The organism is Streptomyces sp. NBC_00080 (assembly GCF_045041255.1).
GTDB classification, from domain to species: Bacteria; Actinomycetota; Actinomycetes; order Streptomycetales; family Streptomycetaceae; genus Streptomyces; species Streptomyces coriariae.
In genome coordinates this window covers 3,663,654-3,721,324 of record NZ_CP108235.1, presented here as the reverse complement: position 1 = coordinate 3,721,324, position 57,671 = coordinate 3,663,654, and the positions used below count along the sequence as shown (strand labels likewise).

Below are 57,671 nucleotides of genomic sequence, written 5' to 3'. Positions count from 1 at the left end.
GGGCCTCGCCGTGGTTGCGGCTGTGACCGCCGAAGCGGCGCTGGTCGATCGTGCCGTTGGGCGTCCGGTTGAACGGCAGGCCCATCTTCTCCAGGTCGAGGACCGAGTCGATGGCCTCCTTCGCCAGGATCTCGGCGGCGTCCTGGTCGACCAGGTAGTCACCACCCTTGACCGTGTCGAAGGTGTGCCACTCCCAGTTGTCCTCCTCCACGTTGGCCAGCGCGGCGGCCATGCCGCCCTGCGCGGCGCCCGTGTGGGAGCGGGTGGGGTAGAGCTTGGTCAGCACGGCGGTGCGGCTGCGCTTCGTCGACTCGATCGCGGCGCGCATACCGGCGCCGCCGGCGCCGACGATGACTGTGTCGTACTTGTGGATCTTCATGAGTGTTTCTCTCAGTCCCTCGGTCCCGTGCGCCTAGCGGATGTTCGGGTCGAAGGTGAAGATCACCAGCGTGCCCAGCAGGATGGTGAACACCGCGGCGGTGTAGAGCAGGCCCTTCAGCCACAGCCGGGTGTTCGCGCGCTCCGCGTAGTCGTTGATGACCGTGCGCAGGCCGTTCGTCCCGTGCAGCATGGCGAGCCACAGCATCAGCAGGTCCCAGACCTGCCAGAACGGGGAGGCCCAGCGGCCGGCCACGAAGGCGAAGCCGATCTTGGAGACGCCGCCGTCCAGGACGAGCTGGATCAGCAGGTGACCCAGGACCAGGACGACCAGTACGACGCCGGACAGGCGCATGAACAGCCAGGCGCCCATCTCGAAGTTGCCCCGGGTGGACCTGGGGGTCTTCTTGGTGCGCCGGCGCGGGGGCTCGATGAAGGGCGCGGGGTTGTCCACGTCGTAGACGGAGCCGCCCTCGACGGGGCCGATCCCGGCCGCGGTGGTTTCAGTGGTGGCCATCGGTCTCAGCTCCCGAACAGTTCACGAGCGGCGTGGCCGAGCACGGGGTAGATCGCCCCGAGCATCAGCAGCAGCCACAGGCCCACGACACTCCAGAGCATCTGCTTCTGGTAGCGCGGGCCCTTCGACCAGAAGTCGACGGCGATGACGCGCAGGCCGTTGAGCGCGTGGAAGAGGATGGCGGCCACGAGGCCGTACTCCAGCAGCGCCACGACCGGCGTCTTGTAGGTGGCTACGACCTTGTCGTAGTCCTCGGGGGAGACACGCACGAGGGCGGTGTCCAGCACGTGAACGAACAGGAAGAAGAAGATGAGGACGCCGGTGACTCGATGAGCCACCCAGGACCACATTCCTTCCCGGCCGCGGTACAGCGTTCCAGCCGGCACGGAAGAACCCTCCGGGAGCGGGGATTGGGGCCTGCCGGCTTGGGGTGTCGGACGGGCCCGGCCGGGTACGGTCCACCGGCCCCCAGCATCGTAGCGAGGCACGGGCGCTCGGCTTACGTCGGGCCTACCTGTGTGATCAAAGTGGCACGCAGATGGGTGAGCGTTGCGGCATCTGGGGTGGAGTGTCCCGTTTGGGTCCGGATGGGGCGCCGGGCCGGCCGGTTACGTCCTGCGGCGGAGCCGCCCGGTCACCGCTGCGCGCCCCTCAGGCGAGCCGCGTCAGCCGTTGCCTCGCCAGTCTCCGGAGTTCCTCCGCCGCCACTACCCGTTCGTCCTCGGGATCGTTCGTCAATCGTGACCGGATGCCCTCCAGGACGTGGTCCAGGGACTCCTCCCGGGGAACACCGTCGAGGCAGATGACGAACGCGTGTCCGAATCGGGCCTCGTAGGCCGCGTGGGCCGCGTCCAGTGCCATGTGCGCCGCTCCGTACGCGTCCGCGGGCAGGCCGGGCAGGGACTCCGCCGCCAGGGCCTCCGCCAGATCGGCCGGGCTCAGGTCGTACGCGGCCTCGTCGGAGGCGGCCAGCAGGGCGTCGAGCGTCGGATACGGGCGGTGGTCGGCGATCCGGCGGGCCCAGCGGAGGCTGTGGAGGCAGGCGAGGAGGGTGCGGTGCGCCTCGGCGGCGGGAGCGGTGTTGAAACCGTCCGGCAGAGGTGCGGGTGAGGTCCGGGTCTGCGCCGGTATGGCGAGGCAGCCGGAGGGAGGGGAAAGACGGTGCGCAGGCAGCGTGGATCCTCGCGTCACGTGTGTTGTGGCAGGGGATGCAGTGAAAGGTGTGTCGACACGTTATCGAGAGCGGTCAGGACGTGTCTGACCGATGACTGAATTTCACCCGAACGAGAGAGTTTCGGAATGTGTCGTGGACTCCGTCACCACGGGCTCGACGCGCTTCGGGCGGCCGGGAGTCGTACGGTGGGCGGAGTGAGCAGGCACAGGCATCGGCGCCGGGCGCCGCAGAGGAAGCCGCACCAGCAGGTCGCGGCGCGGGCAGTGATGGCGGGCGCCCTGGTCGCCGCGCTCGGTGTCGGGCTCGGCGTGTGGGCCTCGTCGGACGACGACGGCACGACACCGGCCGGATCGGCCGCCTCCCGGCAGGCCGCCGCGAGGACACCCGGCGCGGGTGACACCGGCGCCGCCGCCGCGCAGGCCCCGACCCCGACGCCCACCCGCTCCTACGCCCTCTCCACCACCCCCCGCACCATCCCCGCCGTCAATGCCCACACCCCGGCGCGCGGCCCCGGGTGGAAGCCGCGGTCCACCCGCCGGGTGGTGGTGAGCGACGCGGGCCTCGCCGACGAGGGGCGGCTGGTCGCCGGCGAGCTGGGGCTGACGTACGCCGGGGAGAAGGACGACGTGCGCGCCGGGGATCTGCGGCTGGCGCTCAACGACGACGAGGGCGCGAACCCGGAGTCGTACACCATGACTGTGCGCGGCGGGCGGGTCACCATCAGCGCGCCCTCCGACGCGGGCGTCTTCTACGGCACGCGCACCCTCAAGCAGGAGGTGCACGCCGGCGGTACGGCGCCGGAGGGCGTCGTACGGGACCAGCCGGCCAAGCCGCAGCGCGGGTTCACGCTGGACATCGCGCGCAAGCACTTCACCGCCGCCTGGATCGAGGACCGGGTGCGCGAGCTCGGCGATCTCAAGTACAACCAGCTCGGCCTGCACTTCTCCGACGACCAGGCCTTCCGGATCGAGTCCGACAGCCACCCGGAGATCGTCTCCGCCCAGCACCTCACCAAGGCCGAGGTGAAGAAGATCGTCGACCTCGCGGCGAGCCGGCACATCACCGTCGTGCCCGAGATCGACTCACCGGGACACCTGGGCGCCGTCCTCGCCGCCCATCCCGAGCTCCAGCTGCGCAACGCGAGCGGGGTGGCGACCCGCGGGGCGATCGACATCTCCAAGGACGAGTCCGCGGACCTCCTCGACGACCTGCTGGACGAGTACGCCGACGTCTTCCCCGGCGCCTACTGGCACCTCGGCGGCGACGAGTACCAGGCCCTGACGGTCTCGAACCCGGCGGTCTCCTACCCTCAGCTCGCTTCCGCCGCGACGGCCCGGTACGGCTCCGGCGCGGGCGTCGCCGACCTCACCACCGGCTGGCTCAACGACCGCGCCGACACCGTCCGCGCCCACGACCGCACCATGCGGGTGTGGAACGACGGCTTCTTCCGCGGCACGTCGGTCAAGCCGGCCTCCGACCTCGTGGTCGCCTACTGGACCGGCAAGGAGATCGGCGCGCGGCCGCCGGTCGAGTACCTGAGCGCCGGGCTCAAGATGCTCAACTACAACGACGAGTACCTGTACTACGTCCTCGGCGAACCGAACGACTTCGTCTATCCGACCGGGAAGCGGATCTACGAGCAGTGGACCCCGAGGGTGCTGCGCGGCACGACGCCGGTCCCCGCGAAGTACGACGCCCAGATCCTCGGCGGCTCCTTCTCGGTGTGGTGCGACCTCTCGAACTCGCAGACCCAGGACCAGATCGCGGCCGGCATCCGGATGCCGCTGCGAGCCACCTCACAGAAGCTGTGGGACGCCGGGACCCCATCACTGACCTGGACGCAGTTCAAGGCCCTGGCGAACCAGCTCGGTTGAGCGGGCTCCCGGCCGTGCGGCGAACGATTGCCGAGCCGCTGAGGGTTGGCTGAAAAACCCTCCTGTGATACTCCTGGCCTGTCGCACGCAGTAAGGGGAAGTGCGGGCTCCGTAAGGGCGGTGCCCTGGGGTGAGGGGGCATGGATGAGCCTGGTGGAACTGATCGCTCAGGCCGACGAACGCGGACTGGCTGCCAGTGGGCTGGCTTGTTTGGATCGGTGCATACCCCTGCTCGGGGGTGACGACGAGATCCTGCGACCGCTGTGGGGCACCCTCACGGAGGACTCCGGCACCGCCGACTGGGGCGAACTGCTGGAACAGGCGCGCGGCAAGCTGGCGTCGGCCGCGGAGGAGGGCGACGAGGCCGAGCTGCTGGCCCGCCGGATGCTGGCCGCCGCACCGGGGAGCCGCTCCGCCGCCGAGGTGCGGCTCTGGGCCGACGCCTGCTCCGTCGCCTCGCTCCAGATCCACCGCCTCCTCGACCCGGCCGAGGACGCCTCCCCGGTCGACTCCCGCCGGGAAGGCCGTACGGAGGGCATGTCCCCCCTCGTCGCCGCCGAGCTGCGCCGCCAGGTCACCGTCCTGGAGGTGCTCGCCGGTCATGGCGCGGGCGGACTGCGCCGTGCCCTGGAGGTGTCCACGGAGGGGCGCCGGGTGCTGCGCGCGGTGGTCTCGCGGCGGGCTCGTGGACGTAAGTGAGCGGAGTGCGGGGGATGTGGGGCGGTCCTGCACCGGTCTCGGAACGGCCCCGAACATGAGTGACGCAACGCGCGCCGACCTCGCTCTTCCTGATGTGACGCGTAGGACGACCGACCAGAGCGGCCAGAGCGACCGGACCGAGCAGCCGCCCCGTCCCTCCGCCGCCGCGAAGCCCGTGCGGTGGGCGGCGGAGGCGGTGGCGGCCGCGCCCGACGGCATCCGGCCCCATCTCGACCACTCCGCGCAGAGCCTGTGGCGCGTCGACCGCCTGATCGAGGAGCTGCGGCGCGAGGGCTCGCCGCACGCCGCGGTGGCGAACGTGCTGCGCGGGTTCGGCGCCTACGCCGGCGAGGTGATCGTCCGGCAGACCGGCGCCGAGTGGTGGGGCTCCGCCGGTGACCACTGGGTCCGCACCCCCGACGGCCGTCTCTGGGAACCCCTCGACGAGTCCCGCCGCTGCTTCGGCGGCCACGGTTCGCTCCGCCTGCTGTGCCGGGACGCGATGAGCGGGGGCGCGGCCGGCTCCCGGTTCCGTTCGCGCGGTTGAGAGCTGCCCGGTCCGGCGTCCCGAGCGGACGCAAACCTGCCTGAAGATGCGTCAATCGGTCCTCGGTTGACGGGTTTTGACTCAAACGTGATCGTCCGGCGTTGACTTCTTGATCACCAGCCGCGTTGACTCTGCCCGTTTGTGAGATTCACATGAGAAAAGGGTGAGGGTTCGCGTGCACGGGTGGGCGCATCGTGAGAACGGTGTGAGGAAAAGACGCGCGGGACGTGCCGTGCTGCCGACGACAGGCGTACTGATCGCCCTGGTCTCGGCGCTGGTGACGCCCCTCTCGGGGGCACCGAAGGCCGCCGCGGCCGAACCCGGGGACTCCGCCGGGCAGTCGGAGGCGAAGCGGGCGCTGGCAGTCGCGAAGGAGTCCGGCGAACGCGTGGAGGTCGCCGGACAACGGTCCGAGCGCACGACGGTGTTCGCCAACCCGGACGGATACACCTTCACGTTGGAGGAGTCGGCCGTCCCGGTGCGGGTGGCCCGGCCCGGCGGCGGCTGGACCGCTCCGGACGCGACGCTGCGACGCAACGCCGACGGCACGGTCGGGCCGAAGGCCGGCGCGGCCGAGATGACGTTCTCCGGGGGCGGCGCCGACGCGCCCCTGGCCCGGATCGCCGAGAGCGGCCGCTCGCTGGAGCTCACCTGGCCGGGCCGGCTGCCCGAGCCCGAGCTGGACGGCGCGAGCGCCCTGTACCGCGAGGTGCTGCCCGGTGTGGACCTGAAGGTCACGGCGACGCCCGAGAGCTTCCAGCACGTGCTGGTGGTGAACAGCCCGGCCGCGGCGAGGAACCCCGCACTGAAGAAGCTCGCCTTCGGCCTGAAGGCCGACGGACTGGACGTCCGCGAGGGCGCGGCGGGAAACCTGACCGCCGTGGACGACGACGGCCGCACGGTGTTCAAGGCGCCGCCCGCCCGTATGTGGGACTCGGGGGGACGCACCGGGACCAAGGCCGGCGCCGCGGGCGCGAAGGCCGGTGCCGCGGGCGCGAAGACCAAGAGCGCCCTGGCCGCCCCGGCCGGGCCGGCATCCGCCGCGCCGACGACACCCGCCGACCCCGCCGAGACCGCGCCCTCCGGCACCGGCCTCGAGCCCGGCCAGGGCGACGCCGTCGCCCGGATGGACGTCCAGGTCGGCAAGGACACGCTCGCGGTCGTCCCGGACCCCGCGATGCTGAGCGGCACCGACTCCGCCGCCTATCCGCTGTTCATCGACCCGACCGTCACCTGGGGCGAGTCCGAGCGCACGCTGCTGCGCAGTGACGGCTACGAGTCCTACGGCTGGAGCAACGGGGACGACGATCTCGGCAAGGGCGCCGGCAAGTGCGGTGTCTGGAGCAACTACTACTGCGGACCCGGCTATGTGCAGAAGCTGTACTTCGAGTTCTCGCCGGCCAGCCTGAAGGGCAAGCAGGTCCTCGACGCCACCTTCCGCGTCACCGAGCCGTGGGCGTTCCAGTGCAGCCCGCGCTGGGTCGACCTGGTGCGCACCGACAACATCTCCTCCTCCACCACCTGGACCTCCCGCCCCACCGAGCGTGACCTCATGGGCGACCGGAACGTCTCGGCCGGCCGCGGCTCGCTGTGCGACCCCGACTCCCCGGACGCGCCCATCGAGTTCAACGACAACCCCGAGGAGACCAACGAGAACCTCACCCCGACCGTCCGCGACTTCGCGGCCGGCAAGTTCTCCCGGCTCACCCTCGAGATCAAGGCGCACGACGAGTCCGACACCGCCGCCTGGAAGCGGTTCAAGAACGACGCGGTGCTCGCCGTCGACTTCGTCGGCGTGCCCGACAAGCCCACCTCGGTCGGTCTGACCGTCGGCACCACGTCCGTCTGCGAGAAGGACGCCGCCGACCCGCTGGTCCTCTCCGACCCGACGCCACCGCTCCAGGCCACCGCCCAGACCAAGGCGGGCGGCGAGGACGACGCCCACCTGCGCGTCGCCTTCGACGTCGACCAGCGCAACGACGCCGACAACACCTGGGCCGACTCTCCGGTGACCGTGGCCGACACCTGGCCGACGACCGGCTTCGTGGGCGACGGCCGCAAGGTCACCATGAACTGGTCGGCGCTCAGCGAGGGCAAGCTCTACCGGCTGCGGGCGTGGGTGCGCTCCTACTACAACAAGGACGCCGACTACCTGTCCGGCCCGTCCAACGCGACCACCACGGGCTGGTGTTACTTCAAGGTCGACCCGACCGCGCCCAAGGCGCCGCAGATCAAGCTCGGCGCCCCGTACACCCCGTGCACGACCAACGACTGTGCGGCGCAAGGCGGTCCGGGCGTCCCCGGCAGCTTCACCTTCAGCCCCGACGCCGCCGACAAGAACGTCGCCTCCTACGAGTACAAGTGGTCCACCGACACCAAGTGGACCGTCCCCAAGGCGGGTTCACCGCTCACGGTGACTCTCACCCCCGCCCGATCGGGCACCTACACCCTTCAGGCGCGTGCCCGGGACAATGTCGGCACCGGCCGGCCCGGCGCGCAGGCCTCCGTCGACTTCCTGGTCGCACAGGGCCAGGGGCCGGTGGGCCGCTGGCACTTCGACGAGGCGAGCGGTGTGGCGGTGGACTCCGCCACGGTCAGCGGCACGACCCGGCACGATGCCACCCTGAACGGCGGCGCCGTCCGAGACGACCGCGGCCGCCGCGGTCTGGTCACCCATGACGCCCAGGGCGTCCCCCTGGCCGAACCGGTGACCGACAAGGGCCTGCTCCTGGACGGCGTCGACGACTACGCGCAGACCGCGGGCGGCCCCGCCCTGGAGACCCGCTCGGCGTACACCGTCTCGGCCTGGGTGCGCCTGGACCGCAAGGACAAGAACGCCTCCGTGCTCGGGCAGCGCGGCGCGAACGGCAACCCGTTCGTGCTGTGGTACTCGACCAGCAACAACAAGTGGTACTTCGGCGTCCTCAAGCCCGACGGAACCACCCTCAGCGGCGTGTACTCGTCGTACACCGCCGAAATCGGGGTGTGGACCCATCTCGCGGGCAGCTACGACCCCGCCACCGGCGAGCTGGTCTTCTACGTCGACGGCCGGGTCCAGGGTGCCCCTCTGATGACCGGCGCCGCCTCCTGGGCCTCCAGCGGGCCGCTCCAGATCGGCCGCTACGAGCTCCCCAGCGGAAACGCCACGTACTACTTCCCGGGCAGCATCGACGAGGTCGCCGTCTGGCAGCGCAAGCTGAGCCAGCGCGAGGTCGCCGACGAGACGCTCCAGCTGATCTCCCAGGGCTACGCCGGCGTCGAGCTGGTCGCCGACTGGGATCCGGCCGGGAAGACCGGCACCGCCCTGGCCGACACCACCTCCGGTTACGGCCGCACCCTCACGCTCTCCGGCGGCGCGACGCTCGACGGCGAAGCGATCACCCTGGACGGCGTCGACGACGCGGCGACCGCGCCCGGGCCGCTGGTCTACGACCACGCCCCGTTCACCGTGTCGACCCTCGTCGCACTGGACACGCAGAAGCTGCTGTCCAAGGACGTCGGCTACATCGGACAGGTGATGGGCCAGCGCACCGCCGACGGTTCGTCGTGGGGCTTCTGGTTCGAGCTGACCGGCAAGGACCCGGTCCTCGACGAGGAGACCATGGAGGAGGTCGTCAAGCCCGTCGGCAAGTGGCACTTCGGCCGCCGCAACGCGGGCGGCACCTGGTCCTCGGTGGTCTCCGACCAGGTCGCCGCGCTGGACAGCGAAGTCCGGCTGACCGGCGTCTACGACTCCCTCTACGGGACGATCAGCCTCTACCTCGGCCACAACCAGAACGGCGACGACCTCGCCTACTCCGTGCAGCTCGGCGCCGGCGACTTCGCCGTCGGCAAGGGCTACGCCGCCGGTGCCTGGCAGCACTACCTGCCGGCCCGGGTCCACGACGTACGGCTGTGGGCGGGCGCGATGGCGAGCGGCGACCAGATCGACGCCCGGGTCGGGGACTGACCCCCCGGGGCGTCCGGAGGGGCTTCCCTCCGGGCGCCCGCGCGCGTCCCGCCCGTCCCACACCCCTCACCCCTTCTCCCACGGTGGAGCACCACGCATGAAGTTCGGAATACGCATGCCCGGAAGACGGAGCCGCGACGCGGCTCTGCCGCCCGGCAGACGACTGCTCACACAGTCCCTGGCGCTGGCCCTGCTGGCGCCGCTCGGCCTCGCGCCGTTCGCCCAGGCCGCCGACGGCCCCGCCGGTCTGGGCCGACCCGGTCTGACCGAGGCACGGTCCGCCGAGGTCCGTGAGATCGACGAGCTCGGCGCGAAGAAGGCCCGCGCCAAGGTCGCCGAGGACCGCAAGGCCAACACCGCCCAGGCCCGGCGGGCCGCCGCCGAACAGAACGGCGCGGCCTGGCCCGCCCGCGGCGAGGCCACCGCGAGCCTCACCGGCGGCAAGGCCGCCACGGTCCGTCCCGGCGGCGTCCCGGTCACCGTCGACCCCGAGCCGACCGGCGCCGCCGAGGCCCGGGTCACCGTCCTGGACCAGAAGGCCGCCCGCGCGGCAGGCGTCACCGGTGTCCTGCTCACCGCCGAGGCCGACGCCGCCCGGAAGGCCGAACTCACCGTCGGCTACGGCTCCTTCGCGGCCGTCCTCGGTGGCGGCTGGAGCCAGCGGCTGCGCCTGGTCACCCTGCCCGCGTGCGCGCTGACCACACCGGAACTGGCGAAGTGCCGGGTCCAGACCCCGTTGCGGTCGGACAACGACCCCGCAGCCCGGACCGTCTCCGCCCGTGTCGCCGTGGCCGGGGCCGCCGACGGGCCGTCGACCCAGCTGGGCGCGGCCTCCTTCGGCGCGACCGTCCTGGCCGTCACCGCGGCGGGCGCCGGCGACGGCGCCTCCCCCAAGGGAGCCGGCAGCTACTCGGCCACCGAGCTGTCCCCGTCCTCCGCCTGGCAGGCGGGCGGCAGCTCCGGCTCGTTCACCTGGTCCTACGCCTTCACCGTGCCGCCCGCCGCGGCCGGCCCCGAGCCGTCGCTCGGACTGTCGTACGACTCGGCCGGCGTCGACGGGCGCACCGCGTCCACCAACAACCAGGGCACCTCGGTCGGCGAGGGCTTCTCGCTCACCGAGTCCTACATCGAGCGCTCGTACGGCTCGTGCGACGACGACGGCCAGAGCGATGTCTTCGACCGCTGCTGGACGTACGACAACGCCACCCTCGTCCTCGACGGCAAGTCCTCCAAGCTGGTCAAGGACGACACCAGCGGGGCCTGGCGGCTCAGCGGCGACGACGACGCGAAGGTGACGCGCGCCACCGGCGCCGACAACGGCGACGACGACGGCGAGTACTGGACCGTCGTCACCGGCAACGGCACCAAGTACGTCTTCGGCCTGAACAAGCTGGAGGGCGCCGCCGCCGACCAGCGCACCGACTCCACCTGGACCGTTCCGGTGTTCGGCGACGACTCGGGCGAGCCCGGCCACTCCGCCGGCACCGCGTTCGCCGACCGCCGCAAGACCCAGGCATGGCGCTGGAACCTCGACCTCGTCGAGGACACCGCCGGCAACGCGGCCACGTACTGGTACGCCAAGGAGACCAACTACTACAAGAGCAACAAGGCCACCAAGGCGTCCGCCGCCTACACCCGCGGCGGCTACCTCAAGGAGATCAGGTACGGCCTGCGCAAGGGCGCGCTGTTCACCGACGCCGCCGACGCCAAGGTCACCTTCAGCACCGCCGAGCGGTGCACGGCCGCGGACTGCTCCTCGCTGACCTCGGACACCGCGGACAAGTGGCCCGACGTGCCGTTCGACATGATCTGCACGCAGGACGACACGAGCTGCGACGCATCCGGCCCCGCCTTCTTCACCCGCAAGCGGATCACCGGCCTCGACACCTTCTCGTACAACGCCACCACGGCCGCCTACGACCCGGTCGACAGCTGGGACCTGGTCCAGGAGTACCTGGACGGCGGCGACATCGGCGACAGCTCCGACCAGGTGCTGACCCTGAAGTCGCTCAAGCGCACCGGAAAGGCCGGCGACGGCGCCGTCGCGCTCGAACCCGTGGGCTTCACCTACCAGATGCGCCCCAACCGGGTCGACGGCACCGACGACATCCTGCCGCTGAGCCGGCCGCGGATCTCCACCGTCACCACCGAGACCGGCGCCGTCACCGAGGTCACCCTGTCCTCGCCGGAGTGCGTGCGCAGCGAGGTCACGGGGGCCGCCGAGGACGTCAACACCCGATCCTGCTACCCGCAGTTCTGGAACATCAACGGCGCCGAGAACGCCTCCGTCGACTGGTTCCACAAGTACCGGGTGCTGGCCGTGACCGTCTCCGACCCGTCCGGTCAGAACCCGGCGGTCGAGTATGCCTACGACTACGCGGGCGCCGCCTGGCACCACAGCGACGACCCGTTCACGCCCGCCGCCGAGCGGACCTGGTCCGACTGGCGCGGCTACCGCCAGGTCACCGCGTACAGCGGCGCTCTCCAGTCCACCCGCTCCAAGACCGTCTCCCTCTTCCTCCAGGGCATGCACGGGGACAAGAAGAAGGACGGCACCACCAAGTCGGTGACGCTGGCCCCGCTCGCCGCCCCGGCCCTGGGCGCGGCCTCGCTGACCGACAGCGACCAGTACGCGGGCCTCACCCGCGAACAGGTCGTCTACGACGGCACCACCCCGATCAGCGCGACCGTCGAGGACCCCTGGTCCAAGGAGACCGCCCGGCAGAAGGTGAGCGGCGCGGGCGACCAGGTCGCCCGGTACGTGCGCACCGGCGCCACCACCACGTACACGTATCTGACCGGGGCCAAGGCCTGGCGGGCGCGGACCGTGGCCACCACGTACGACGACCACGGCATGACGTCGACCGTCGAGGACCGAGGCGACAACGCCAGGAGCGGGGACGAGACCTGCCGGCGCCTCTGGTACGCGCGCAACGACACCGCGGGCCTCACCAACCTGGTCTCCCGCACCCGCCTGGTCGGCAGGGCCTGCTCGGTGGCGGACACCACGCTGGACCTGCCGGCCGACGCCACCCGCCGCGGTGACGTGCTGTCCGACACGGCCACCGGCTACGACGGCGCGACCACCTGGACGGCGGGCATGCAGCCGACCAAGGGACTGGCGACCTGGTCCGGCCGGGCCAAGGCCTACACGGCCACCGCCCCCGCCTGGCAGAGGACCGGCACCGTCGGCTACGACGTGCTCGGCCGTCCGCTGAGCGCGGCCGGCGCCGACGACAGGATCGCGCCGGTCACCACCGCGTACACGCCCCCCACGGCCGGTCCGACGACCAAGCGGATCGTCACCGATCCCAAGACCTACAAGACCACCACCTTCGTCGACCCGCGCCGCGGCCTGGTCCAGCGCAGCTACGACGCCAACCTGAAGAAGACCGAGTTCACGTACGACGCGCTCGGCCGGCTCACCGGCGTGTGGCAGCCCAACCGCAACAAGGCGGCCGGCGACCGGCCCAACACCGCGTTCGCCTACCACCTCGGCAGCACCGAGCAGCCCTGGGTGTCGACCTCGACGCTGAAGAAGGACGGCACAAGCTTCAACACCGGCTACGCGATCTACGACGCGCTGCTGCGGCCGCTCCAGACCCAGTCGCCCACCCCCAACGGGGGGCGGCTGCTCACCGACACCCGCTACGACGCCCGCGGCCTCGCCTACGAGACCTACGCGAACATCTTCGACAGCAAGAACACGCCCGGCGGCACCTACGCGCGCGCCGAGTACGGCGGCGCCCCGGCGCAGACCGAGACCGTCTACGACGGCGCCGGCCGGCCCACCACCACCACGCTCTACGAGTTCGGCGTCAAGAAGTCCACGACGACCACCGGCTACACCGGTGACTCCACGGCGGTCTCCGCCCTCCAGGGCGGCTCCGCGGTCCGTGTCGTCACCGACGCGCGCGGCCGGACCGTGGAGTCCCGCGAGTACGCCTCGAACAACCCGGCCGACACCGGCTTCGGCACCGGCCCGGGAGCGTCGTACGCGTCGACCTCGTACACCTACGACCTCGACGACCGGCAGTCCACCATCACCGCCCCCGACCAGGCCAAGTGGTCCTACGGCTATGACCTGTTCGGCCGGGAGACCAGTGCCACCGACCCGGACCGGGGCCGCACCGACACCGGCTACGACGACCTCGACCGGGTCATCAGGAGCACGGACTCCGAGGGCCGCGCGGTCCTGACCGAGTACGACGACCTCGGCCGGACGACCGCCACCTGGGCGGGCACGAAGGCCGACGGCAACCTGCTCACCTCCTACGCCTACGACAGCGTCCTGAAGGGGCTGCTCACCTCCTCGACCCGCTACGTCGGCGGCAAGGCCGGACAGGCGTACACGAAGTCGGTCACCGAGTACGACGTCCTGGACCGGCCGGTGGCCACCCGGCTCCAGCTGCCCTCGGACGACCCGTTCGTGAAGGCCGGCCAGCCCGCCACACTGGACTTCAGCAGCTACTTCAACCTCGACGGCACCGTCCAGAACAGCAAGGAGCCCGCCCTCGGCGGACTGCCCTCCGAGATCGTCGACTACAGCTACAACGGCCTCGGCGGCCTCACCGGCATCCGCGGCAGCACCGGCTACCTGCTCGGCACGGACTACACGCCCCTCGGCCAGCCCCAGCTGCTGACGCTGGGCGCCGCGGACACGGAGGAGTTCAAGAAGGCCTACGTCAAGAACGAGTACGACGAGAGCACCGGACGTCTGACCCGCAGCCATGTCACGGACCAGACCCACCCGTACATCCTCCAGGACCTCAACTACGGCTACGACGAGGCCGGCAACGTCACCTCGATCAGCGACCCGGCCACCCTCGGCGGCGCGACGAGCGCGGAGACCCAGTGCTTCGCCTACGACGGCCACCGCAGGCTGACCGAGGCCTGGACCCCGGCCTCGCAGAACTGCGCCGACGCGCGCAGCGCCACGAGCCTGTCCGGTCCCGCGCCCTACTGGACGACGTACGCCTACGGCGAGACCGGGCAGCGGACCTCCGAGACGACGCACAGGAGCACCGGCGACACCAGGACCACCTACTGCTACAAGAAGACCACGCAGCCGCACGTCCTGACCGGCACCACCACCGGGACCGACTGCGCCACGCCGCAGCGCTCCTACGGTCACGACCTCACCGGCAACACCACCGGGCGCCCGGGCGCGTCCGGCGCACAGGACCTCGTCTGGAACGGCGAGGGCGAGCTCACCAGACTCACCCAGTCCGGCAAGGCCACCGACTACCTGTACGACGCGGACGGCACCCTGCTGATCCGCGCGGCCCAGGGCGGCGAGCGCGTCCTGTACGCCGGGGCCACCGAGCTGCACCTGCGGGCCGACGGTACGACGTGGGCCCAGCGCCACTACTCCTCCGGCGACGCCACGGTGGCGGTCCGCTCCAACGCGGGCGGCTCCCAGCAGCTGACGTACCTGGCGGGCGACCGCGAGGGCACCCAGTCCCTGGCGATCTCGGCGGACGGCACGCAGAGCTACGTCAAGCGGCGCTCGACGCCGTTCGGCGCGGAGCGCGGCAAGGCCACCGGCACGGGGACCTGGCCGGACGACCGGGGCTTCCTGGACAGGACCGCGGACGCCGGCACCGGCCTGGTGCACGTCTCCGCCCGTGAGTACGACCCCACCCTCGGGCAGTTCCTCAGCGTCGACCCGCTGCTGGAACCGGCCAACCCGCAGTCCCTCAACGGCTTCGGCTACGGCCAGGCCAACCCGTTCGCCTTCCCGGACCCGTCCGGGATGAGCAACCAGATCAAGTGCAGCAGCGACTGCAGCGACCAGGTCAAGTTCGTCGACTCGCACGCCGCACCCGCCTTCGGCTCCGGGAAGACGTACGCGGACATCTACCCGGACTACCCGAAGACGAAGGTCACCATCCAGGCCAAGCCGCCGGTCGGCCTCTCGGCCCAGGACCGGGCGGCGTTCGCCGCGGCACTGAAGATGGTCCAGTCGAAGAAGAACTTCTTCGGCAACGGCGCGGACACCCCCGACGGCATGGCCGCGATGAGCGAACTGTTCTGGGGCACGTACTGCGACAAGGCGAAGAGCTGCCCGAAGGACAAGCCGGACGCCACCCTGCTGTCCGACTTCGGGCTGCGCTCGTACGACACCGGCCTCGGCATGAAGGTGGAGAAGCAGGCGGCCGCGAGCGTGGTCGCGGGCATGACCTCGGCCAAGGCCATGCAGAACCTGATGGACCCGGAGCATGTGCGGGGCCAGACCCCGGAGTACATCGACGAGCTCGCCAAGAAGGCCGGCATGTCCTCGGAGCCGATGAACCCGCGGGCCGCCACCGGCGGCAAGGGCACGCGCTACTACCTGGCGGCCGACAAGGACGTCAACGTCTTCTACGAGATCGGCGACCCGGAGAACACCAGCAGCGAACGGGTGCACCAGGGCCCGTACGTGAAGTACCAGATCAAGGGAAGCGGAAAGGACGGCGCGGTCCGCGTCCCGCTGTCCGGCAACCCGTTCCCGACGGAGGGCGGCCGGGTTCCGGTCACCTCGGCGCAGAAGATCGCGGACTTCCTGCTCCGGGTTCGTTCCCGCGGGGCGGGTGGATAGGCTGTGGAAATGGCACAAAAGGTTGATGTGACCGGTTGGTCGGCCGCCGACTACCTCAAGGCGCTGGATCGCGGAACGAGCGGGATGTGGTCCGTGGAAGCGGCCGTCTGGCTGCTGGACCGCCATGGGGTGTGGCTGGACGACCCGCGGTTCCGTGCCTACGTGGACGTCACGCTGAACGAGCGCGCCGAGCCGTGGGCCGGAATCGACGTCCCGGGCGCCGGCTCCGCGATCGACGCGGGGGAGTTCGGTGAGTGGAACGAGGACGTCGCCGTGCTGTGCTTCGTCCTCAGTCTCTACGGGACATATCCCATTCCGCTGCGGTACACCTGCGAGAACATCTCCGAGGAGAATCTCGCGCTGATCGGCAAGGCCCTCTACCTGGCCTGCGGATACGACGAACCCAGCTGAGCGAGTGGCGAAGAGGGCCGGGCCCCGTCCTGACGGACGGGGCCCGGCCTTTCTGCGTGCCTTCTCTCCCACGCTGTGACACTTCTGCGCGGCCCGGCGCTGAATGACCGTGAGTGCGTGGCCGTGTTCGGACCCGGGGTCCGGCGGGGGAGTCGCGCGCCGGAACGAACTCCGCAAGAACGAGGACAGTCTTGGGCCAGGGAGGGGACCCCCGGCGCGCGCAGCCGTACGACGGGGAACTGGGCGCGGCCGTGACACGGGCCCAGGACGGCGACGAGGCCGCGTTCGCGGTGGCGTACCGGATCGTGCAGCCCGGACTGCTCGGCTACCTGCGCGGGATCGTCGGTGACGACGCCGAGGACGTGGCCTCCGACGCCTGGCTGGAGATAGCCCGGGACCTGGGGCGGTTCAAGGGCGACGGCGCCGGGTTCCGCGGCTGGACCGCGACCATCGCCCGGCACCGGGCCCTCGACCATCTGCGCCGGCTGCGGGTCCGGCCCCGGTCGGCGGTGCTGGACCAGGACGTCGTCCTCGACCTGGCCGGCCCGCACAGCACGCACGACGAGGCGCTGGAGTCGCTCTCCACCGAGCACGCCCTGGAGCTGGTCCGCGGGCTGCCGCGCGACCAGGCCGAGGCGGTGCTGCTGCGGGTGGTCGTCGGGCTGGACGGGCCCGCCGCGGCCCGCGTCCTCGGCAAGCGCCCCGGCGCCGTCCGTACGGCCGCGCACCGGGGCCTCAAGCGGCTGGCCCACCAACTCGGTGCCGCGAGCGCGGGCGAAGGTGTGACGGATGGCGGCCCCCGAACGCTGGGGGAGTCGACATGAACGGCGCGGGCCGCGGACCGTATGGATCGGTGGCGGGCCCGGCCACCAGGTCGAACGGCCTGAACGGACGGACGCGACAGAGGCGGAAACGGACATGGGTGAACGGCTGAACGACGGCGCGGGCCACAGCCGTCGCCGCACACACCCCGTGGACGCCGCTGCCGACCACGAAGCCGCCACCGACACACCAGGAGCGGCGACACCCCTGCTGGAGGCGCTGCTCGTCCAGGTCCTGAGTTCTCAGGCCCTGCGCGCCCAGGGCCCGCGCGGGCCCGGCGACGGCGAGCGGCGGGCCGTCGCCGCCTTTCGGGCCGCCCGGGACGCGGGTGCGCACAAGGCCCGTACCCGGCGCCGGGACGACTGGCGGCCCAGGGCCGGTCGGCACACGGTCCGCTCGCTGCGGGCCACGCTCTCCGTGCTGGTCGCCGGACTCGCCCTGGGCGGGGTCGCGTTCGCCGCCGTCGGGTCCTCCACGGACGGCGTCGCCGGTGGCGGGGGTCGCCCCGAACCGGCGGCGACCGCGACCGGGGCCGGGGCCGGGTCCGGGTCCGCCGACACCGAATCCGTGAGCCCCCGGCCGCCCGCCGCTGCCACCGACCGGGACCGTCCCGTGAGCGCCGAGGACATCGACGCGCACTGCCGTGCCTACGAGAAGGTCCTGGGGCGTGGCAAGGCGACGGACTCCACCGCCTGGCAGCGGCTCGTGACCGCGGCGGGCGGAGCGGAGAACGTCGTGGCGTACTGCGAGGCGGCGGCAGCGGCGGCAGCCACATCGGAATCGGGATCGGGATCGGGATCGGCCGGGGGCGGGCCGAAGTCCGGCACGGGCCCGAAGGCCGACAGGACTGCGGAGGTCGGTTCCGGGGGCGGCAAGACACAGAAGGCCGAGCCTGCTCCGAAGGCCGGGAAGACACCCGGGGCCGGGCAGAGGGCCGAGGCCACCAAGGCCGCCAAGAGCGGGGCCGGGAGCCAGTAGCCGGTTGCCGCCAAAGCAACGGCCGAGGCCGCCACCCCCCACAGGAGAGGCCCCGGCCGTCGCGCGGCACGGGCCGCGCGGCGGCCCGTACTCCCTACAGCGCCATGAGTGCGTTTTCTGTCACACCCCGCGCGCGCCCGCTCGCGTCACGAGTTAGTTGCATGTTCTACGGACATGGACGTGCGGCGGTTTCAGGTCGTAACGTGCCTTTCGCGCCGGACGGCCAAGCGGCAGACCACCGCAACGACCTGCGGTCCAGAAAACCGTGCACCATCGACCGAGGAACCACGACGTGGGGGACGACGCGGAGCTGACAGCCGCGGTGCTCGCGGCACAGAACGGGGACGAGACCGCGTTCCGGACTGTGTACCGCACGGTGCACCCGCGGCTGCTCGGGTACGTACGCACGCTCGTCGGCGACCTCGACGCCGAGGACGTGTCCTCCGAGGCCTGGCTCCAGATAGCCAGGGACCTGGAGCGGTTCAGCGGCGACGCCGACCGTTTCCGCGGCTGGGCCGCCCGGATCGCCCGCAACCGCGCGCTGGACCACATACGCATGCGCGGCCGGCGCCCGGCGACGGTCGCCGACGAGACCGAACTGACCGGCCGCCCCGCCGAGTCCGACACCGCGGGCGAGGCCATGGAGGCGCTGGCCACCGGCCGCACCCTGGATCTCATAGCCCGGTTGCCGCAGGACCAGGCCGAGGCCGTCGTGCTGCGGGTCGTCATGGGTCTGGACGCCAAGACGGCCGCCGAGACGCTCGGCAAACGGCCCGGTGCCGTGCGTACGGCCGCGCACCGCGGCCTGAAGAAGCTCGCCGAACTGCTCGGCGACGACCCGGAGACGGCCGGCGCGCTCGAGGCACTGCCGTCCCAGCGAGAACCGCGCTCGCGCGCGGTGACGTCCGCCGGTGTGACGCATACGTGCGCGCGGACGCAGAAGGACATGTGATGGCCGACAAGCAGGACAGGTGGCTCGATCGCGAAACGGCGGAGCGTCTGCTGCGCGGTGAGTCACCGGACAACGCTGTCGACGCCGTCGATGCCGTGGCCCGGGAAGAGGCCGAGCGGCTCGCCCGGACCCTCGGCGCGCTCGCCGCGCTGGCCGCCGAGCCCCTGCCCGCCGACGAGGAACTGCCCGGTGAGGCCGCGGCCCTGGCCGCCTTCCGCAAAGCTCACGCGGACCGCGCCGACCTCGCGGGACGGGCCGGTCGGGCCGGCCTCGCCACGGATCCCGCCGGCCTCGACGGTGGGGTGACGGCCGGCGCCACCGGTCGGCTCCGGGCCACGCACGACGCCGACGCGGTACTGGTGCGCATCGGCGGTCGTGTTCCGGAAACCGGGCGTCCGGCCCGGTGGAGCCGGCCCGTACGGCTGGGGCTGGCCGCCGCGCTCGTCGCCGGGATGGTGGGCGGGATCGCGGCCGGGACCGGTGTCCTGCCGACTCCCTTCGACGGCGCCGAACCCGCCCGTCCCGTGGCATCCGTCTCGGCCCCCGTGCCCCCGGACGAGCGCGCGCTCGTACCGCCCACGCCGGAGGCCTCGGGCGGCGACGAGGACCCGGCGACTCCGGACGGCGGCGCGGGCGCCACCGGCCGCGAGGACGCCGGGAACGGGAAGGCGGACGGCGCGCCCTCGGCCGCCCCGGACCCCAGCGGCACCTGGCCCCCCGGCGTGGCCTCGTCCTGCCGCGACCTGAGCGCCGGCCGCACCCTGGACACCGAGCGCCGCCAGAGCCTGGAGCACCTGGCCGGCGGCCCGAAGCGCGTGCCCAAGTACTGCGCGGGCGTCCTCGACGGCACCGCCGCCGGAAACTCCCGGGGTGACGACCGCACTCCGAACGGCGCCACCGGCCGGGACACCGGAAAGAACCAGAGCGACCGCGGAGGCCGCGGCGGCGCCACGGGCGACAGGTCCGGTTCGGGCGACAAGGGCGGCTCCGACGACGACGGCGACGGCGACGGGGGCCGTGATCGTGATCGTTACGGCGACCGCGACCGCGACCGCGACCGGGGCCGTGGCCACGGTGGCCGTGGCGCGGGACACGGCGGCGGCGGTCACGACGGTGACGGTGGTGGTGACGGCCGGGATCGCGGCGGCTCCGGCCATTCCGGCGGAAACTCGTCTTCTCACCGCCACTGACCTGCGGTTTCGCGGATCGCCGAAGTTTCTTCGCCAGGGGTGTGACGTTTTCGGCGGCCGGAGCGCAGTAAGAAGTGAGCCGACTGGTCATCGGCCCTTGCACAGAGCCGGGGTTCCCCCCGTACTTCCGGCTCGTGCGCTCGGCGCGGGCGGGACACGTTCCCCCGGTCCCGCTCGCGCCCCAAACACCTCACACCGCTCCCGCGCCGCCGCGCTCACCAGGACACGACGACCTTGTCGCCGTTCCTGACCTGGGCGAAGAGACTCGCGATCGCCGACTCGTCCCGCACGTTGACGCATCCGTGCGAGGCCCCCGCGTAGCCGCGGGCGGCGAAGTCGGACGAGTAGTGCACCGCCTGCCCGCCGCTGAAGAACATCGCGTACGGCATCGGTGAGTGGTAGAGCGTGGACACATGGTCGCGGGACTTCCAGTAGACGTGGAACACACCCTCCCGGGTGGGCGTGTACTGCGAGCCGAAGCGGACCGACACCGTCGTCAGGGTCCGGCCGTCGACCATCCAGCGCAGGGTCCTGGTCGTCTTGTCGATGCACAGCACCCGTCCGGACAGGCAGCGCGGATCGGGCGCGGCGGCCGGCTGGCCGCCCATCGGATACAGCTCCCACTGCCCGGGTTCACGGGTCATCCTCAGCAGCCGCTGCCAGGTGACGGTGTCCGTCCGCCCCGTCACCGGCAGCCCGCGCTTGCCCTGGAAGCCCTTCACGGCCTCCTCGGTGACCTCGCCGTACGTGCCCGTGGGCCCGTCGAAGAGCCAGGCGATCTGGCGCAGCCGGGCCTGGAGCTCGCGGACGTCGCGTCCCTTGGCGCCGCGCGACCACAGGACGGCGGGAGGCGGGGCACCGGTGGCCGGGGCGCTCGGCCTGTCGTCGGTGGTGGTCCGGGCCGACGCCGACGGCGAGGCCGACCGGCCGACGTCGGAAGGCACGGGCGCGCGCGCCGTTCCGTCCCGGTCAGGGTCCTGCACGCTACAGCCGCACACCGTCACCAGAGCCGCCGTGCCCGCCAGGACGGCGATCGATCTCCGCATCCGCATGCCTGAGATGTTCCCCCGGGATGACGCCTCGCGAACGGACCGGCATTGTGGTGACCGGTACCGCGAACAGTCTGTGAGGAAGGTCCCAGCGTGGTCCTCTGCGCCGGCTGCGCGCGTGCCGATACAGTCCGTCGGACGATCGGACCGTACTGACGGGTAACCTACGGGCCGGTCGCACAGGTGACCGGTAGGTGACCCGAGTGGTCGAAGCAGCGGGTATTGCTCTGCGGGAGGCATCACACCCATGACGCGTGAGTCGGAGTCCGGACTGCCCATCGAGCCGGTGTACGGGCCGGAGGACCTGGCGGGCTGGGACCCGGCCGGGCAGCTGGGCGAGCCGGGCAAGTACCCCTTCACCCGGGGCGTCTACCCGTCGATGTACACCGGCCGCCCCTGGACCATGCGCCAGTACGCGGGCTTCGGCACGGCGGTGGAGTCCAACGCCCGCTACCAGCAGCTGATCGCCAACGGCACGATGGGTCTGTCGGTCGCCTTCGACCTGCCCACCCAGATGGGCCACGACTCCGACGCGCCGATCGCGAGCGGCGAGGTCGGCAAGGTGGGCGTGGCCATCGACTCGGTCGAGGACATGCGGGTGCTGTTCGGCGGGATCCCGCTGGACAAGGTGTCGACGTCGATGACGATCAACGCCCCCGCGGCCCTGCTGCTGCTCATGTACCAGCTGGTCGGCGAGGAGCAGGGCGTCCCGGCCGACCGGCTCACGGGCACGATTCAGAACGACGTGCTGAAGGAGTACATCGCGCGCGGCACGTACATCTTCCCGCCGAAGCCCTCGCTCCGGCTGATCGCCGACATCTTCAAGTACTGCAAGGCCGAGATCCCGAAGTGGAACACGATCTCGATCTCCGGCTACCACATGGCGGAGGCGGGCGCGTCCCCGGCGCAGGAGATCGCCTTCACCCTGGCGGACGGCATCGAGTACGTGCGTACGGCGGTGGCGGCGGGGATGGACGTGGACGACTTCGCGCCCCGCCTGTCCTTCTTCTTCGTGGCCCGCACGACGATCCTCGAAGAGGTCGCGAAGTTCCGCGCCGCGCGCCGGATCTGGGCGCGGGTGATGCGGGAGGAGTTCGGCGCGAAGAACCCCAAGTCGCTGATGCTCCGCTTCCACACGCAGACGGCCGGCGTCCAGCTGACGGCCCAGCAGCCGGAGGTGAACCTGGTCCGGGTCGCCGTCCAGGGCCTGGCCGCGGTCCTCGGCGGCACCCAGTCCCTGCACACGAACTCCTTCGACGAGGCGATCGCGCTGCCCACGGACAAGAGCGCGCGTCTCGCCCTGCGCACCCAGCAGGTGCTGGCCTACGAGACGGACGTGACGGCGACCGTCGACCCCTTCGCGGGCTCCTACGTCGTGGAGAAGATGACCGACGACGTCGAGGCGGCGGCCGTCGAGCTGATGAAGAAGGTCGAGGACCTCGGCGGCGCGGTGTCGGCCATCGAGCACGGCTTCCAGAAGAACGAGATCGAGCGCAGCGCGTACCGGATCGCCCAGGAGACCGACTCCGGCGAGCGGGTCGTGGTCGGCGTCAACCGCTACCAGCTCGACACGGAGGAGCCCTACGAGCCGCTCCGGGTCGACCCGGCCATCGAGGCCCAGCAGGCCGAGCGGCTCGCGAAGCTGCGGGCCGAGCGCGACCAGGGGGCGGTGGACGCGGCTCTGGACGCCCTGAGGAAGGCGGCCGAGGGCGAGGACAACGTCCTCTACCCGATGAAGGACGCGCTGCGGGCCCGGGCGACGGTGGGCGAGGTGTGCAACGCCCTCCGGGAGGTTTGGGGGACGTACGTGCCGTCGGATGCGTTCTGAGCTGGGCGATTCCCTTGAATGGGTGATCGGGGGCGGAAAATGCCCGCTCGCGGCTACTCTCGTGAAGAGTGCTCCCGAAAGGAGGTTGCCGTGGCTGTGATAGAGCGCGAGATGACGATGGCTGAGGCCGCCGACCGTATCTCCACCTGGCTGCCCGGACACCGCGTGGAGATCATTCGAGGGAGCATCATCGTGTCACCGCCGCCGGATGAGCCGCATCAGGGAACGGTGTTCGAGGTTGGCTACGAGTTCCGGCGGGCCGGGGCCAAGGAGGCCGGTCTCAAGGTGCGCCCGGGTATCGGCCTGTGGTTGCCGTCCGGGCCGGCGGATTATGCGATTCCGGACTTGTCGATCGTCGAGTCTGACATCGGTGACGCGCTCGTACGGAAGAACCGCTATGCCCCACACGTCTTCCGTATGGTGCTGGAGGTGACCTCCTCCAACTGGTCCGACGACACGCTCAGCAAGCCGGAGGTCTACGCCGAGGCCGGTATCCCCGTCTACGTGGTGGTCGATCGCGAACACGACGAAATCCTCCTCTACACCGCCCCGGCCGACGGCAAGTACCCCGACCCCCTCCGCTACCGGCGAGGCCAGGCCGTCCCCGTTCCCGAGTCCGTCGGTGTCGCTCTCGAGCTCTCCGTCGACACCCTCCTCGACGGCGACGACTAGCCGAGGCCGACCCGTGCGCGGTAGGACGCGAGGCCGTCCTCCGCGGCGCCCGCCCAGCCCACGTAGCCGTCCGGGCGGACCAGGAACACGCCGTCCGTCAGGGTCACCAGGGTCCAGTCCGGGCCCCTGAGCCGGTCGAAGAGACGGACGCCGTCGACCGTCAGGTCCGGGACGCGGTCACCGGCGGACAGCGGACCGGGGTTCTTACGGGTCTCCTCGCTCAGTGACGAGTGCCGGTAGTGCAGGCCCAGTTGCCGGGTCGACGCACCCCGCCTCGCCTCCTCGCGGTGGATCGCGGTGGAGAGGCCCAGCACGTGCTCGGCGACGGGGCGGCGCTCCTCCTCGTAGGTGTCCAGCAGGGCTTCCGGAGCCCGCCCGCCCAGCACCGCACCGAGTTTCCAGCCCAGGTTGTAGGCGTCCTGCACGCCGATGTTCAGGCCCTGGCCGCCGGCCGGGGAGTGGACGTGGGCCGCGTCGCCCGCCAGGAAGATCCGTCCCTCGCGGAAGCGGTCGGCCAGGGCGGCGCGCGGGTGGAAGTCGGACGCCCAGCAGAGTTCCGTCACCGCCCCGGGGGCGAGGTGGGTGCACTCCGAGACCAGCTTGCGGACGCCCTCCAGGGAGAGATCCGGATCCGTCCCGCCGGGGAACCGAGCCACCAGCTGGAACTGGTCCGTCCCGGCCAGCGGGCACAGCGCCAGGAAGTCCGAGTCCGGCCCGCTCGGCGGGAACAGATGCCACCATGTCCGGTCCAGGTCGGGGATCCGCACGTCCGCCACCAGGGCCGCCCCCGGGTCGAGCGTCTCGCCCCTCATCTCGATGCCGAGCGCGCGGCGCACCGCCGAGCGGCCGCCGTCCGCCGCGACGGCGTACCGGGCGCGGACCGGCTCGCCGGAGGCGAAGTGCGCCGTCACGCCCTCGGTGTCCTGCTCGACCCGTACCACCTCACGGCCGAAGGCCACGGTCCCGTCGAGTTCCGTCAGCCGTGCCAGCAGGATCTCCTGGTTGCGCCACTGCGGGACCATCCAGGGGACGGTGAAGCGGCAGTCCTCCTCGCCGTCCTCCGCCGGGTCGAACATCGCGTGCTCGCCGACCTGCTCGCCGCCCGCCCAGACCATGCCCACCGGGTACACGCCACCGGCGGCGAGGATCTCGTCGAGGACGCCGAGATCCTCGTAGACCTCCATGGTGCGCGGCTGGAGGCCCTTGCCGCGGGAGCCGGGGGAGAGGGTCTCGCCGCGTTCCACCACCAGCGCGTGCACGCCACGCCGGGCCAGGTCGATGCCGAGGGCGAGGCCGGTGAGACCCGCGCCGACGATCAGGACGTCCACTTTCATATCCATGCAATTCCCCTTAACGCCGTTAAGTGCCGCCGACCACGAGAGTGTCGGCGAAGGCGGGCGCGGAGATGTTCGAGGATTTCGACCGGCAGTTCGGGGAGGGGCTGGAGATCATCGTGGCCGGAATCGCCGCGCGGTACGGGGTGCGGCAGGCCCGGTAGCCATCGCCGGCCGGCCGTGGCGCGAGCCGGAGCCGTCCGTCGATTCACCGCATTGCGGCACTCATCGCACGTTCTCATCACGTTCACATCGCGCACCTAGTTTCGCCGAATGCCTGACATATCCAGCCGGGTGCAGGAGTCCCGCGTGCCCCGTCAGCGGGGTGGCGCCGCGCTCGTCTCTTATGTACTGCCCGTCTTCAACGAACAGGACGGGATCCGCCACTTCCACGAGGAACTCGTGGCGGCACTGCGCGAACGCCCCGAGTACACCTTCGAGTTGGTGTACGTCGACGACGGCTCCGCCGACGGCACGTCGCTCATCCTGGAAGACATCGCGAAGAACGACCGGCGCGTCCGGGTCGTCGACCTCGCACGCAACTTCGGCCACCAGATGGCCATCACGGCCGGTATCGACGAGGCGCGCGGCGACGCCGTGATCGTCATGGACACCGACCTCCAGGATCCACCGAAGGTCAGCCTCCGGCTGATCGACGCCTGGCGGGACGGCGCGGAGATCGTGCACGCCCGTCGGCGCAGCCGTCAGGACACGCTCTTCAAGCGGGCCACCGCGCACGCCTACTACCGTCTGCTGCGGTCCTCCACCGAGGTGGACATCCCGCTGGACACCGGCGACTTCCGGCTGATGGACCGACGCGCCGCCGAAGAGCTTCGACGCTTCCGGGAGCGCAGCCGGTTCGTGCGCGGCATGGTCGCCTCGATGGGCTTCCGGCAGAGCGAGGTGCACTTCGACCGCGACGAGCGGTTCGCCGGCGAGACCAAGTACCCGCTGCGCAAGATGGCGCGTCTCGCCATCGACGGCCTGACCGGCTTCTCCACCGCACCCCTGCGGATGATCACCAAACTGGGTTTCGCGGTGCTCGCGTTCTCCCTCGTCGGCATCTGCTACGCGCTCGGCATGAAGGTGCTGCGGCCCGAGATCACGGTCTCCGGCTGGACGATGCTGATGGTCGTCGTGCTGTTCCTGGGCGGTGTGCAGATGCTGTCGCTCGGCGTGCTGGGCAGCTACATCGGACGGACGTACAACGAGGTGCAGGGGCGGCCCCTGTACACCGTGCGGCAGGTCATCTCGCACGACTCGGAGGCCGGCGGTGACGGCACCGGCCATGGCGACTGAGGACACGGTGCGGGCCGGCACCCGTACCGGCGCCGACGCCCCGGCCGGCACCGGCATCCCGCAGGGCACCGGCATCCCGCAGGGCACCGGCATCCCGCAGGGCACCGGCACCCGCGACCTCCGGCAGCTGATCACCTACGCGCTGGTCGGCGGCAGCGGCGTCCTCCTCGACCTGGGCGCGTTCCTGCTGCTCTACAACGTGGTCGGCCTGCACGAGCAGGTCGCCAACGTGCTCTCCACCAGCCTCGGCATCACCAACAACTTCGTCCTGAACGCCCTGTTCACCTTCGGCAAGCGCGACCGTCTGCTGCTGCGCTATCTGCGCTTCTACGCCGTCGGCCTGACCGGTATCGCCCTGACGTTCGTCCTGCTCGCGGTGTTCTCCCGAGGGCTCGGCATCGATCCGAACCTGGTGAAGGCGGGCTCGCTGCCGTTGGTGCTGGTCTTCCAGTTCGCGCTCAACAGAAAGTGGAGTTTCGCATGAACCTCGGCGTCATCGGCGCGGGAGCGACCGGCCTCACCGCCGCGTACGACGCGGTCAAGCAGGGCCACGCGGTCACCGTCCTGGAGGCCGCCGACGAACTCGGCGGGCTCGCCGCGTCCATTCCCGTCGGGGGAGTGCCGCTGGAGCGCTACTACCACCACATCTTCCGCAGCGACCGCTCGATGATCGAGCTCATCGAGGAGCTGGGCCTGGGCGGCTCCTTGCGCTTCCACAAGGCCACCACCGGTGTGTTCCGGGGCGGGCGCGTCCACCCCTTCAGCACGCCGCTGGAGATGCTGACCTCCCCGCTGTACGGCCTGCCCGCCGGTGTCCGCTTCGGTCTGTCGTCGGCCTGGCTGAAGATCGTGCGTGACGGGGAGCGGTTCACCGACCGCACCGCCCTGAGCTGGCTGCGCAAGTGGGCCGGGCGGCGCGCCACCGAGGCCGTCTGGGAGCCGCTGCTGCGCGGCAAGTTCGGCGACCGCGCCGACCAGGTGTCCATGGCCTGGCTGTGGGCGCGGGTCCACTGCCGCACCTTCGAACTCGGGTATATGGACGGCGGGTTCGAGCGGGTGTACGCGACGCTCGCCGACCGGATCGCCGAGCGCGGCGGCAAGGTCGAGTTCGGCAAGCGGATGGAGACGATCCGTCAGGACGGCCGCGACGGGCAGGTCACCGTGCGCACCGCCGACGGCGCCTCGTACGCCTTCGACCATCTGATCGTCACCACGGCGCAGCCCGCCTTCGCCAAGGCCGCCGACGCGCCGGCCGACGACGCCGTCTGGCGCAACCAGTACCTGGGCGCGACCTGCTTCGTGCTGGAGCTGGACCGCAGCGCCATCCCGTACTACTGGCTCAACATCAACGAACCCGACTTCCCCTTCCTGGCGGTCGTCGAGCACACACGCATGATCGACCCGGCGCGCTACGGGGGCCGTCACATCCTCTACGTGGGCAACTACGTCGAGCGTGACGATCGGCGCTTCACCACCGAGCCGGCCGAGCTGCTGGAGCGGTTCCTGCCGTGGCTCCAGCGGGTGAACCCGGAGTTCGACCGCTCCTGGATCCTGGACTGGCACTTCTCGCGGGCGCCCTTCGCCCAGCCCGTGGTCACGCCCGAGTACAAGGCGCTGATCCCCGGCCACGAGACCCATCTCAGCGGGGTGACCCTCGCGACGATGGCGCAGATCTACCCGCAGGACCGGGGGCAGAGCTACTCGGTGGAGCTGGGGCACAAGGCTGCGCGCATCGCGGGAGTGGCCTGACCGGGCCTTGCCGCACACAGGACGGGCCCCGGCGGGGAGTTCACCGCCGGGGCCCGTCCTGTGTGCCGTGCCTGCCTCAGCGGCGCGCGGTGCACACCACGAGCTGCCGCCCCTCCGGCTTGGGGCACGCGTACGCCCTGCGGATGTCGGCGGCGATCCGCGGGTCGATGATGCCGAGCGACAGCCAGCCGGGCTGGTAGACGGCGTAGGCGGCCGGGTGCTCCTGTGTGACGCAGCGCACGTTCTCCCGGGTCGACTCCAGCGAGGGCACGTCGGTGAGCTGCTTGGGCACGTTGAAGAAGGTGGGGAAGGGATACCGGCAGGCGGTCGGGTGGCCTATGTAGTACGCCTGCTGGCCGAAGGTCAGATACAGCACGGGCGCGCCGTCCGGGAGCCGGGCGTCCACCTGCTCGGCCGCCGCTCGCGCCGACCGCGCCTGTTCCTTGAGCTCCGCGTTGGTCGTGACGATCCGCCCCTCGATCACGCGGACCCCGGACAGCGGCCACACGGTCGCGGCCAGGCACACGACGACCGCGAGGACCGGCAGGGCGACCGGAACACGGAGGGCGCGCGGACGCGGTGCCCGTACCCACAGCAGATCCACCGCCCCGGCGAGAAGCGCCGCCGCCGAGGCCAGCCACGCGACGACGTCCGTGTCCACGTCCGCACGGACGAGGGCGAGGAGCGGGGCCAGTGCCCCGTACAGAAGGGCGAGCACGGTCAGGCACAGCGGAGGCCGGCCGTGTGCGCCGTACCAGCGGCCGATCGCGAGAGCGGTCAGGGCCGCGGCCACCACCGGCAGGCTCTCGCCGTGGTAGGCGAACCAGTTGCCCTGGTAGACCACGACGGCCAGGCCGACGACCAGGAGCAGCAGCGTGACGAGCACGGCCTCGACGCGCTGCCGGCGCGACGGAAGGGTGGCGGCGAACAGCAGCAGCGCGCCGGGCAGCAGCGCGAGCACCGGCGTCAGCGCGATCCGGTCGCCCAGGTAGTCGGCGGTCCGCAGCAGCAGGTCCGACACGACGATCGGGTCCTTGCCCAGCGCGTGCGCGTTGATGTGCGGCATGTCGCGCAGCCACTGGAGTTCGCGCGAGCCCGACCAGGCGCTGACCGCGAACAGCAGGCCGGTGCCGACGGCGGTCGCGGCGGCGAGCAGCAGGCCCCGTACCCGGTCCACGGCGAAGACCACGAGGAGCGCCATCGCGGCGGTGCCCGCGGTGGAGAACTTCATCAGCACGGCGAGACCGAGCGGCAGCGCGCCGAGCGCTGCGGCCTGCCAGCGGCCGCGGACACCCAGCGCGGCGGCGACGCCGACCGTCGCGAAGACGATGGCGAACCACTCCGGCTGCAGGTAGTCGATGACGGGCGCGAAAGCCGACGTGAGGGCGATCAGGCCCGAGACGAGCAGCGCGTCCCGCTCGGGCATACGGCGGCGCAGGGTCCGGTGCATCAGCAGACCGGCGGCCGCGCACAGGGCGATGCCGATGAGCCGCAGGAGGGCCTCGCGCACCGCGTTCGAGCCGCCGGTGACGGAGTCCAGACCGTCGAGCAACCAGCGGTAGAAGAAGGGCCGGTGGGCGAATATCTCGGACGGGGAGAGCCCGCTCGCCCCCGTCGTCCGCAGGGCGGCGAGTACATAGCGGATGTCGAGAAAGACACCGGCGGTGAGGGTCGTGTAGATCAGCAGCGCGGCGGTGGTGAGGGCGGTGGTCCACCCCGCGGGAGAGGCGAGGCGCAGCCGACGCGACGCCGGTCCGTGCGGACTCCGCCCGCGCCGCTCGGCGGGTGGAGGTGCGGTGGATATGTCGGTCACGTGCGCGAACGTAGCATCGAATTCCGCGAGAATTACGGGGTGATGAAAAGGGGAGGCGCCGGCTCACCCGTTCTTCATCTGCCATTTCCCGACCCGATCCGGATGTCACGCCGAATTCACCTGAGGGTCGGCGACGGGACATGCGGAAGCTGATCCTGCTTTCTTAGGATCACTTGACTTTCCGCTGAGAATCCAGGTGCGCACTCGTGGCCAACACACCGACCCTGTCCGTCGTCGTCCCCTGCTACAACATCGAGTCATATCTACCCGAGACGGTGACCAGTCTGGTCAACAATGCGCGGGACGACTTCGAGTTCATCTTCGTCGAGGACAGATCCACCAAGGACAGGACCTACGAAGCGCTCCTCGCCCTGACGGAGCGGCTGGGGAACAGCCGGGTGATCCGGCACGAGCGGAACGGCGGACTGGCCACCGCGCGCAACACCGGCATCGACGTCGCGGAAGGCCGCTACCTCACCTTCCTCGACGGCGACGACTGGCTCGCGCCCGGCTATCTGGCCCGGCTGGTGGACGTCGCCGAGCGGTTCGACGTCGACTTCGTCCGCACGGACCATGTGCAGGTCACCGGTATCGAGCGGGCCGTTCACCGGGCGCCCGAGGGCCGCCGCCACACCCCGCTCGACCCGCGCACCTCGATCCTCCCCGTCGACGACACCACGATGGTCGACTATCCGTACGCCTGGGCCGGCGTCTACCATCGCCGCCTCCTGGACCGGGGCATGCTCCGCTTCCACGACGGGCTGCGCACCGCCGAGGACCGGCCGTGGATCTGGGACCTGCACCGCAGGGCGGAGTCCTACGTCGTCGCCAGCCTGCACGGGGTCTTCTACCGCCGGGGCATCGCCAGTTCGCTCACCCAGATCGGCGACGTGCGCCAGCTGGACTTCTTCCGCTCCTTCGACCTCGTCCTCGCCGAACTGGCCGACGACCCGGAGGCCGACCGGCTGCGCGGGAAGGCGCTGCGCAACTTCTGCGTCGTCATCGCCCACCAACTGATCGACCGGCGCCGGTTCGAGCGCGGTGTCGCCGCGCAGCTGAAGCGGCTGGCCGCCGAGGCGCTGGGCGCGATGAGCGAGGAGGAACTGAGCGAGGCCGTGGTGGGGATGGGTGAGGAACGTGTCCGTGTGCTGCGCCGGGTCCGCGGCGGTATGAAGGGTGTGGCGGCATGATCCAGATATTCTGCTCGGCCACCCAGTACGCGGCCGCGACCGTCACCGCCGCGATCCGCGCCGGCCGGTTCGGCCCGCGCGAGGGCGTCCGCCGCATCCTCGTCGTCAGCAACACCGCCGCCGCGCCCGAGGTCTCCACCCCACTGGACCGGATGGCCGGCTTCGAGAAGCTGCGCCCCGAGTTCGACCAGGTGTACTCCTGGAACGAGTTCATCTCCCCGCACCACCCGGCCGGCTGGTCGCCGCGCGCCCAGGACACCCGGCTCTGGGAGAAGGCCGTACGCCTCGCCTGGGACCTGGGCGAGGAACCGGTCGAGATCGCCTGCGAGTCCATCCAGGCCAATCCGTCCCGCGCGATCGCCGACATCTTCGCGGACAGCCCGATCCACGTGTACGCGGACGGACTGATGAGCTACGGCCCGACCCGCAACCGCATCCCGCACGGCATGAGCAGCCGCATCACCCGCGTGCTCCACCTCGACCTGGTGCCCGGACTGCGGCCGATGCTCCTGTCCGAGTACGGCGTCCGGCCCGAGGCCGTACCGGGCGAGGCGATGGTCGACGTCCTCGCGCAGATCGGCGAGTCCGGCGCCGGCGTCCTCGCCGAGCGGCTCCCGGCCGACCACCGTGCCACCGCCGTGCTCCTCGGCCAGTACCTCTCCGCGATCGACCTGATCACCCAGGACGAGGAGGAGCGGCTGCACGTCCGCATGCTGCGTGCCGCCGCCCGCGCGGGTCACCGGGACGTGCTGTTCAAGCCGCACCCGAGCGCGCCCGCCGTCTACAGCGAGGCCCTGGAGGCGGCCGCCGGCGAACTCGGCGTGCGGCTCACCGTGCTGAACGAACCGATCCTCGCCGAGACGGTCTTCGCCTTCCTGAAGCCCGAGCTCGTCATCGGCTGCTTCTCCACGGCACTGATGACCGCCGCCGCCTTCTACGGCATTCCCGTCGCCCGGGTCGGCACGGAGCTGCTCCTGGAGCGCATCACCCCGTACGAGAACAGCAACCGCGTCCCGCTGACCATCATCGACGTGGCGCTGCCCGACGCGGAGCACGCGGAGCTCGGCGCCCCGCTCGAACTGGCGGGGGCGGCCGAGCGACTGACGCCGCTGATCCGGGCCGTCGGGTACTGCATGCAGTCCCGCAAGTACCACAGCCTGCGCGCCGAGGCGGTCACCTGGCTCGCCGCGCATCTCGCCGAACAGTCCCCGTACCAGCGCTACTTCAAGCGCCGCCGCCTGACCAGCCTGCGCCTGCCCGGCGGCGGCCCGATCCGGGCCGAGGCCCTGCGCCGCCACCCGGCGGTACGTCGCGCGGTACGCCGGCTGCGGGCGTAGGACCCCGCGCCCCAAAGGGACGCGGGGAACTGCGCGACCAGCCACGAAGGTGCCGCGGACGGCTTACGGCTTACGGCGTACCGCGGCACCGCCGGACGCCGGACCGCTCAAGCCCGCCGCACGGCGAGCGCCCGCTTCAGCCGTGGCCCGACCGGCTTCTCCACGAACCGGTGCAGGAGCCAGGCGATTCCGAGCATGGACAGGATGGTCGTCCCGAGCGTCAGCCACGCGTTCAGGCCGAAGTCGCGGTACAGCACCCGGATGAAGAACCAGCCCAGGTGCTCGTGGATCAGATAGAAGGGGTACGTCAGCGCCCCGGCCACCGTCAGCCAGCGCCAGTTCGCCCGGCTCGTCCAGCCCAGGGCCACCGCGGCGACGGCGACGAAGGCGACGAGGACGATCAGCTGGATGACGTACGGGCTGCGGTGGAACTGGCCCTGCGGGCCGGGGTGCCACAGGGCCGTGACCGAGTAGCGCTGGCCGAGCAGGAAGCTGAAGCCGACGATGCCCCACAGCAGCAGGTCGTTGCCGAAGCGGTGGATCAGGTAGAAGGCCAGACCGCCGATGAAGTACGGGGCGTGGTCACGCATCACCAGCTCGTCGGTCAGGGGGTTGTCGGCGACCCGGGCGAAGACGCCGGCCAGCGTCCACAGGCAGCAGAAGATCACCACCCTGCGGTAGGTGACACCCCGCCAGACCACGAACAGCGCGAACAGGGCGTAGAAGCGCACCTCCACCCAGAGCGTCCAGTCCACGCCCAGCACCCGGGGCACGCCCATCGGCTGCTGGAGCATGGTGAGGTTGGTGAGGATCTCGTCCGGGCGCAGCGGCGAGGCCACCACCGGCAGGATCAGGCCCGCGGCGGTGACCAGGACGATCGCCGCCCAGTACGCCGGGTACAGCCGGGCGACCCGGGAGCGGAAGAAGTCCCCCGTGCTCCGGCCCCAGCTGCTCATACAGATCACGAAACCGCTGATCAGGAAGAAGAACTGCACGCCCAGGCTGCCGTAGGTGGCGAACTGCGACAGCGTCGGGAACTTCTGGCCGGGGGACTGGTGCCAGGACTGCGCGACCTCGCCGTTCTTGCCGGCGTAGTGGTAGAAGCAGACCATCAGGGCCGCCATCAGGCGCAGCCCGTCCAGGGCCCGCAGCCGGCTCTCCGCCCGGGGCCGGACCGGCGTCCGGTCGGGGATGGGAAGGTTCAGCCGGAGTGCCGGTGTCGGGGCCGGTGCCGCCGCCTGGTCAGCCGCGCTCATCCTGGGACCTTCCGTGGGAGTCATGAGAGGTGTTCCGTCGTGAGGGACGGCCATGGCCGTCGGCTCGACGACGGAACGCTATGCATCCGCGACAAGTCCGGGATGAGTGACGGCTGACTCACCGACGGCGTAGGAATGACGATCGGATGAACAGCTGTCCCGGTATGTCGGGTTTCCGGTCGTGGAGTCACCGGCACACCGGAGACGCGACCGCTACCGCTTGCCGGTCGCGCGCTTCAGGGCCCGCGCCCGGCGCGCCAGCCGGCGGACGGTCGTGTTGCGCGGGATGAAGGCGAGCCGGCCCGGGACGGCACCGGGGAGGGCCAGCGCCGCCAGGCGCCGGCGCTTGAAGTAGCGCCAGGTGTGCGGGTCGAGATGCGTGGAGAGGTAGCGCTCCGCCTCGGCCTGCAGCCCCGGGTAGATCCTGGGCTGCATCGCGAAGCCGACGGCCTTGAGCAGCGCGGCCAGCTCAGCCACCCGCTCCGCCGACGGCACGGCCCACGCCTCCACCGCCGGCCCGTCCGCCAGGTCCGGCAGCAGCGCGTCGACGATGGTGAGCGGCACCCGGTTGCTGTTCTGGTACGGCGCGAGCCTGGCCAGCACGGTGCCGGTGCCGACCCGGGCGACCGGGAGGCCGTACAGACCGGCGGCGGTGAGCAGCGCGGTGGAGAAGCAGCCGACGACGAGAGCGGGCCGCAGCCGCTGGTAGGCCACCTCCGCGAGGACGGGCCGGTCGAGAAGGGCGAGTTCGGCGCCCAGCTTCGCCGCCTCGTCCTCCAGCAGCCGGGACCAGCGGGCGGGTGCCACGGGGTGCGGTTTGAAGACGAGCCTGCGGTGCCCGAGCGCCACGGCGCCGCGCACCATGCCCAGATGCAGCTCCTCCTCCTCGGCGTCGCCGAGGATGCCGAGCGCCGAGAGGTACTGCCCCAGGAGCAGCGCCGGCTGCTCCTCGGGGGCGGGCACCTCGGTCTCGTCCTCGGCGAGTTCGCCCAGCACCTTCAGGAACGCCTCGGACGGCACCAGCACCGGCGGCACGCCGAACTCGGTGAGCAGCAGGGGGGTGAGGCCCGGCACCAGATCGAGGTGCAGCAGCCGGTCGACCCGGGTGCCGACCAGCGGGTCGATCTTGTCGCGGGTGGGGCCGTAGCTCATCAGGCCGTCGGCGTAGGCGTCGACGGGCGCGCCGGTGAACATCTGGCACAGCGCCAGCGCCGGGTTCACCTGGATGGACTCCACGGCCAGGTGTACCTCGTCGTCACCGAGGTCCCACAGCAGCCGTACGTACCGCTCCCACAGCGGGATGTCGTCCCCGCGGGGGCCCCAGCCGCCGGGGTGGAAGGGGGCGATGGTCTCGTTCCAGGACAGCACCTCGTCGAAGCGCTCACGGATCCGGGCGAAGCCCGGCATGGCGTCCACGGACGGCGTGATCTCCGGATTGACCGCGTTGTTGGTGACGAGCAGCAGCCGGCGGTCGGTCGGTCCGAAGAGCCCGGCGTCGAGGGCCGCGGCCAGGGTCGCGGCGCCGTACAGGGTCGAGACGCAGAAGATCCGGGTCGTGCGAGGCATCAGACGGCCACCGTCCGTGCCGCCACCGGCCTGCGCCGTACCCGCCGCAGCGCACTCGCCCGCTGTACGTCCATCGAGTCCATGACCTCCGCGAGCACGTCCTGCGGCATTCGCTTCAGGGCGGCGGCGCACAGGGAGCGCAGTTTCCGTGCCACGGCGGGTTCGAACCTTTCGATCGAGCCGAGGTGATGCGTCATGATCGCGCAATAGGTGCGCACCGCCTTGGGCAGCAGCTTCCCGCCCTCGGCGTCCCGCGCCGTCTCCTCGATCACCTGGTCGAAGGCGCGGATGAAGTCCAGTTGCCGTACATCGCCGATCTGGGTGAGGGAGGAGGCCACCCCGCGCCGGTAGTAGACGCCCAGCAGCCCCACCACGGCGAAGGTGTCGGCCTCCCGGTGGAGCCTCCAGATCCAGGGCCGGTCCTCGGCCGTCCGCAGCCCGTCGGTGAAGTGCAGCAGCCCGCGGTCGACGAGGCGGCGGTGGTAGATGCCGGCCCAGGCGTAGGCGTAGTCCACCGAAGTGGACCGGTCGGCGGGCAGGATCGCCTCCCGCGGGTTCATCACCGTCCCGCGCCGGCCGTGCGGCACGCGGTGAATGCTCCGGGCCCGCGCCGTGCACTGCACGTGGTCGGTGCGGACGAAGTCGCAATCCAGCTGCTCGATGGAGGCGAGGAGCCGGGGAAAGTATCCGGGCGCGAGCCAGTCGTCGCCGTCCAGGAAAGTCAGATAATCGCCGCGCGCCTTGTCGATGCCGGTGTTTCTCGCGGTCGCCAGCCCTCCGTTCTTTTCGTGTCTGACCAACACCGCGCCCGGCAGTTCCCGCTCCGCACGCGTGAGGATCTCCGAGGTCGCGTCGGTCGAGCAGTCGTCGACCAGGATGAACTCGAAGTCCTCGCGTGCGTTCGAACGCAGGCTCGTCAGGGTGTCGGGCGCGTATTGCTGAACGTTGTAGAACGGCACGATCACGGAAAGCTTGGGCACCTGCGAAACCCTAGAAGGGCACCCGGCGGCAAAACTTTCCGGTGTGGATACGGGGGGTGAACTCGATGTGTCGGAATGGTGCACCCCCTGCGCTTTCGCTTGATAGGCGGGCCAGTTCGGCGTTCGGTGGTCCGCTGTTAACTTTTTGTTGAGGGGTGATTGGGCCAAGCCTGGCTTTTGCTTTCTAGCGTCATGGCCGTGCCAGCAAGTACTGCCAACCCCCCACGGATTGCCGTCCTCGCGGACTCCGACACCCGATGGAAATGGGGTGCGCTGACCGCGACGCGGATCGCGCCCTCCATGGAAGCCGGATCCGGGAGCGGGGCGCAAGTCGCCCCCGTCCTGGACGGATTCCTGCTGCGCGGCCGGGCCACCCCGACCCCCCGCCAGCTGGCCGAGGTCGGCGTGCACGCCGACTCGCTGAGCGAGGTCACCGCGCTCGAGTTCCTGCGCGCCATGACACGGACCTCGTACGACGTCCTCGTCCTCGCCCTGGTCGGCGGCGGCGTCCAGGCGATCCTGCACGGCCTGAAGCGGATCTGGGAGGGACGGACCGAGCGTCCCGTCGTCGTCACCGGCTATGTCGGCGTCGTCTACGAGAAACTCGCCGACGGCCTGCTGCTGCGGCACGGTGCCGACCTCGTCCTCGCCAACTCCCGCCAGGACGCCGAGCGTTTCCGTGCCGTGTACGAGGGCGTGGGCGCCGACGCCTCCTCGGTGACCGAAGTGGCCCTGCCGTTCCTGGGCGGTGCCCCGTACACCGGTGAGAACGACCCCTACACCGTCGTCTTCGCCGCCCAGCCCTCCGTGCCGGAGAACCGCAGGGACCGTACGTACCTGCTCGACCGGCTGGTGCGGCACGCGCGGCTCCACCCGGAGCGGGAGGTGCTGCTGAAGCTCCGCTCCAAGCCGGGCGAGCACACCACCCACATCGAGGAGCTGCCCTACCAGAAGCTGGTGCAGAAGCTCGATCCACCGCCCAACTTCCGTCTGGTGTACGGGAACATGGGCGAAGTCCTCGACCGCACCGACCTCATGGTCACGGTCAGTTCGACGGCCGCCCTGGAGTCCCTGCACCGCCGGGTCCCCACGGTCGTCCTCACCGACCTCGGGGTGCGCGAGGCGCTCGGCAACCACCACTTCGTCGGCTCCGGCTGCCTCGCCTCCTGGGACCAGCTCGACGCCGGGCACCGGCCCGCCCCCGACGAGGAGTGGGTGGCCCGGCAGGGCGTCGCGGCGGACGGCTCGTACGCGACGGCCTTCGACGCCGCGCGTGAGCGGATCGGCAAAGCGCTCAGCGGTCCCGGAGGCCTTCCGCCCCTCACCCCCTACTACACGCCCGCCACCGCGCCCGGCTATCTGCCCGGCATCCTCGCCCGCCACCACCTCGGCCCCGACGGCAGCCCGCTGCCCGGCGCGCCCGCCGCCGACCGGGAGCCGGGCCCGGTCCGGCAGATCGTGCGCCGGGCGGCGCGCGGCGCCTACCGGCACGGCGTGCAGCGGGTGGCCCCGGTCATCCGGCGGATGGGGGAGCTGTGACCCGTCAAGGAGAGAAACCCATGTCCGACTCAGCAGCCGGGGTGCGCCGTGTGCTCGCGGTGATCCCCGCGCGCGGCGGCTCCAAGGGCGTGCCCGCGAAGAACCTCGCACCCGTGGGCGGGGTACCGCTGGTCACCCGCGCGGTCCGCGAATGCCGGGCGACCCGCCTCGTGACGGACGTCGTCGTCTCCACCGACGACCACGCCATCGCGGCGGCGGCACGCGAGGCGGGCGCGGAGGTCGTGCTGCGGCCCGCCGCCATCGCCGGCGACACCGCGACCTCCGAGGCGGCCGTCCTGCACGCCCTGGACGCCCACGAGGCACTGCACGGCTCCCCGGTCGACGCCGTCCTGCTCGTGCAGTGCACCAGCCCCTTCCTCGTCCGCGACGACATCGACGGCGTCGCCGCGGCCGTCGTCGAGCAGGGCGCCGACACCGCGGTGACGGTCGCCCCGTTCCACGGCTTCGTCTGGCGCGACGGGGACGCCGCGCAGGGCGCGGACGCCGACGGGGACCCCGGCCGGGCCGGCGGCTTCGGCGTCAACCACGACAAGGCCTTCCGCCCCCGCCGTCAGGACCGGCCCCAGGACCTCCTGGAGACCGGCGCCGCCTACGCCATGGAGACCGACGGCTTCCGCGCGCACGGCCACCGCTTCTTCGGCCGCACGGAACTCGTCCGCACCGACCCCGCCCGGGTCCTGGAGATCGACGACCCGCACGACCTGAACCGGGCCCGTGCGCTGGCGCCCCTCTTCGACACGAACCGGCCCGGCTCCCTCCCCACGGCCTCCGACATCGACGCGGTCGTCCTCGACTTCGACGGCACCCAGACCGACGACCGGGTGCTGATCGACTCCGACGGACGGGAGTTCGTCTCCGTGCACCGCGGCGACGGCCTCGGCATCGCCGCCCTGCGCAGGTCGGGCCTGCGGATGCTGATCCTGTCGACCGAACAGAACCCGGTGGTCGCCGCCCGGGCCCGGAAGCTGAAACTCCCGGTCCTGCACGGCATCGACCGCAAGGACCTCGCGCTCAAGCAGTGGTGCGAGGAACAGGGCATCGCGCCGGAGCGCGTGCTCTACGTCGGCAACGACGTCAACGACCTCCCCTGCTTCGCCCTCGTGGGCTGGCCGGTGGCGGTCGCGAGCGCCCACGACGTCGTCCGCGGCGCCGCCCGCGCGGTCACCACCCTCCCCGGTGGCGACGGCGCGATCCGGGAGATCGCCGGCTGGATCCTCGGACCCTCTCTCGACCCCCTCACCAAGTAAGGACATCTGCGCCATGAGCACCAACTCCCGTCTGCGCGCCTTCGGTTCCCGCGAGGTCGGTCCCGGCAGGCCCGTCTACATCTGCGGCGAGATCGGCATCAACCACAACGGCGAGCTCGAGAACGCGTTCAAGCTGATCGACGCGGCCGCCGAAGCCGGCTGCGACGCCGTGAAGTTCCAGAAGCGCACGCCCGAGATCTGCACCCCGCGCGACCAGTGGGACATCGAGCGCGACACCCCCTGGGGCCGGATGACCTACATCGACTACCGCCACCGCGTCGAGTTCGGCGAGGACGAGTACCGGCAGATCGACGAGTACTGCAAGGAGAAGGGCATCGCCTGGTTCGCGTCGCCGTGGGACACCGAGGCGGTCGCCTTCCTGGAGAAGTTCGACGTCCCCGCGCACAAGGTGGCGTCCGCCTCGCTGACGGACGACGAGCTGCTGCGCGCCCTGCGCTCCACCAACCGCGCCGTCATCCTCTCCACCGGCATGTCGACGCCGCGCCAGATCCGCCACGCGGTCGAGGTCCTCGGCAGCGACAACATCCTCATGTGCCACGCCACCTCGACCTACCCGGCGAAGGCCGAGGAGCTCAACCTCCGCGTGATCAACACGCTGGAGAAGGAGTACCCGAACGTCCCGATCGGCTACTCCGGCCACGAGACCGGCCTCCAGACCACCCTCGCCGCGGTCGCGCTCGGGGCCGCCTTCGTCGAGCGCCACATCACCCTCGACCGCGCGATGTGGGGCTCCGACCAGGCCGCCTCCGTCGAGCCGGGCGGCCTCACCCGCCTCGTCCGTGACATCCGCACCATCGAGGCCTCCCTCGGCGACGGCGTCAAGAAGGTCTACGACTCGGAGCTCGGCCCCATGAAGAAGCTGCGCCGCGTCTCGGGCGTCGTCGCGGAGGCGGAGATCGCGGCGGCGGCGGGCGAACCGGTCGCGGTGTGACCTGAATATCCCTCCGAGTGCCTTACGGGATGGTCGTCCGACGATGAGTCCTCGCGCCGGGAAGAACACCGGCCACACCCCCCACACCCTCGCCTTCGTCGAGAGTCCGGTGCAGCTCCTGAACGTCCTGGAGTGGGCGCACGCCCGGGAACTGCGTCCGTGCGAGGAGCCCGGCGCGGGGCTGACCCTCGTCGTCCTGTCCCCGACCGACCCGATGACCCGCGGCCAGCTGCGCCGCATGGCCGAGCTGGCCCGCAGGGAAGGGCACACGGTCCGCTGGGAGGAGGCCCGCGGCGGCACCACGGCACCCTTCCGCACCATCGGCGGCCTCACCCCACTGCTGCGGCGCGCGGAACGGATGGTGATGGGCGACCCGTTCTCCCGCTACGTCCAGCTGCTGCTGACCATCACCAGGGCGAGCGAGCTGGTCGTGGTGGACGACGGGACGGCGACGATGGAGTTCGTGGGCCAGCTGGCCCGCGGCGAACGCCTCGTCCGCTGGCACCGCAAGGGCGGCCGCACGGGCCCCCGCGACGTGCTCTTCGCCCCGGTGTCCGCCGCGGCCCGCCGCCGGCTGACCCCCGGCCCGGAGCGCGGCGTCGAGGTCTTCTCCTCCATGCCCATAACGGACTCCCCCGACGGCGTCACGATCACGTCCAACGTCTTCGCCTGGACCCGCGACCGCTTCGGCCCGCCGCGGGTGACGAAGAGCGCGGACATGGTCGGCACCTCGCTGGTGGAGACCGGCGTGGTGGACGCCGACCGCTATGTGGAGGCGGTCCGGACGCTGGCCAGGGCCCACGGCGCGACCCGCTACTTCGCCCACCGCCGGGAGAGCACGGAGAAGCTCCACCGGCTGGCCGTCGAGACGGGTCTGGAGGTGGTCCGCCCGGAGCTCCCGCTGGAACTGATCGCCCGCCGCGGCCCCATCGGCCGGACCGTCCTCAGCTTCCCCTCCACGGTCGTCCACACGCTGCCGCTGGCCCTGTCCGGCACGGACGTCCGGGTCGCGGTCTGCGACATCGACCCGGCCTGGCTGACGGACCACGCCTCGCCCAGAGCCCAGGGGTTCCTGTCCGGAGTGACGGGCACGGCCAAGGACGTCCACCGGCTGGCAGCGGTGAGCGTGCTCTGACGAGGGCCGGGACCAGGGTGTCTACGAGCCGCCGCCCCGTGGGAGCGGCGGCTCCGCCCGTTCCTCCTCCCAACGGCCGAACCCGTCGAAGAAGCTTTCCTCGCGCTCGGCGCTCGCCCTGTCGCGCCACCGGGTGACCGCCCACAGCCCCCCTGCGAGCAGACACGCCGTGACGGCCATCACGGTCAGCCCGGTCAGCGCCAGCGCCGCCACGCCCCTCGCCAGGACCCCGGGGATCTGATCCTCGCCGCACCCGCACGTCATCGTCTCCATGAGGGCCACCGTGCCCGGCCGGCCCCGGGTCGTCGCCCAGCGTGGCGCAATCGCTGCACGGAGGTGATGATTTCGGGATCGGTCCCGGTACGTGGACAAACCCAGCGTGCCTCGAGCCGTCCGTGGTATCCGTGAAAGGAAGGAAGAAGTGTGGGTGCCGACCGAGAAGCCGGCGAGTTTACCCATCCACCACAGCAGCCATGCGCCGCGCGGCCAACTTTTCTTCGCCTAACGGGTTGAACTTTTGTTGATCGGGTCAGTTGACCGCCCCGGCGTCCTACCCTTCAGAGGGTGAAGCAACTGATGTCCCGAGAGTCCGAGGCCGATCCGTCAGGGGAAGACGTGCTCCCCGGCGCACTTCCGGGTGCGCTGCCCGGCGCCCTTCCCGGCACCTTGCCGGAGGCGCTGCGCGCAGAGCTCGTGGCCTTCCGCCGCGACATGCACATGCACCCCGAGCTCGGCAACCAGGAGTTCCGTACGACGGCCGCGATCAAGGCCCGCCTCGAGAAGGCGGGCCTCAAGCCGCGCGTACTCGCCGTAGGGACCGGCCTCATCTGTGACATCGGGACCGTGGGCGGAGGGGGTGTCGCGGGCGCCGGGGCCGACGGGGTGCCCGTCCTCGCGATGCGCGCCGACATCGACGCGCTGCCCATCCCGGACACGAAGACCGAGTGCGCGTACCGCTCGACGGTGCCGGACCGCGCGCACGCCTGCGGGCACGACGTGCACACCACCGTCGTCCTCGGCGCCGGACTCGTCCTCGCCGAGCTGCACCGGCAGGGCCGGCTCCCGCGACCCGTGCGGTTGATCTTCCAGCCCGCCGAGGAGGTGCTGCCCGGCGGTGCCGCCGACGCCATCGAGGGCGGGGCGCTGGACGGGGTCGGACGGATCATCGCCGTGCACTGCGACCCGCGGGTCGACGCGGGCAAGGTCGGGCTGCGCGAGGGTGCCATCACCTCCGCCTGCGACCGGCTGGAGATCTCGCTGGACGGGCCCGGCGGCCACACCGCCCGCCCGCACCTGACCACGGACCTCGTGACCGCCGTCGCCCGGGTCGTCACCGACGTGCCCGCGCTGGTCGGGCGTCGCGTCGACACCCGGGCCGGGCTGGCCGTCACCTGGGGCCGGATCGAGAGCGGCCACGCGCCGAACGTGATCCCGCAGCACGCCGAGCTCTCCGGGACCGTCCGCTGCCTGGACATCGAGGCATGGCGGCAGGCCCCGGACATCGTCGTCGCGGCGATCGACGAGGTCGCCAACCTGCACCGGGCCAAGTCGGAGATCAACTACGTGCGGGGTGTCCCGCCCGTCGTCAACGACGGCGACGTCGCCGGGCTGCTGCGGGACGCCATGGTCGCCCGGCGCGGTGAGACGGCCGTGGAGAGCACCGAACAGAGCCTCGGCGGCGAGGACTTCTCCTGGTACCTCGAGCGGGTGCCCGGCGCGATGGCCCGGCTCGGGGTCCGCCCGCCCGGCGAGCGCACGGTGCGCGATCTGCACCAGGGCGACTTCGACGCGGACGAGTCGGCGATCACCGTCGGCGTCGAGCTCTTCACGGCGGCCGCGCTGCTGGACGCGGCGACCCGCGCTCACTGAGGCAACTCCGGCGAGGCAAGCCGGCGGGGGAACCCGGGCGAAGGGGTGCCGGAAAGGCGCCCCTTCGTCCCCTTGTGTCACCCACCCGTAACCCCGGGGACGCGCTTGTAACCCCGCGTCGGCACGAATCGATAACGGCCCGGAGAAACCCCGTTCCCCTCCGCTTCTACGCGCGTTACTGTGCGCCGGAATCGCCACCGGGAAAGGCTTGTTGGGGAGCCCCTCCTGAACGGCGCCACCAAGGGGAAGCGGGCCGGTCACGGCGCCGTGGGGATGAAGGGGTGCTTGCTATGCGTCTGATATCTCGGAGGACGAGATTCTCCCGGGCCGCGGTGACCGTCGCGGTCGTCGCGCTCGCCGCCGCAGGCTGCGGGAAGTCCAGCACCGACTCGGGGTCGAGCGACACGGAATCCAGCAGCGGCGGCTACTCGGGCAAGGGCATCGGCCTCGCGTACGACATCGGCGGCAAGGGCGACCAGTCCTTCAACGACGCCGCCTACGCCGGTTTCCAGAAGGCCGAGAAGGAATTCAAGATCGGCGGCCAGGACATCGAGCCGCAGGACGGCGAGTCCGACGCGGACAAGGTGCAGCGCCTGACCCAGCTCGCCCAGGCCGGCTACAACCCGGTGATCGGCGTCGGCTTCGCCTACGCGCCGGCCGTCAAGGAAGTCGCCGCCAAGTTCCCGAAGATCACCTTCGGGATCATCGACGACGAGCAGATCCAGGCGAAGAACGTCGCCGACATGGTCTTCCACGAGGAGCAGGCCTCGTACCTGGCCGGTGTCGCCGCCGCCAAGGCCAGCAAGAAGGCGCACATCGGCTTCATCGGCGGCGTGGACATCCCGCTGATCCACAAGTTCGAGGCCGGTTACGTCCAGGGCGCCAAGTCGGTCGACCCGAACATCAAGGTCGAGTCGCAGTACCTGACCGAGACCGCCCAGGAAGGCGGCTTCTCCAGCCCCGACAAGGGCAAGGACGCGGCGAGCGGTCAGATCGAGGCGGGCGCCGACGTCATCTACCACGCGGCCGGTCTCTCCGGTCAGGGCGTGATCACCGAGGCCGCGGCCAAGAAGGTGTGGGCCATCGGCGTCGACTCCGACCAGTACAGCCAGAGCGCGCTGGCGGCGTACAAGGACTACATCCTCGGCTCGGCGCTGAAGAACGTCGGCGGTGCCGTCTACGACCTCGTGAAGTCCGTCCACGCGGGCAAGCCGCTGTCCGGTGTGGTCCGCGGCAGCCTCTCCAACGACGGTGTCGGATTCGCCGACAGCAACCCGAAGTACAAGGCGATGACGGACGTCGTCGCGGCCGTCGACAAGGCCAAGCAGGACATCATCGACGGCAAGATCACGGTAAACACCAAGTAACGGCCCGAAACCCGTTCCGACCGGCTTCGGCTACGCCCTTCCGAGCGTCCTTGCAGCCCATACGCCCCTTGCCTCCCGCAAGGGGCGTACTGCTGTCCGTAACCTGGACCGCGACTGTGGCCACAGCTCGGTAACGGAGCGGACAGAAGGGTTTTTCCGTCTGGTCTACGCGCGTTACGCTGCGGCGGAACCAGCGCCTGGTTTGGGCGCTTGCACAAAGGAGTCAAGTTCCATGCGCCGGGTGTCCCGAATCGCGGTTGCGGGTGTTGCCACCGCAGCTCTCGCCGTGACCGTTTCCGCTTGCGGAAGCTCCTCCACGTCGTCCTCCTCCTCCGACAGCAGTGACAAGAACCTGGGCCTCGCGCTCGCGTACGACGTCGGTGGCAAGGGCGACCAGTCCTTCAACGACGCCGCCACGGCCGGCCTGGACAAGGCCGACAAGGAGTTCGGCTACAAGTCCACCGCGGTCGAGCCGCAGGACGGCGAGTCCGACGCGGACAAGGTGCAGCGCCTGGAGAGCCTTGCCAAGCAGGGCTACAACCCGGTGATCGGCGTCGGCTTCGCCTACGCGCCGGCCGTCAAGGAGGTCGCGGCCAAGTACCCGAAGACCACCTTCGGCATCGTCGACGACGAGCAGATCAAGGCCGACAACGTCGCCGACCTCGTCTTCCACGAGGAGCAGGCCTCCTACCTCGCCGGTGTCGCCGCCGCCAAGGCCACCAAGACCAACACCGTCGGCTTCGTCGGTGGCGTGGACGTCCCGCTGATCCACAAGTTCGAGGCCGGCTTCAAGCAGGGCGTCGAGGACACCAAGAAGGGCGTCACGGTCAAGTCGCAGTACCTGACCGAGACCGCCGCCGAGGGTGGCTTCTCCAGCCCCGACAAGGGTGAGAGCGCCGCCGAGGGCCAGATCGACGCCGGTGCGGACGTCGTCTACGCCGCCGCCGGACTGTCCGGTCAGGGTGTCATCAAGGCCGCCAACGCCCACAAGGTGTGGGCGATCGGCGTCGACTCCGACCAGTACAAGCAGGACGCGCTGAAGGCGTACAAGGACTCGATCCTCACCTCGGCGATGAAGAACGTCGAGGGCGCGGTCTACACGCTGGCCAAGTCCGTCGAGGACGGCAAGCCGGCGACCGGTGTCGTCCGCGGCAGCCTCGAGAACGGCGGCGTGAGCGTGTCGGACTCGAACCCGGCCTTCGCGAGCAACACCGCGATCCAGGACGCGATCAAGAAGGCCGAAGAGGGCATCAAGAACGGCACCATCACGGTGAAGACCTCCTGACCTTCTGTCAGAGGCCTTGGCCAATGGAACGCTGTAATGGCAGCGTTACGGCCACGGAACCGGGCGCGGGAAGGATGTCCTCCCCGCGCCCCGTTCGCGCGGCAGAATGCTCGGAACGGATCGAGACCTGATCAGGATGCCCCCATGGCGGCTATCAAGATCATTCAAGTTCGACCTGATCCGGGCACTATTTAAAGCAGGGGCGCTACGCGCGTAGAGCGGCCCCTTTCCCAAGGAGAGTGCGCCATCGACGCGTCCAGCAGCCCTCCGCTCACCGCACAGTCGACGATCGCGGTAGAGCTGGCGGGGATCACCAAGCGCTTCCCCGGTGTCGTCGCCAACCACGACATCCACCTCGCCGTCCGCAAAGGCACCGTGCACGCCCTCGTCGGCGAGAACGGCGCCGGCAAGTCGACGCTGATGAAGATCCTCTACGGCATGCAGAAGCCGGACGAGGGCACCATCGCGATCGACGGCGAGCAGGTGAGCTTCTCCAGCCCCGCCGACGCCATCGCACGCGGCATCGGCATGGTCCACCAGCACTTCATGCTGGCCGACAACCTGACCGTCCTGGAGAACGTGGTGCTGGGCAGCGAGAAGCTGTACGGCATCGGTGGCAACGCCCGTAAGAAGATCAAGGAGATCTCCGACCGCTACGGGCTCGGCGTGCGCCCGGACTCCCTGGTCGAGGACCTCGGCGTCGCCGACCGCCAGCGCGTGGAGATCCTCAAGGTCCTCTTCCGCGGCGCCAAGACCCTCATCCTCGACGAGCCGACCGCCGTGCTCGTCCCGCAGGAGGTCGACGCGCTCTTCGACAACCTGCGCGAGCTGAAGTCCGAGGGCCTGTCCGTCATCTTCATCTCCCACAAGCTGGGCGAGGTGCTGTCCGTCGCCGACGAGATCACGGTCATCCGGCGCGGCACGACCGTCGGCACGGCCGTCCCCGCCGAGACGACCCCGCGCCAGCTCGCCGAGATGATGGTCGGCAGCGAGCTGCCCACCCCGGAGACCGCCGAGTCCACGGTCACCGACAAGCCCGTCATCCAGGTCGCCAACCTCACCGTGTACGCCAGCGGCGGCGCCTCCCTGGGCGTCGAGGCGGAGCCCACGGCCGGCGGGGTCAGCGGCATGATCTCGCCCGAGGTCGCTCTCGGCGGCGAGGTCAAGAAGGCGCTCGACGACGTCAGCTTCACCATCCACGCCGGTGAGGTCATGGGGATCGCCGGCGTCGAGGGCAACGGCCAGACCGAGCTGATCGACGCGCTGATCGGCACCAAGAACGCCGACTCCGGCACCATCGCCTTCCTCGGCGAGGACATCACCCCCTGGAACACGCGCAAGCGGCGCGAGTCCGGCGTCGGCTACATCCCCGAGGACCGCCACCGCCAGGGCCTGCTCCTGGAGGCGCCCCTCTGGGAGAACCGCATCCTCGGCCATGTCACCGAGGCGCCCAACGCCAAGGGCTTCTGGCTGAACATCAAGGGCGCCCAGGCCGACACCCGCCGGATCGTCGAGGAGTACGACGTCCGCACCCCCGGCATCGACGTCACCGCCGCCTCGCTCTCCGGCGGCAACCAGCAGAAGCTGATCGTCGGCCGCGAGATGAGCCACAACCCGAAGTTCCTGATCGCCGCCCACCCCACCCGGGGTGTGGACGTCGGCGCCCAGGCCCAGATCTGGGACCGCATCCGCGAGGCCCGCCGCGAGGGCCTGGCCGTGCTGCTCATCTCCGCCGACCTCGACGAGCTCATCGGCCTGTCGGACACCCTGCGCGTGATCTACAACGGCACGCTGGTCGCGGACGCCGACCCCGCCACCATCACCCCGGAGGAGCTCGGCTCCGCCATGACCGGCGCCGCGTCCGGTCACCTGGAACACGTGGACGAAGAACGCGCGGACGACGCGGAAACCACCGAGGAAGCTGCCGGTCCGGAGGACGAGGCCCGATGAAGAAGTTCGACAAGGAGCGCGTGCTCCTCGCGGTGGCCGGCCCGGTCATCGCGCTCGTCGCGGCGATCCTGCTGACCTCGGTCGTGCTGATCGCCTCGGGCAAGAGCCCGATCGAGCCGTACACGCTCATGCTGGAGCAGGCCGGCTACTCCGACGTCCAGGTCCTGATCGTCAACCAGGCCTCGATGTACTACGTCGCCGCCCTCGCGGTCGCCATCGGCTTCCGCATGAACCTGTTCAACATCGGCGTCGACGGCCAGTACCGCCTCGCCGCGATGATGACCGCCGTGGTCGGCGCGAACATCGCCCTGCCGTCCTTCCTCCAGATCCCGCTGCTGCTCCTGGTCGGCGTCCTCACCGGCGCCTTCTGGGCCGGCATCGCGGGCGTCCTGAAGGTCACCCGCGGAGTCAGCGAGGTCGTCGCGACGATCATGCTGAACGCGATCGCCACCAGCGTCATCGGCTACCTCACCCTCGACAACATGTGGGGCGTGCAGGTCGGCAACAACAACACCACCGGCATCATGAAGGACTCCGGCTGGGTGCCCGGCATCGACCTCGGCGCGGACGTCGGCGAGATCTACGGCCTGGTCTTCCTCGCCATCGCGCTCGGCATCGTCTACTGGGTCGTCCTCAACCGCACCCGCTTCGGCTTCGACCTGCGCGCCACCGGCGAGTCCGAGACCGCCGCCGCGGCCTCCGGCGTCGACGCCAAGAGGATGGTCCTGACCGCCATGCTCATCTCCGGCGGCATCGCGGGCCTCTCCGGCCTGCCCCTGCTGCTCGGCGACGCGCACACCTACAGCCTGAGCTTCCCCACGGGCCTCGGCTTCACCGGCATCACCATCGCCCTGCTCGGCCGCAACAACCCGGTCGGCATCGCCTTCGCCGCCCTCCTGATCGCCTTCCTCGACAAGGCCTCTCCCGCCCTCGACTACGCGACCCCGGTGGCGTACGAGAAGGAGATCGCCACGATCATGCAGGGCCTCATCGTCTTCGCGGTCGTCATCTCGTACGAGGCCGTACGCCAGTGGGGTCTGCGCCGTCAGCAGAAGCGCGTCGGCGCCGAGCTCGCCGCCGCCGCCCAGAACACCAAGAAGGAGGTGACGGTCTGATGAGCACCACGACCATCGCCAAGCCGCAGGCGAAGCAGCCCGGCAAGGGCGGCCGCAAAATCTCGCTCCCGGTCCTCCTGCTGATCATCGCGGGCGTTCTGGTGCTGACCTCCGTCGTCCGCCTCATCACCGGCGCGGACGGCATCACCTCCACCGGCCAGATGTCCACGGCGCTGCGCCTCGCCGTCCCGATCGGCCTCGCCGGTCTCGGCGGTCTGTGGGCCGAACGCGCGGGTGTCGTCAACATCGGCCTCGAGGGCATGATGATCCTCGGCACCTGGTTCGGCGCCTGGGCCGGCTACCAGTGGGGTCCGTGGACGGGCGTCGCCTTCGGCATCATCGGCGGCGCGCTCGGCGCCGTCCTGCACGCCATCGCGACCGTCACCTTCAACGTGAACCACATCGTCTCGGGTGTGGCCATCAACATCCTGGCCCTCGGCACCACCCGCTACCTGTCGAAGTTCACCTTCGAGAACGCCGACGGCGGCTCCGCCAAGCAGTCCCCGCCGATCGACTCGCTGGGCACCTTCGACGTACCCGGTCTGTCGGGCTGGCTGGACACGCTCAACGAGAAGCACTGGTTCCTGATCTCGGACGTCGCCGGCTTGGTCGGCGGTCTGATCACCGACCTGTCGCCGCTCACCGTCGTCGCCGTCGCCCTCGTCCCGGTCACCTGGTGGGTGCTGTGGCGGACGGCCTTCGGTCTGAGGCTGCGGTCCTGTGGCGAGAACCCGGTGGCCGCCGAGTCCCTCGGCGTCAACGTCTACAAGTACAAGTACATCGCCGTGATCATCAGCGGTGGCTTCGCCGGTCTCGGCGGCGCGTTCCTGTCCATCGTGGCCTCGAACGTCTACCTCGACGGCCAGACCGCGGGCCGTGGCTACATCGGCCTCGCCGCGATGATCTTCGGCAACTGGATGCCGGGCGGCCTCGCCCTCGGCGCGGGCCTGTTCGGCTACACCGACAGCCTCAACCTGCGGGGCGGCACCACCAACGTGCACGCGCTGATCCTGCTCCTCGCGATCATCCTGGTGTTCGGCGCGGCCTACCTGGCATGGCAGAAGAAGTACGTCCCCGCCCTCGTCACCGCGCTGATCTCGGCCCTGATGTTCGTCTGGTACCTCGGCACGGACGAGGTTCCGCGCCAGGTCGTGACGGCCGCGCCGTACGTCGTCACCCTGCTGGTGCTCTCGCTCTCCGCCCAGTCCCTCAGGATGCCCAAGGCGGACGGCATGCCGTACCGGAAGGGGCAGGGCAAGTGACCCCGCCCGCCGCCGGATCAGCCGACACGGTCGACTGGGAGAAGCTGCGTACGGTGGCCCGGGACGCCATGTCCCGGGCGTACGCCCCGTACTCCGGCTTCCCGGTCGGCGTGGCGGCCCTCGTCGACGACGGCCGCATCGTGTCGGGCTGCAACGTCGAGAACGCCTCCTACGGGATCGGCCTGTGCGCGGAGTGCGGGCTGGTCTCGGAGCTCCAGAACACCGGAGGCGGCCGGCTCACGCACTTCACCTGCGTGGACGGCCGCGGCGAGATCCTCGTCCCGTGCGGCCGCTGCCGCCAGCTGCTCTACGAGTTCGGCGGCCCGGAGCTGCTGCTGGAGACGCCGGCGGGAATCCTGCCGCTGGCCGAGATGCTCCCGCAGGCCTTCGGCCCGGGCCACCTCACCGAGTAAGTCCCGTGCGGCCCCTCTGACCGGCGCAGAGGGGCCGCGCGGTTTCTGGAACGTCTTGCCGCACCACCCTGCACCCGCACTGCGGTGCACCATCGGAAGGAAAGCCATGACGCAGTTGTCGATGGATGCCGTCTCCGTCATCCGCACCAAGCGGGACCGCGGTGAGCTCAGCGACGCGCAGATCGACTGGGTCATCGACGCGTACACCGGCGGTGAGGTCGCCGACTACCAGATGGCCGCCCTCAACATGGCCATCCTGCTCAATGGCATGAACCGCCGCGAGATCGCCCGCTGGACGGCCGCGATGATCGCTTCCGGTGAGCGCATGGACTTCTCGGCGCTGTCCCGTCCGACGGCCGACAAGCACTCCACGGGCGGCGTCGGCGACAAGATCACGCTCCCGCTGGCCCCGCTGGTGGCGGCCTGCGGCGCGGCGGTCCCGCAGCTCTCCGGCCGGGGTCTCGGCCACACCGGCGGCACCCTGGACAAGCTGGAGTCGATCCCGGGCTGGCGCGCGCTGCTGTCGAACGAGGAGATGCTGCACGTCCTGGACACGACCGGCGCGGTGATCTGCGCGGCGGGCGACGGCCTGGCCCCGGCCGACAAGAAGCTGTACGCGCTGCGGGACGTCACGGGCACGGTGGAGGCGATCCCGCTGATCGCCTCGTCGATCATGTCGAAGAAGATCGCGGAGGGTACCGGCTCCCTGGTCCTCGACGTGAAGGTCGGCACCGGAGCCTTCATGAAGACCATCGAGGACGCGCGTGAGCTGGCCTCGACGATGGTCGGCCTCGGCACCGACCACGGCGTGAAGACGGTCGCCCTGCTGACCGACATGTCCACCCCCCTCGGTCTCACGGCCGGCAACGCCCTCGAGGTCCGCGAGTCGGTCGAGGTGCTGGCCGGCGGCGGCCCGGCGGACGTGGTGGAACTGACGATCGCGCTCGCCCGCGAGATGCTCGACGCGGCCGGCGTGAAGGACGCGGACCCGGCGAAGGCGCTGGCCGACGGCTCGGCGATGGACGTCTGGCGCCGCATGATCGCGGCCCAGGGCGGCGACCCGGACGCCCCGCTTCCCACGGCGAAGGAACAGCACGTGGTGACGGCGGGCGCCTCGGGCGTCCTGACCCGCCTCGACGCCTACGACATCGGCATCGCCGCCTGGCGCCTCGGCGCGGGCCGGGCCCGCAAGGAGGACCCGGTGCAGGCGGGCGCGGGCGTCGAACTCCACGCCAAGCCCGGCGACACGGTCACGGCGGGCCAGCCCCTGCTGACCCTGCACACGGACACCCCGGAGCGCTTCGCGTACGCACTCGAGGCGGTGACGGGCTCGTACGACATCGGCGCGGCCGGCACCGGGTTCACCGCGTCCCCCGTGGTGCTGGAGCGCATCGCCTGAACGGATCGCCCGGCGGCGGATCGCCCGCTTTCGATGAGTCGGGCGCCCCGCGCCGGTCTACCGATCGTGGAATCGACGACACCGCCCGTGTTCACCCTGACAGGCCCCGTCACCCGCCCCCGGGTGACCGGGCTCGTCGACGACGTGCGGGCGTTGATGGAGGCCACCGGCGCCGCCGTCGTCGTCTGTGACGTCGCCGGGATCGGGCCGCCGGGGCTCACCGCCGTCGACCTGCTGGCGCGGCTCCAGCTGGCCGCGCGGCGGGCCGGGGGACACCTGCGGCTGCGTGCCCCCGACCCGGCCCTACGCGCCCTGCTCGACCTCGTCGGTCTCCGCTTCGAGGTGGAGGGGGAGGCCGAAGAGGGGGAACCAGCGCTGGGTGTCGAGGTAGAAGTGGAACCCGGTGAGGCGGCCGTCTGAGATCTCCAGGACCTGGATCGCCCACGGGGTGAATCCGCCCTTGTCGGGGTCCGGCTTGTACTGGGCGAAGCCCGGCAGGCCGTTGACCTGGACCGGCAGCAGGCGCGAGCCCTCGCACGCGGAGCCGAGCGTGGTCATGAAGCCGGTGATGTCGTCGTGGCCGGTCAGCCACAGGTCGAACGGCGGCATCGTCATGATGGCGTCCTCGTGGAGGAGGGCCGTCAGCGCCGTCATGTCATAGCCCTCGAAGGCCGCCACATAGCGGTCGAGCAGTTTCCGCTGCTCCTCGTCCAACGGGTCGGACACCGCCGCGTCCGCGCCGGCGGTCTCCCGCTCGGACAGGGTCGCCCGCGCCCGCTGGAGCGCGCTGTTGACCGAGGCGACCGAGGTGTCGAGCAGCTCGGCGACCTCGCTCGCCCTCCACGCCAGCACCTCCCGCAGGATCAGCACCGCCCGCTGTTTCGGCGGCAGCTGCTGCAGCGCGGCCATGAACGCCAGGCGCACCGACTCCTTGGCGACCGCCGCCTCGGCCGGGTCCTCCACCGTCGGCAGCACACGGGCGTCCGGCATCGGCTCCAGCCAGGTGTTGTCGGGGCGGGGCGAGAGCGCCGCCCGGGCGAGCGGGGTGGACTCGGAGAGGTCCATCGGCCGGGCCCGCTTGTTGCCGGCCGTCAGCATGTCCAGACAGACGTTCGTCGCGATCCGGTACAGCCACGAGCGCAGACTGGAGCGGCCCTCGAACTTCGCGTAGCTCCGCCAGGCGCGGACCAGGGTGTCCTGCACCGCGTCCTCGGCCTCGAAGGAGGAGCCGAGCATGCGGTAGCAGTAGCCGGTCAGTTCCGTCCGGTGCTTCTCCAGTGCGACGTCGATGTCGGTCGTCGTCGCCGTGCTGTTGCCCATCGTCCACCCACCCCTGTGGCCGTTCTTTCACGCGTCTTCGCGCCCAGCACTTCGGAAGCTACCGCAGCCCACTGACAATGGCCCGCCGAGTCGGCAAAGGCCCAGGCAGAAGGCGTGGGGACAGCACATGGAAGGCGCCCGCAAGGGCCCCGGAAGGCGCTCTCAGACCAGCTGCTTCACGGACATCAGCAGGTGCCGATGGGCCTCGGGCGCGTCCGCCGCGCCGAGCAGCGCCCGCTGGCCCGTCCCCAGCAGCTCCACCCGCAGCCTCGGCGCCTCGAAGGAGGTCAGCGCCTCCAGCAGGTAGACCGGGTTGAAGGCCACGGTCACCTCCTCGGCGCCGGTCAGCCCGGCGGGCAGCCGCTGTGCGGCCACGTCGTCGCCGTACCCGGCGCGCAGCAGGACGGACCCGGCCGAGAAGTCCAGCCGTACCGGGCTGTTCGCCTCCGCCACCACCGCCACTCTCCGTACGGCCTCCGTCAGCGCCCCGCCGTCCACCTCGGCGACCGCTGCCCCCGCCATGTCGAACAGCTTCCCGTAGGCGGGCAGCCGTCCGTCCAGCCGTCGGACCACCGTCCGCGTCCGCCCGCCCTCGAACCCGATCGGACCGGCCCCCGAGGCGCCGTCGAGCCCGACCCGGACGGTCCCGCACCGGGCCAGCGACCGGGTCACGTCCAGCAGCCGCCGGGCCGGTACGAGCGCCTCCGCCACTCCTTCGGCGGCGGCCTGCGGCTTCCACTCCAGCCGTCGCACCGCGTACCGGTAGCGGTCCGACGCCGACAGCGTCATCTCGTCGCCGTCCAGGTGCAGTTGGACGCCGGTCAGGACCGGCAGCGTGTCGTCGCGGCCCGCCGCCACCGCGACCTGGGCGACGGCGGTCGCGAACGCGGCCGCGTCCACGGTGCCGTACGCCCGCGGCGGCTCGGGCGGGGTGGGGTACTCCTCGCGCGGGAGCGTCGACAGGCCGAAACTGGTGCCGCCCGCCTCGACCGTGAACCGGGTGCCGGCCACGGCGCAGCTCACCGGCCCGTCCGGCAGCACCTTGCAGATGTCGAGGAGCCGGCGGCCGAGCACGAGCACCCGGCCCGCCGCACCGACCTCGGCGTCGGTCTCGATCCGCGCCGCCGTCTCGAAGTCGAACCCCGACACGGTCAGCCGGCCCTCCGCCGCGTCCAGCAGCAGCCGCCCAGCACGGGCACCGGCGTACGGGCGGGCAGCGCGCGGGCCGCCCAGGCCACCGCCTCGGCGAGGTCACCGCGGTCGATCCGGAACTCCATCAAAAACCCCCTGCTCGTACCGGTCGTCGCGCGGAGGCTATGCGCCACCACTGACAACCGGCCCCGAGCAGGGGGAGGACCGCGGGACGGCCGCGGGACGATCAGTGAGCGGCGACCAGCGTCTCCCGGCGGGCCGCCCGGGTCCCGAACACCGTGATCGTCACGACGCCGAGCACCGCCAGGACGCCCACGCAGACCGTGCCGGCCCAGCCGCCCGAGTGGAAGGCCAGCGCGCCGACCGTGGAACCGGCGCTGGAGCCGATGTAGTACGCGGACTGGTAGAGGGCGGAGGCCTGGGCGCGGCCGGTCGTCGCCGTCTTGCTGACCGCCGAGGAGGCCACCGCGTGCCCCGCGAAGAAGCCCGCCGTGATCAGGACCAGGCCGAGCAGGACCAGGGCCAGCGAGTCCGCCAGCGACAGCAGCAGTCCGGTGGCCGTGGTGCCGCCCGCCAGGTACAGCGCGCCGCGCCGGCCGAGCCGGCCGACCAGCCGGCCCGCCGTCGACGCCGACACCGTGCCCACCAGGTACACCAGGAAGATCGAGCCGACGATGCCCTGGGGGAGGGAGAACGGGGCCTCCGTCAGCCGGTAGCCGATCACCGTGTACACGCCGCCGAAGACCGTCATGAACAGCGCGCCGATCGCGTACAGGCGGCACAGCAGCGGGTTGGCGAGGTGCTCGCGGACCGTGCCGATCAGCACGCGGGGCGCCAGTGAACCCGCCTTGAAGTGCCGGGGCGCCGGCAGCAGCAGGCGGAAGGCGATCGCGCAGGCCACCGCGAGGGCGCCGATGACCCCGACGGCCACCCGCCAGCCCCACTCCTGCGCCACCCAGCCGGTGATGACCCGCCCGCTCATCCCGCCGACGCTGTTGCCCGCCACGAACAGGCCGATCGCCGTGACGAGCGCCTTCGGCCGGACCTCCTCGGCGAGATACGCGGTCGCCGACGCCGGGAGACCGGCCAGCGCCGCGCCCTGCACCGCCCGCAGCACGACCAGCGTGCCCAGCGAGGGCGCGAACGGGACCAGCATGCCCACGCCGACCGCGACACCCAGCGAGGCCGTCATGACCGTACGGCGGCCGTAGCGCTCCGACAGGGCGCTCATCGGGAGCACGAACAGCGCCAGTCCGCCGGTCGCCGCCGCCACCGTCCAGCTCGCCTGGCTCGCCGCCACCCCGAAGTCGGTGGAGATCAGCGGCAGGAGCGCCTGCGTGGAGTACAGCAGGGCGAAGGTGGCCACACCGGCGAGGAAGAGCGCGAAGCTCATCCGGCGGTAGCCGGGGCCGCCGGGGGCCAGACGGGAGTCGGCGGACAGGGGAGTGGAGGAGACGGAGGCGGAGGACGCGGCGCCCACGATCGTGGACGCCCCGGTACTGGCGGGAGACATGCCTCGAAGTTACGTACGCCCCCGCTCATCCGTCCAATGCATGGAATCGTCATAATCGTTCCCATGGTGCATCAGCAGAGGTCAGCAGCTCGCCTGTCACCGTCCAGTGACACAGAAGACATGGCGGACATGGCAGCCATGTCGAGGATGCTGGCCCCCCGGCTCGCGTACTTCGCCGGGGTCGCCCGTACCGAGCACGTCACGCGCGCCGCGCAGGAGATGCAGGTCCCGCAGTCGACGCTGTCCCGGGCCATGGTCCGCCTCGAACAGGACCTGGGCGTCGACCTGTTCGCCCGGCACGGCCGCACGGTCTCCCTCACCCCGGCCGGGCGCACCTTCCTCGCCTCCGTCGAGCGGGCACTCGGTGAGATCGAGCGGGGCGCCGACGAGGTCCGGGCGGACGCCGACGCGGCCACCGGCAAGGTCGCCTTCGGCTTCCTGCACACCATGGGAGCGGAGACCGTCCCCGGGCTGATCCACGCCTTCCGCGCCGATCACCCGCGCGTCCGCTTCAGCCTGGTCCAGAACTACGGCGAGGCGATGCTCGAGCGGCTGCGGGCGGGGGAGCTGGACCTCTGTCTGACCTCCCCCGTCCCGGACGCCCCCGACCTGGTGGCCCGCCGCCTCGACGAGCAGAAGCTGCGCCTGGTCGTCCCCGCCGACCACCGTCTCGCCGCCCGTAGGCGGGTCCGCCTCGCCGAGGCCGCCGACGAGACCTTCGTGACCCTGGAACCGGGCTACGGCCTGCGCCGGATCACCGACGACCTCTGCAAGGAGGCCGGCTTCCGGCCCCGGATCGCCTTCGAGGGCGAGGAGGCGGAGACCCTGCGCGGACTGGTGGCGGCGGGGCTCGGGGTGGCGCTGCTGCCGCCGCCCGCCGTGGCCCGCCCGGGAGTGGTGGAGCTGACGGTCACGGCCCCGCGGGCCGCCCGCGAGATCGGCGTGGCCTGGCTGGACGGACATCCGGACACCCCGCCCGTGGCGGCCTTCAAGAAGTTCCTGCTGTCCAGGAGGGGCAACCTGCTGCCGGACTGAGGGCCGTGCCTCACGGGCGGCCCGGGCGCCGTAACGAGCTGCCGAACCCCACGGCCAACGGCATCCGCAGCCCCAGCGGCGGCGGGGCGGCGAGCGCGTCCTCCACCGGCCGGGAGAGCGCCCGGCCGAACAGCGCGCCCATGACGAAGTCCTCGGCCAGCGCGAGGACTTCACCGCGGTACTGATGCAGCCCGTGGCCGTCGGAGTGCACCTCGAACCGGCACACGTCCCGGTTCGCCTTCTTCGCCCGTGCCGCGAGCCGGAACGACAGTTCGGGGTCGCAGCGCTCGTCCTTGGTGCCGTGCACGATCAGCACCCGCCGCCCGGCCAGCTGCTTCACCGGTTCGGGTGGAGCGGCCATGTCCTCCTCCGGCAGCCAGGGAGCGATCGCCAGCACGGAGTTGACGGCCTCGTGACCGCCCGTCCGCAGCGCGGCCCGCGCGCCCATGTCGACGCCGGTCAGGCACACCGGGACGTCTCCGTAACGCCGTACGGCCTCGTCGGCCGCCCAGGCCGCGTCGGCCGCGAGATGCGCCTCGCTGCCGTTCCAGCCGCGGTAGCGGTAGTGCACGGCGTGCACGGCGAGGCCCTCCTCGCGTCCCGCCCGGGCCAGCCTGCGCCCCAACCCCCGTACGGAGGCGGCCGCCCACACGGCGGACGGCCTCCGGCTGGACACCTCCTCGCCGCCCGGGAGCAGCAGCACCACCCCGCTCACCGCCGTCGGCGCGGGGCCGAGCGCCTTCCCCAGCCGGACCGTCCGAACCGGCGTCACATCCTGTGCCATGACAGAACAGTGTCAGAAGCGCCGTTGTACTCCACCTGTCCGGGCGGTCACCGTTACGTATCGGCGGAGTTGTACAGCGCGCCGTCTACGCGCGTAGGAGTTAGAGTGCGGAAATGACGAGCCAGAGCACCCAGGCGGGCATCACCCCGAGCTCGGACCAGATCCGGCG

The 57,671-nt window shown here is 71.3% G+C and carries 47 protein-coding genes and 1 pseudogene (2 of these 48 cut by a window edge); 33 read left to right on the top strand and 15 right to left on the bottom strand.

Annotated features, from left to right (window positions below; all coding sequences use genetic code 11):
- From sdhA to OHU34_RS16345, 4 genes are all read right to left on the bottom strand, one after another.
- Positions 1–379, bottom strand: the start of a protein-coding gene (gene sdhA, locus OHU34_RS16360; RefSeq protein ID WP_142265855.1) for a succinate dehydrogenase flavoprotein subunit. 1,376 nt of this gene lie to the left of the window's left edge; 379 of the gene's 1,755 nt are visible here — the first part of the coding sequence; it begins with the start codon at positions 377–379; its stop codon lies beyond the left edge, outside the window.
- A 33-nt stretch (positions 380–412) separates the two neighbouring features.
- Positions 413–895 (bottom strand): succinate dehydrogenase hydrophobic membrane anchor subunit, encoded by a 483-nt coding sequence (locus OHU34_RS16355; protein WP_020131047.1) that lies wholly within the window; start codon positions 893–895, stop codon positions 413–415.
- A gap of 5 nt (positions 896–900) precedes the next feature.
- The gene (gene sdhC / locus OHU34_RS16350) at positions 901–1,281 is read right to left on the bottom strand and encodes a succinate dehydrogenase, cytochrome b556 subunit (RefSeq protein WP_078615861.1); all 381 of its coding nucleotides are present in this window, start codon (positions 1,279–1,281) and stop codon (positions 901–903) included.
- Between the two features lie 265 nt (positions 1,282–1,546).
- Positions 1,547–2,086 carry a 2-oxo-4-hydroxy-4-carboxy-5-ureidoimidazoline decarboxylase gene (locus OHU34_RS16345; protein ID WP_200839780.1) on the bottom strand — a complete coding sequence of 180 codons (540 nt, stop codon included), beginning with the start codon at positions 2,084–2,086 and terminating at the stop codon, positions 1,547–1,549.
- 249 nt (positions 2,087–2,335) lie between these two features.
- Here OHU34_RS16345 and OHU34_RS16340 point away from each other — a divergent pair, with 249 nt between their 5' ends.
- From OHU34_RS16340 to OHU34_RS16295, 10 genes are all read left to right on the top strand, one after another.
- Positions 2,336–3,943, top strand: a complete 1,608-nt coding sequence (locus OHU34_RS16340; protein ID WP_405772274.1) for a beta-N-acetylhexosaminidase — start codon at positions 2,336–2,338, stop codon at positions 3,941–3,943.
- 144 nt (positions 3,944–4,087) lie between these two features.
- Positions 4,088–4,642, top strand: coding sequence for a hypothetical protein (locus OHU34_RS16335; protein WP_405766943.1), 555 nt, complete (start codon positions 4,088–4,090; stop codon positions 4,640–4,642).
- A gap of 55 nt (positions 4,643–4,697) precedes the next feature.
- Positions 4,698–5,189: a hypothetical protein gene (locus OHU34_RS16330; protein ID WP_230194833.1), complete on the top strand. Its 492-nt coding sequence runs from the start codon at positions 4,698–4,700 to the stop codon at positions 5,187–5,189.
- Between the two features lie 232 nt (positions 5,190–5,421).
- Positions 5,422–9,138 carry a LamG domain-containing protein gene (locus tag OHU34_RS16325; protein ID WP_230194832.1) on the top strand — a complete coding sequence of 1,239 codons (3,717 nt, stop codon included), beginning with the start codon at positions 5,422–5,424 and terminating at the stop codon, positions 9,136–9,138.
- A 97-nt stretch (positions 9,139–9,235) separates the two neighbouring features.
- Positions 9,236–15,718, top strand: coding sequence for an RHS repeat domain-containing protein (locus OHU34_RS16320; RefSeq protein WP_230194831.1), 6,483 nt, complete (start codon positions 9,236–9,238; stop codon positions 15,716–15,718).
- A gap of 9 nt (positions 15,719–15,727) precedes the next feature.
- Complete coding sequence (locus tag OHU34_RS16315; RefSeq protein WP_142265859.1) at positions 15,728–16,129, top strand: hypothetical protein; 402 nt, start codon at positions 15,728–15,730, stop codon at positions 16,127–16,129.
- Positions 16,130–16,320: 191 nt separating this feature from the next.
- A complete protein-coding gene (locus OHU34_RS16310; protein ID WP_405766939.1) occupies positions 16,321–16,953 on the top strand; it encodes an RNA polymerase sigma factor in 633 nt (210 codons plus the stop codon).
- 94 nt (positions 16,954–17,047) lie between these two features.
- The gene (locus OHU34_RS16305) at positions 17,048–17,929 is read left to right on the top strand and encodes a hypothetical protein (RefSeq protein ID WP_405766937.1); all 882 of its coding nucleotides are present in this window, start codon (positions 17,048–17,050) and stop codon (positions 17,927–17,929) included.
- 292 nt (positions 17,930–18,221) lie between these two features.
- Positions 18,222–18,881: an RNA polymerase sigma factor gene (locus OHU34_RS16300; protein WP_142265862.1), complete on the top strand. Its 660-nt coding sequence runs from the start codon at positions 18,222–18,224 to the stop codon at positions 18,879–18,881.
- Positions 18,881–20,071 (top strand): hypothetical protein, encoded by a 1,191-nt coding sequence (locus OHU34_RS16295; protein WP_405766934.1) that lies wholly within the window; start codon positions 18,881–18,883, stop codon positions 20,069–20,071. Before OHU34_RS16300 ends, OHU34_RS16295 begins: the two co-directional genes overlap by 1 nt.
- 215 nt (positions 20,072–20,286) lie before the next feature.
- On the opposite strand, the gene OHU34_RS16290 is transcribed toward OHU34_RS16295, so the two are convergent.
- Positions 20,287–21,123, bottom strand: coding sequence for a L,D-transpeptidase family protein (locus OHU34_RS16290; protein ID WP_372481706.1), 837 nt, complete (start codon positions 21,121–21,123; stop codon positions 20,287–20,289).
- Between the two features lie 244 nt (positions 21,124–21,367).
- Here OHU34_RS16290 and OHU34_RS16285 point away from each other — a divergent pair, with 244 nt between their 5' ends.
- Both OHU34_RS16285 and OHU34_RS16280 read left to right on the top strand, forming a co-directional pair.
- The gene (locus tag OHU34_RS16285) at positions 21,368–22,948 is read left to right on the top strand and encodes a methylmalonyl-CoA mutase (protein WP_142265866.1); all 1,581 of its coding nucleotides are present in this window, start codon (positions 21,368–21,370) and stop codon (positions 22,946–22,948) included.
- Positions 22,949–23,038: 90 nt separating this feature from the next.
- Positions 23,039–23,620 (top strand): Uma2 family endonuclease, encoded by a 582-nt coding sequence (locus OHU34_RS16280; RefSeq protein WP_200839941.1) that lies wholly within the window; start codon positions 23,039–23,041, stop codon positions 23,618–23,620.
- On the opposite strand, the gene OHU34_RS16275 is transcribed toward OHU34_RS16280, so the two are convergent.
- Positions 23,617–24,954: an FAD-dependent monooxygenase gene (locus OHU34_RS16275; RefSeq protein ID WP_405772271.1), complete on the bottom strand. Its 1,338-nt coding sequence runs from the start codon at positions 24,952–24,954 to the stop codon at positions 23,617–23,619. The genes OHU34_RS16280 and OHU34_RS16275 overlap by 4 nt on opposite strands.
- Positions 24,955–24,983: 29 nt before the next feature.
- Between OHU34_RS16275 and OHU34_RS16270 the strand changes: the two genes are divergently transcribed.
- The 4 genes from OHU34_RS16270 to OHU34_RS16255 all read left to right on the top strand — a co-directional run bounded on the left by OHU34_RS16270 (position 24,984) and on the right by OHU34_RS16255 (position 28,002).
- Positions 24,984–25,118 carry a TetR/AcrR family transcriptional regulator C-terminal domain-containing protein gene (locus OHU34_RS16270; RefSeq protein ID WP_230194827.1) on the top strand — a complete coding sequence of 45 codons (135 nt, stop codon included), beginning with the start codon at positions 24,984–24,986 and terminating at the stop codon, positions 25,116–25,118.
- Positions 25,119–25,227: 109 nt separating this feature from the next.
- Positions 25,228–26,253: a glycosyltransferase family 2 protein gene (locus OHU34_RS16265; RefSeq protein ID WP_200839781.1), complete on the top strand. Its 1,026-nt coding sequence runs from the start codon at positions 25,228–25,230 to the stop codon at positions 26,251–26,253.
- Entirely contained in the window at positions 26,243–26,737 is a 495-nt protein-coding gene (locus OHU34_RS16260; RefSeq protein ID WP_405766932.1) for a GtrA family protein, read from the top strand. The genes OHU34_RS16265 and OHU34_RS16260 overlap by 11 nt, the downstream gene beginning before the upstream one ends.
- Entirely contained in the window at positions 26,734–28,002 is a 1,269-nt protein-coding gene (locus tag OHU34_RS16255; protein WP_142265868.1) for an NAD(P)/FAD-dependent oxidoreductase, read from the top strand. The genes OHU34_RS16260 and OHU34_RS16255 overlap by 4 nt, the downstream gene beginning before the upstream one ends.
- Before the next feature lie 76 nt (positions 28,003–28,078).
- On the opposite strand, the gene OHU34_RS16250 is transcribed toward OHU34_RS16255, so the two are convergent.
- Positions 28,079–29,815: a hypothetical protein gene (locus tag OHU34_RS16250; RefSeq protein ID WP_405766930.1), complete on the bottom strand. Its 1,737-nt coding sequence runs from the start codon at positions 29,813–29,815 to the stop codon at positions 28,079–28,081.
- 206 nt (positions 29,816–30,021) lie between these two features.
- On the opposite strand from OHU34_RS16250, the gene OHU34_RS16245 reads away from it, so the two are divergent.
- Positions 30,022–31,005, top strand: a complete 984-nt coding sequence (locus OHU34_RS16245; RefSeq protein WP_142265871.1) for a glycosyltransferase family 2 protein — start codon at positions 30,022–30,024, stop codon at positions 31,003–31,005.
- Positions 31,002–32,342, top strand: coding sequence for a polysialyltransferase family glycosyltransferase (locus tag OHU34_RS16240; protein WP_142265872.1), 1,341 nt, complete (start codon positions 31,002–31,004; stop codon positions 32,340–32,342). The genes OHU34_RS16245 and OHU34_RS16240 overlap by 4 nt, the downstream gene beginning before the upstream one ends.
- Positions 32,343–32,449: 107 nt before the next feature.
- Here OHU34_RS16240 and OHU34_RS16235 read toward each other — a convergent pair whose 3' ends face one another.
- The 3 genes from OHU34_RS16235 to OHU34_RS16225 all read right to left on the bottom strand — a co-directional run bounded on the left by OHU34_RS16235 (position 32,450) and on the right by OHU34_RS16225 (position 36,144).
- Positions 32,450–33,598: an acyltransferase family protein gene (locus OHU34_RS16235; RefSeq protein ID WP_405766926.1), complete on the bottom strand. Its 1,149-nt coding sequence runs from the start codon at positions 33,596–33,598 to the stop codon at positions 32,450–32,452.
- Positions 33,599–33,811: 213 nt separating this feature from the next.
- Positions 33,812–35,164, bottom strand: coding sequence for an alpha-2,8-polysialyltransferase family protein (locus OHU34_RS16230; protein WP_230194823.1), 1,353 nt, complete (start codon positions 35,162–35,164; stop codon positions 33,812–33,814).
- Positions 35,164–36,144 (bottom strand): glycosyltransferase family 2 protein, encoded by a 981-nt coding sequence (locus tag OHU34_RS16225; RefSeq protein ID WP_142265874.1) that lies wholly within the window; start codon positions 36,142–36,144, stop codon positions 35,164–35,166. Before OHU34_RS16225 ends, OHU34_RS16230 begins: the two co-directional genes overlap by 1 nt.
- A 192-nt stretch (positions 36,145–36,336) precedes the next feature.
- On the opposite strand from OHU34_RS16225, the gene OHU34_RS16220 reads away from it, so the two are divergent.
- The 4 genes from OHU34_RS16220 to OHU34_RS16205 are packed head-to-tail and all read left to right on the top strand — an operon-like array spanning position 36,337 to position 41,038.
- Positions 36,337–37,683 carry a DUF6716 putative glycosyltransferase gene (locus OHU34_RS16220; RefSeq protein WP_142265875.1) on the top strand — a complete coding sequence of 449 codons (1,347 nt, stop codon included), beginning with the start codon at positions 36,337–36,339 and terminating at the stop codon, positions 37,681–37,683.
- A 20-nt stretch (positions 37,684–37,703) separates the two neighbouring features.
- Entirely contained in the window at positions 37,704–38,951 is a 1,248-nt protein-coding gene (locus OHU34_RS16215) for an N-acylneuraminate cytidylyltransferase (RefSeq protein WP_142265876.1), read from the top strand.
- Between the two features lie 13 nt (positions 38,952–38,964).
- The gene (locus OHU34_RS16210; protein WP_057603054.1) at positions 38,965–39,903 is read left to right on the top strand and encodes an N-acetylneuraminate synthase family protein; all 939 of its coding nucleotides are present in this window, start codon (positions 38,965–38,967) and stop codon (positions 39,901–39,903) included.
- A 43-nt stretch (positions 39,904–39,946) separates the two neighbouring features.
- Positions 39,947–41,038: a hypothetical protein gene (locus OHU34_RS16205; RefSeq protein ID WP_142265877.1), complete on the top strand. Its 1,092-nt coding sequence runs from the start codon at positions 39,947–39,949 to the stop codon at positions 41,036–41,038.
- A 21-nt stretch (positions 41,039–41,059) separates the two neighbouring features.
- Here OHU34_RS16205 and OHU34_RS16200 read toward each other — a convergent pair whose 3' ends face one another.
- Entirely contained in the window at positions 41,060–41,311 is a 252-nt protein-coding gene (locus tag OHU34_RS16200) for a hypothetical protein (RefSeq protein ID WP_142265878.1), read from the bottom strand.
- A 303-nt stretch (positions 41,312–41,614) separates the two neighbouring features.
- Between OHU34_RS16200 and OHU34_RS16195 the strand changes: the two genes are divergently transcribed.
- The 9 genes from OHU34_RS16195 to OHU34_RS16155 all read left to right on the top strand — a co-directional run bounded on the left by OHU34_RS16195 (position 41,615) and on the right by OHU34_RS16155 (position 52,118).
- A complete protein-coding gene (locus tag OHU34_RS16195) occupies positions 41,615–42,907 on the top strand; it encodes an amidohydrolase (RefSeq protein ID WP_142265879.1) in 1,293 nt (430 codons plus the stop codon).
- Positions 42,908–43,197: 290 nt separating this feature from the next.
- Positions 43,198–44,274 (top strand): BMP family protein, encoded by a 1,077-nt coding sequence (locus OHU34_RS16190; protein WP_160159997.1) that lies wholly within the window; start codon positions 43,198–43,200, stop codon positions 44,272–44,274.
- A 232-nt stretch (positions 44,275–44,506) separates the two neighbouring features.
- Positions 44,507–45,559: a BMP family protein gene (locus OHU34_RS16185; protein WP_054242500.1), complete on the top strand. Its 1,053-nt coding sequence runs from the start codon at positions 44,507–44,509 to the stop codon at positions 45,557–45,559.
- A gap of 246 nt (positions 45,560–45,805) precedes the next feature.
- Entirely contained in the window at positions 45,806–47,509 is a 1,704-nt protein-coding gene (locus OHU34_RS16180) for an ABC transporter ATP-binding protein (RefSeq protein ID WP_200839942.1), read from the top strand.
- Complete coding sequence (locus OHU34_RS16175; protein ID WP_020131012.1) at positions 47,506–48,624, top strand: ABC transporter permease; 1,119 nt, start codon at positions 47,506–47,508, stop codon at positions 48,622–48,624. The genes OHU34_RS16180 and OHU34_RS16175 overlap by 4 nt, the downstream gene beginning before the upstream one ends.
- Positions 48,624–49,886, top strand: a complete 1,263-nt coding sequence (locus OHU34_RS16170; protein WP_142265881.1) for an ABC transporter permease — start codon at positions 48,624–48,626, stop codon at positions 49,884–49,886. The genes OHU34_RS16175 and OHU34_RS16170 overlap by 1 nt, the downstream gene beginning before the upstream one ends.
- A complete protein-coding gene (locus OHU34_RS16165) occupies positions 49,883–50,299 on the top strand; it encodes a cytidine deaminase (RefSeq protein WP_142265882.1) in 417 nt (138 codons plus the stop codon). Before OHU34_RS16170 ends, OHU34_RS16165 begins: the two co-directional genes overlap by 4 nt.
- Positions 50,300–50,414: 115 nt before the next feature.
- Positions 50,415–51,698, top strand: a complete 1,284-nt coding sequence (locus OHU34_RS16160) for a thymidine phosphorylase (RefSeq protein ID WP_142268030.1) — start codon at positions 50,415–50,417, stop codon at positions 51,696–51,698.
- 33 nt (positions 51,699–51,731) lie between these two features.
- Positions 51,732–52,118, top strand: a complete 387-nt coding sequence (locus OHU34_RS16155; RefSeq protein WP_142265883.1) for an STAS domain-containing protein — start codon at positions 51,732–51,734, stop codon at positions 52,116–52,118.
- On the opposite strand, the gene OHU34_RS16150 is transcribed toward OHU34_RS16155, so the two are convergent.
- From OHU34_RS16150 to OHU34_RS16140, 3 genes and pseudogenes are all read right to left on the bottom strand, one after another.
- Complete coding sequence (locus OHU34_RS16150) at positions 52,002–53,018, bottom strand: sigma-70 family RNA polymerase sigma factor (RefSeq protein ID WP_405766906.1); 1,017 nt, start codon at positions 53,016–53,018, stop codon at positions 52,002–52,004. The two genes, OHU34_RS16155 and OHU34_RS16150, sit on opposite strands and share 117 nt — an antisense overlap.
- A gap of 162 nt (positions 53,019–53,180) precedes the next feature.
- Positions 53,181–54,295 (bottom strand): annotated as a pseudogene (gene dnaN, locus OHU34_RS16145) (DNA polymerase III subunit beta).
- Positions 54,296–54,396: 101 nt separating this feature from the next.
- Positions 54,397–55,683: an MFS transporter gene (locus OHU34_RS16140; protein ID WP_020131006.1), complete on the bottom strand. Its 1,287-nt coding sequence runs from the start codon at positions 55,681–55,683 to the stop codon at positions 54,397–54,399.
- A gap of 63 nt (positions 55,684–55,746) precedes the next feature.
- Between OHU34_RS16140 and OHU34_RS16135 the strand changes: the two genes are divergently transcribed.
- A complete protein-coding gene (locus OHU34_RS16135; RefSeq protein ID WP_037736001.1) occupies positions 55,747–56,718 on the top strand; it encodes a LysR family transcriptional regulator in 972 nt (323 codons plus the stop codon).
- Between the two features lie 10 nt (positions 56,719–56,728).
- Here OHU34_RS16135 and OHU34_RS16130 read toward each other — a convergent pair whose 3' ends face one another.
- Entirely contained in the window at positions 56,729–57,502 is a 774-nt protein-coding gene (locus tag OHU34_RS16130; protein WP_142265886.1) for a prolyl oligopeptidase family serine peptidase, read from the bottom strand.
- Between the two features lie 113 nt (positions 57,503–57,615).
- Between OHU34_RS16130 and OHU34_RS16125 the strand changes: the two genes are divergently transcribed.
- Positions 57,616–57,671, top strand: the 5' end (the start) of a protein-coding gene (locus OHU34_RS16125; RefSeq protein ID WP_142265887.1) for an adenosine deaminase. Its footprint extends 1,108 nt past the window's final position; 56 of the gene's 1,164 nt are visible here — the first part of the coding sequence; the start codon lies at positions 57,616–57,618; the stop codon falls past the right edge of the window.

What these genes read in the sequence shown, in the direction of transcription:
- OHU34_RS16355 (WP_020131047.1), bottom strand. Translation starts at nt 895, where the DNA reads ATGGCCACCACTGAAACCACCGCGGCCGGGATCGGCCCCGTCGAGGGC.
- OHU34_RS16340 (WP_405772274.1), top strand. Translation starts at nt 2,336, where the DNA reads ATGGCGGGCGCCCTGGTCGCCGCGCTCGGTGTCGGGCTCGGCGTGTGG.
- OHU34_RS16335 (WP_405766943.1), top strand. Translation starts at nt 4,088, where the DNA reads ATGAGCCTGGTGGAACTGATCGCTCAGGCCGACGAACGCGGACTGGCT.
- OHU34_RS16330 (WP_230194833.1), top strand. Translation starts at nt 4,698, where the DNA reads ATGAGTGACGCAACGCGCGCCGACCTCGCTCTTCCTGATGTGACGCGT.
- OHU34_RS16320 (WP_230194831.1), top strand. Translation starts at nt 9,236, where the DNA reads ATGAAGTTCGGAATACGCATGCCCGGAAGACGGAGCCGCGACGCGGCT.
- OHU34_RS16315 (WP_142265859.1), top strand. Translation starts at nt 15,728, where the DNA reads ATGGCACAAAAGGTTGATGTGACCGGTTGGTCGGCCGCCGACTACCTC.
- OHU34_RS16305 (WP_405766937.1), top strand. Translation starts at nt 17,048, where the DNA reads ATGGGTGAACGGCTGAACGACGGCGCGGGCCACAGCCGTCGCCGCACA.
- OHU34_RS16295 (WP_405766934.1), top strand. Translation starts at nt 18,881, where the DNA reads ATGGCCGACAAGCAGGACAGGTGGCTCGATCGCGAAACGGCGGAGCGT.
- OHU34_RS16290 (WP_372481706.1), bottom strand. Translation starts at nt 21,123, where the DNA reads ATGCGGATGCGGAGATCGATCGCCGTCCTGGCGGGCACGGCGGCTCTG.
- OHU34_RS16285 (WP_142265866.1), top strand. Translation starts at nt 21,368, where the DNA reads ATGACGCGTGAGTCGGAGTCCGGACTGCCCATCGAGCCGGTGTACGGG.
- OHU34_RS16275 (WP_405772271.1), bottom strand. Translation starts at nt 24,954, where the DNA reads ATGAAAGTGGACGTCCTGATCGTCGGCGCGGGTCTCACCGGCCTCGCC.
- OHU34_RS16265 (WP_200839781.1), top strand. Translation starts at nt 25,228, where the DNA reads ATGCCTGACATATCCAGCCGGGTGCAGGAGTCCCGCGTGCCCCGTCAG.
- OHU34_RS16260 (WP_405766932.1), top strand. Translation starts at nt 26,243, where the DNA reads ATGGCGACTGAGGACACGGTGCGGGCCGGCACCCGTACCGGCGCCGAC.
- OHU34_RS16255 (WP_142265868.1), top strand. Translation starts at nt 26,734, where the DNA reads ATGAACCTCGGCGTCATCGGCGCGGGAGCGACCGGCCTCACCGCCGCG.
- OHU34_RS16240 (WP_142265872.1), top strand. Translation starts at nt 31,002, where the DNA reads ATGATCCAGATATTCTGCTCGGCCACCCAGTACGCGGCCGCGACCGTC.
- OHU34_RS16235 (WP_405766926.1), bottom strand. Translation starts at nt 33,598, where the DNA reads ATGAGCGCGGCTGACCAGGCGGCGGCACCGGCCCCGACACCGGCACTC.
- OHU34_RS16230 (WP_230194823.1), bottom strand. Translation starts at nt 35,164, where the DNA reads ATGCCTCGCACGACCCGGATCTTCTGCGTCTCGACCCTGTACGGCGCC.
- OHU34_RS16220 (WP_142265875.1), top strand. Translation starts at nt 36,337, where the DNA reads ATGGCCGTGCCAGCAAGTACTGCCAACCCCCCACGGATTGCCGTCCTC.
- OHU34_RS16215 (WP_142265876.1), top strand. Translation starts at nt 37,704, where the DNA reads ATGTCCGACTCAGCAGCCGGGGTGCGCCGTGTGCTCGCGGTGATCCCC.
- OHU34_RS16210 (WP_057603054.1), top strand. Translation starts at nt 38,965, where the DNA reads ATGAGCACCAACTCCCGTCTGCGCGCCTTCGGTTCCCGCGAGGTCGGT.
- OHU34_RS16205 (WP_142265877.1), top strand. Translation starts at nt 39,947, where the DNA reads ATGAGTCCTCGCGCCGGGAAGAACACCGGCCACACCCCCCACACCCTC.
- OHU34_RS16200 (WP_142265878.1), bottom strand. Translation starts at nt 41,311, where the DNA reads ATGGAGACGATGACGTGCGGGTGCGGCGAGGATCAGATCCCCGGGGTC.
- OHU34_RS16195 (WP_142265879.1), top strand. Translation starts at nt 41,615, where the DNA reads ATGTCCCGAGAGTCCGAGGCCGATCCGTCAGGGGAAGACGTGCTCCCC.
- OHU34_RS16190 (WP_160159997.1), top strand. Translation starts at nt 43,198, where the DNA reads ATGCGTCTGATATCTCGGAGGACGAGATTCTCCCGGGCCGCGGTGACC.
- OHU34_RS16185 (WP_054242500.1), top strand. Translation starts at nt 44,507, where the DNA reads ATGCGCCGGGTGTCCCGAATCGCGGTTGCGGGTGTTGCCACCGCAGCT.
- OHU34_RS16175 (WP_020131012.1), top strand. Translation starts at nt 47,506, where the DNA reads ATGAAGAAGTTCGACAAGGAGCGCGTGCTCCTCGCGGTGGCCGGCCCG.
- OHU34_RS16170 (WP_142265881.1), top strand. Translation starts at nt 48,624, where the DNA reads ATGAGCACCACGACCATCGCCAAGCCGCAGGCGAAGCAGCCCGGCAAG.
- OHU34_RS16155 (WP_142265883.1), top strand. Translation starts at nt 51,732, where the DNA reads ATGAGTCGGGCGCCCCGCGCCGGTCTACCGATCGTGGAATCGACGACA.
- OHU34_RS16150 (WP_405766906.1), bottom strand. Translation starts at nt 53,018, where the DNA reads ATGGGCAACAGCACGGCGACGACGACCGACATCGACGTCGCACTGGAG.
- OHU34_RS16140 (WP_020131006.1), bottom strand. Translation starts at nt 55,683, where the DNA reads ATGTCTCCCGCCAGTACCGGGGCGTCCACGATCGTGGGCGCCGCGTCC.
- OHU34_RS16135 (WP_037736001.1), top strand. Translation starts at nt 55,747, where the DNA reads ATGGTGCATCAGCAGAGGTCAGCAGCTCGCCTGTCACCGTCCAGTGAC.
- OHU34_RS16130 (WP_142265886.1), bottom strand. Translation starts at nt 57,502, where the DNA reads ATGGCACAGGATGTGACGCCGGTTCGGACGGTCCGGCTGGGGAAGGCG.